This is a genomic window from Bradyrhizobium sp. Arg816 (genome assembly GCF_029989365.1).
Lineage (GTDB): Bacteria > Pseudomonadota > Alphaproteobacteria > Rhizobiales > Xanthobacteraceae > Bradyrhizobium.
The window spans coordinates 328616-386286 of record NZ_JAPRAQ010000007.1 but is presented as its reverse complement, the minus strand read 5'-3'; the positions used below and the strand labels follow the sequence as shown (position 1 = coordinate 386286).

The following is a 57671-nucleotide window of genomic DNA, read 5'->3' as shown; positions in this document are numbered from 1 at the left end:
CGGTTCGGGGGCAATCGCGCCCCCGGCATCGCACGCGTTTGGGAAATTTCATGCTGGCTGGGGTTTCGGACGTCTCGACACAGGTGGGCCGCAGTTTTCCCGGACTCCGCGAACGATTGAGAGATGCGACTGCGAATGCGCACCGGGAGCTCGATGCGCAGCTTTCGTCGTTCGACCTCACAGTCATGTCCGGTTACCGCCGCTTCCTGCAAGCCAGCGCCGGCGCACTTCTTCCGCTCGAAGCAGCACTTGTGCAGGCTGGCGTCGCCAAGATGCTTCCGGATTGGCGGGAACGGGCGCGCAGCGCCGCGATCGCGGCCGATCTCGTGCAGCTCGGCAGCGTCGCGCAATCCACCGTGTCCGTGCAGCCGCTGACGCGCAGTGGCATGCTCGGCACGTTGTACGTTCTGGAGGGCTCCCGTCTCGGCGCAAAGTTTCTGCTGAAGGCGGTCGCCGATGCGGCCGATCCGCGCATCGGCGAGGCCACCGCCTATCTCGGCCATGGCGCGGGCAAACGGCTCTGGCAGAGCTTTCTGGCGAAGCTTCAAAACGAAGAGGCTTGCGACGAGGACGAGGCGATCGAATCGGCACGTGTCGCCTTCGCGGCCTTCGAGCAGGCGGCGGACCGCGCATGAACGAGGCGGTCAATCTCACCAATTGCGATCGCGAGCCGATCCACATTCCCGGCAGCGTCCAGCCGTTCGGCTTCCTGCTCACGGTGCTGTCGGATTTCACGATCTGCATGGCCTCCGACAATGTCGGCAGCTTTCTCGGGACTGACGTCGCCGACCTGCTCCAGCAGCCGCTGTCGCGCGTCATCGCGGAAGCCGCCGTCGAGACCATTCGCAGCCGCGTCGATCATCTCAGCGGTCCCGATACGACCGAGCGCATGTTCGGTGTCGAACTCCAGCCCGGCAAGCCGCCTTACGATCTCTCCATCCACTTCTCCGGCGCCTATCTGGTCATCGAGGCAGAGCCCAGCGTCAGCGAGCCCGGCGTCAATTCCGGCGAGCTCGTCCGCCTGATGCTGGAGCGAATCCGCAAGACCCGCGGCATGACCGAACTCGCCCGCGAGGCGGCGCGCCAGCTCAAGGTCCTGACCGGATTCGACCGCGTCATGGTCTATCAGTTTCACCCGGACGGATCGGGCGAGGTGATCGCTGAAGCTGCCGAAGCCGACCTCGAGCGGTTCCTCGGCCTGCACTATCCGGCCTCCGACATCCCCAAACAGGCCCGCATCCTTTATCAGCGCAACTGGCTGCGCATCATCGCCGATATCAATTCGAAACCGGCCGCGTTGTTTTCGACGGCCACGCACAATACGGGGCTGCTCGATCTCTCCATGAGCGTGCTGCGCTCGGTCTCGCCGATCCACATCGAATATTTGCGCAACATGGGCGTCGGGGCCTCGATGTCGGTGTCGATCCTGCGCGACGGCAAGCTGTGGGGCCTGTTCGCCTGCCATCATTATTCGCCGCGCTACATCTCGTTCGAGAAGCGCACCGCGTCCGAGCTGTTCGGGCAGATGTTCTCCTGGATCGTGGAGGGGCGCGAGCGCGAGGGCGATGTCGCCTACGAGATGCGCGCTCACCAGGTGCAGGAGCGGTTGATCGAGACCGCGGCCTCGCACGAGCACAGCCGGCGCGCGATCGTCGACTTCCTCGGCGACTATCGCGGGATGATCGATTGCGACGGTGTGGCGGTGTGGTCCGACAACAAGATCACGCTTCAGGGCCAGACGCCGACCGAGGACGAGGTGAAGGAGCTGGTCGCCTTCATCAACCGGACCTCGCCGGGACGGATTTTCGCCAGTGCCGAGATTGCCAAGGTCTATGCTGCTGGCCAGTCCTTTCGCGACCGCGCGGCCGGATTCCTCGCCATTCCGATCTCGCGGACCCCGCGGGATTGCCTGATCTTCTTCCGGCGCGAGGTCGTGCGCTCGGTGAACTGGGCCGGCGCGCCCGACAAGGTCTATGACGAGGGTCCGAACGGACCACGCCTGACGCCGCGCAAGAGCTTTGAGCTGTGGCAGGAAACGGTGGCGGGCCAGTCGAAACCGTGGTCCAGGGCCGACATCCGCATCGCCGAGAGCCTGCGCGTCACGCTGCTCGAAGTGATCCTGCAACTGTCCGACCTTGCCGCCCGCGAGCGTCGCGGCGCGCAGGAGCGGCAGGAGCTGATGATCGCCGAGCTCAATCACCGCGTCCGCAACATCTTGAGCCTCGTCCGCGCGCTGGTCGCGCAGAGCAAGGACACCGCAACTTCGGTCGAGGAGTTCGCCGGCGTGCTCGGCGGCCGCATCCAGGCCTTGGCCCGCGCCCACGACCAGATCACCAATTTGAACTGGGCGCCGGTTGCGCTGCGCTCGTTGGTCGAGTCCGAGGCCGGCGCCTATCTCGGCGCGCGCGCCGGCCGCGTGAAGATGGGCGGGCCCGACGTCGCGCTCGATCCCAAGGCGTTCGCGACGCTGGCGCTGGTCGTGCACGAGATGATGACCAATTCCGCCAAATACGGCGCGCTCGCGGATTCCACCGGCCAGGTCGAGGTGGTCTGGCGGCTCGATCCGAATTCGAGCCTCGAGATCGAGTGGAAGGAGAGCGGCGGGCCGCCGGTGCAGCCGCCGTCGCGCCGCGGCTTCGGCACCACCATCATCGAGCGATCGGTGCCGTTCGACCTCAAGGGCGAAGCCGAGATCCGGTTCGACCTGTTGGGTGTCCAGGCCAAATTCGTCATCCCGCCCAATTTCGTCGAACTGGTACCATCAATCGCAGGAGCCGCCATGCGCGTCGAGGAGCAGCAACCCGCCCGTCCGCGAATTTCCGAGACGGCACTGATCGTCGAGGACAATCTGATCATCGCCATGGCGGCGGAAGTCATCCTGCTCGATCTCGGTGCCCGCCATGTCGATACTGCGGCGAGCGTCGACCAGGCGTTGCGCGCGATCGAGCGCACGCGTCCGGGTTTTGCGTTGCTCGATCTCAACCTCGGCAACGAGAGCAGCATCAAGGTGGCCGAGAAGCTGAAGGAGATCGGCGTGCCCTTCATGTTCGCGACCGGCTATGGCGAGCGCGCGCCGATCCCGGACGAGCTGGCGTCCGCGCCGGTGGTCCAGAAGCCCTACACGCTGGAAGTCGTCGAGAACGCGCTCGGCAAGTTGCAGGGGACGGTCGCCCAATAAATATCCATCCCGGCGACGCGTGCAGCGCTCTGCATGCGGCTGCGGGCTTTGCCCCGAAACCTGTGCAACTGCCGATAAAATCAGCAGGTCTTGTGCGAGCCGGCGCACACATACGCGAAAAATCGGAAGGTTCAATTAACGAGTGTCCCTCATTGTACCGCGGTGCAGCGTGGGTGCCGAAAAGCGACTCGCGGCTGCCGGGGGTGGCCGTGACGATTGCCGGGGTCGTTCGTCCGCCCGAATTCACATGCACCTGGGTGGAATAGTGGGAATGCCGAACTTTCGTTTGCGGATCAGGGGACGCCTGTACGCAGGTTTCATGGCCTTGGTGGCGGTTGGTCTCGTGATGGCGGTGGTCGCCATCTGGAATTTGCGGTCCGTGCAGGACCAGGTCGCAAAAGCTTCGGCGTTTTCGGACAGCACGGCGCGGGTCCTGGAGGTCTCGACCCATCTTCAGGCGATCCAGCGCGCCAATCTGCGCTACATCTACGACGCCAGCGAGCCCGCAATGAAGGAGGCCGCAGAGCGGGAGACGGCGGCGACCGAGCTGCTGAAGGTCGGGGCGCAGGGGACGCTCTCCGAGGAGCGACGGAAGCTCTACAACGATCTGATCGCCGACATCGCGAAAATGCGCAGCCTGCGTGACAATCTCGGCGACGCCGTCAATGAGGCGCGGACGGGCAAGGCGACGCTGCTGCCGAGCGGTGACGAGCTGACTGTCAAGATGGGCAAGCTGGTCGACGTGGCGCGCGCAGCCGTCGACGAAGACACCGGGGCCCTCGTCGCGGACCTCGAATCCAGGCTCCTTCTCGTCCAGATCGCGAACTGGCGTTTCCTGGCCCTGCGCGACAGCAAGGGGCCCGCCAACTTCAGAACCAATGTGGACAGGGCGTCGCAGCGCCTCTCGGCGCTCGAAAAGAGCCCGCAGGCGGCGGAATTGCGAACCACGCTCGCGCCCGTGAAGACCTCGCTCGGAATCTACAAATCCGCGTTCGAGACGACGTCGGCCGCGATGCTCCAGGCCGACGAGATCTACCACAAGAGCCTCGCGCCCCTCATCGTCGACAGCATCGCCAAGCTCAAGGTCGCGGAAACCGCCTTGAAGAAGGACTACAAGGAGTCGCGCAGCCAGGCCGAAGCCGTGATTGACGGCACGACCACCGTGCAGGCGATCGCGGGCGGCCTTGCCACCCTGTTCGGATTGATCGTCGCCTTCCTGATCGCGCGGGGCATCGTCGGTCCCCTGACGTCGATGACGCGCGCGATGGGGATGCTGGCCGGCGGCAATCTCGAGGTCGAGATTCCCGGGCGCGGCAAGGCCGACGAGATCGGCGACATGGCCAAGGCGATCGAGGTGTTCAAGACCAACATGATCGACACCGAACGGCTGCGCACGGAGCAGACGGAGACCGAGGCGCGGCAGGCGGAGAGCCGCAAGGCCGACATGGTCCGGCTCGCCGACCAGTTCGAGCAGGCGGTCGGCGAGATCGTCGACACCGTGTCGTCGGCATCGAACGAGCTCGAGGCTTCGGCCGGCACGCTGACGGCGACCGCGACGCGCGCGCAGAATCTCTCGACCGAGGTGGCGTCGGCGTCACAGGAAGCCACCGCGAATGTGCAGGCGGTGGCGTCCGCGACCGAGCAGCTGTCCTCCTCGGTCTCGGAGATCGCCCGCCAGGTGCAGGAATCCGCCCGGATCGCCAACGAGGCTGTCGGGCAGGCGAGCAGGACCAATGAGCGCGTCGGCGAGCTGTCCAAGGCGGCCGCCCGCATCGGCGACGTGGTCGAGCTGATCAGCACGATTGCCGGCCAGACCAACCTCCTGGCACTGAACGCCACGATCGAAGCGGCGCGTGCGGGTGAGGCCGGCCGCGGCTTTGCGGTGGTCGCCTCCGAGGTCAAGGCGCTGGCCGAGCAGACTGCGAAAGCGACCGGCGAGATCGGCCAACAGATTTCGAGCATCCAGGCCGCGACCGAGCAATCGGTCGGCTCGATCCGGGAGATCAGCGGCACGATCGAGCGGCTGTCGGAGATCTCGTCGGCGGTTGCCGCCGCCGTGGAAGAGCAGGGCGCGGCGACGCAAGACATCTCCCGCAACGTCCAGCAGGCCGCTCACGGCACGCAGCGCGTCTCGACCAATATCGGCGACGTCCAGCGCGGGGCCTCTGAGACCGGCTCGGCCTCCTCGCAGGTGCTCTCGGCGGCGCGCTCGCTCTCGGCCGACAGCAACCGGCTGAAGCAGGAAGTCGCGAAGTTCCTGAACTCGGTCCACGCCGCATAAAAGCAAAAGGCCACGCGGATGCGCGTGGCCTTCAAATCGTGTCGAGATGTGATCAGGCGACCTTCGTCGTCATGTGCTTGAACATGTTGGCGCGCGCCTCGTCGTCCATCTCGGCCTTGAAGGTGAACTTGTCCTTCAGCGCGATCGCGCGTGCGGCCGCCGGCCGCGCCGAGATCTCGTCCACCAACCGCTTCACATTCGGGTAGCGCGCAAAGGCGTCGTCGCCGAGCTTGAACGGCACCATCCGCGCCCAGCCCCACAGCGCCATGTCGACGATCGAATAGCTGTCGCCGACCATATAGCTGCGGCCTTTGAGGTGAGCGTCCAGGATCTTGTAGTGGCGATCGGTCTCGTACTGGTAGCGGTTATGTGCGTAGTCGTGGTTCTGGTCCTTCGGCGCAAAATGCTTGAAGTGCACGGCCTGGCCAGAATACGGCCCGACACCGGTGGCAATGAACATCAGCCATGACAGCGTCTCGCCGCGGACGTTGGCGGCGGGGAGGAACTTGCCGGTCTTCTCGGCGAGGTAGAGCAGGATGGCGTTGCTGTCGAACACGATCGTGCCGTTGTCATCGATTGCCGGCACCTTGCCGTTCGGATTGATCTTCAGATAGTCCGGCGCGAACTGCTCGCCCGTGCGGGTGTCGATCTTGACCGGCTCGAACGGTAGGCCGGACTCTTCGAGGAACAGCGCGACCTTGGTCGGGTTCGGCGATCCGTTGAAATAGAATTTGAGCATGTTTGTCTCCCCAATTCCCTTTTTAGAGAATGATTGCGGCGTCGCGGCCTTCTGTGCCCGAACATGGCCTGGGAGAGCAACCGGCGAGTTTGCCGGGCGGTATCTGCGTGGTGCGCAGATCAGCCGGCGTAACAAAGACCGATCGCCGCCGTAATGACCATGGCCGCGCCCACGGCCTCCAGGCGCAGCCCGAGCCGGGTGGCGAGATGCATGTCGGAGGCCCGCGCCTTGCGCTCCGATCCGCGCGCATAGCCGTGCACGATGACGTCGTGATTGAAATTGTCGTGCGCCTCGTTGCTGCTGGCGAGCCCGACGCAGACCACCAGCACGCCGAAGATGGCGAGGCCGAAAAAGCCGAGCAGGGCGATCAGGAACATCGGAAACATGCCGAGCAGGAAGATCGGCAGCAGCGGCACCAGCAGCAAAGTCTCGGACTGTCGTCGCATGGGAGCCGGACCGGTCAGGACGGGGCTGATCGGGGAAATGTAGTCCTGGCTGTTGCGGCGTTCAAGGAGCCGTAGGGTAGGCAAAGCGAAGCGTGCCCACCAAATCTGCGTCCCGGGGAGAGAGATGGTGGGCACGGCGCAAGGGCGCCTTTGCCCACCCTACGAGATCGCGGGAAGTGGCTACTCCGCCCCCATACCCGCGCGGATCTCGGCGCGGAGCTCGTCGATCAGCTTGAGACCCTTCTTGGTCTCGACATGCCAGAAGGTCCAGCCGTTGCAGGCTTGCGCGCCTTGCGCCACCGCGCCGATGCGGTGGATCGAGCCGACCTTGTCGCCCAGCATGATGGCGCCGTCGGCGCGCACCAGTGCGCCGAGCTTCTTCTTGGCGTCGAACAGCTTCGTGCCGGGCATGATCATGCCGCGCTCGATCAGCTCGGAGAACGCGACCCGTGGCGCTTCGCGCGCGGTCATGAACGGGGCGAGGCTTTCTTCCGGCAGCGGTTCGACCGCGGCGATGCGGGCTTCCGCCGCCTTGGCATAGGTCTTGTCACGCTCGAAACCGATATAGGAGCGGCCGAGACGTTTCGCGACCGCGCCGGTGGTGCCGGTGCCGTTGAAGGGATCGATCACGAGATCGCCGGGTTTCGACGACGACAGCAGCACGCGCGCGAGCAGGCCTTCCGGCTTCTGCGTCGGATGCACTTTCTTGCCGTCGGCGCCCTTGAGGCGCTCCTCGCCGGTGCAGAGCGGGATCAGCCAGTCTGACCGTGCCTGCACGTCCTCGTTGGCGGCCTTCAGCGCTTCGTAGTTGAACGTATAGCCCTTGGCCTTCTCGTCGCGCGCGGCCCAGATCATGGTCTCGTGCGCGTTGGTGAAGCGGCGGCCGCGGAAGTTCGGCATCGGGTTCGACTTGCGCCAGACGATGTCGTTCAGGAGCCAGAAGCCGAGATCCTGCATGATCGCGCCGACGCGGAAGATGTTGTGATAGGAGCCGATCACCCAGATCGTCGCCGACGGCTTCATCGCGCGGCGGGCGGCAAGCAGCCAGGCGCGGGTGAAGTCGTCATAGGCGGAGAACGAATCGAACTTGTCCCAGTCGTCGTTGACGGCATCGACATGGGATTCGTCGGGGCGCTTGAGATCGCCCTTGAGCTGGAGATTGTAGGGCGGATCGGCGAACACGAGGTCGACCGAACCTGCCTGAAGCTTCGACATCTCGGCGACGCAATCACCGAGGATGATGCTGTGCGAAGCGGACTCAAAATTTGTGCGGGGCGCCCTTGCAGACGCCCCGCGACGCGACACTACCATGACTCAAGAACTCTGACTCAGGCGACGCTGTCGGCGACGCGGGACCAAACAACCGACTGACCGTTACAATGGAGCGGCAAAGTAAAAATCGACTTAACCCGCCGCTTTCGTGAGCAGCCCTCGCATCGCGCATGGCGCGCGTTTCGCTCTGCTCATTCGTCGTGTTTTCCAGTGTATTTCGTATTTCTTCGCGCTGCGGGAGCAGTCAGGTCGCCAAATTTCTCTCGGAAAAAATTGCACGACCCCGGAAAAAATTGCTGGCATCGGCATGCTGTCGCACTAGGCAATAATTGCCGAGCGGGATATTGATTAACGCATTGGAAATTTTACGTGTGTGGCGCGTTGAGCTTTCGCGCTTCTGCGCCCAAATGACGCCAATTGAGGACTGAGGGAAACCCGCCATGCGTTACGATGATTTCCGCCGCAGCGACGACATCGAGGATCGTCGCGATGACGGTGGCGGCATGGGCGGCGGCGGCGGAGGCGGGTTCGGCCTGCCGATGGGCGGCGGCGGTCTGGGCATCGGCACCATCATCGTGCTCGGCCTGGTCGGCTATGCCTTCGGCATCGATCCGCGCATCCTGATCGGCGGCGCCGAGATCCTCACCGGCGGCGGCCAGGCGCCGAGCTACCAGACCGATCGCCAATCGTCCTCGACCGCCAAACGCGGCGCGCCGACCGACGAGATGGGCAGCATGATCTCCGGCATCCTCGGCGAGATCGACGACCGCTGGAGCGAGATCTTCCAGGCCAGCGGCCAGTCCTACACCGGTCCGAAGGTCGTACTGTTCCGCAACGTCACCAATGGCGGCCGCTGCGGCCGGGCAGAGTCGGCGATGGGGCCGTTCTACTGTCCGCCGGACCGCACCATCTTCCTCGACACCGGCTTCTTCCGCGAGGTCGAGACGCGCTTCCGCGGCTGCTCCGGCAAGTCCGCCTGCAACTTCACCACCGCCTACATCATCGCGCATGAGGCAGGCCATCACATCCAGAACCTGCTCGGCATCATTCCGCGCGTGACGCGGCTGCAGCAGCAGGCCGGGAGCAAGGCCGAGGCCAATGCGCTCCAGGTGAAGGTCGAATTGCAGGCCGACTGCCTGTCCGGCGTCTGGGTCAACCGCGAGGCGAAGAAGCGTCCGAATTTCCTCGAGCCCGGTGACATCGACGCCGCGCTGACCACGGCGAGTGCGATCGGCGACGATACGCTGCAACGCCAGGCCACGGGACGCGTCGTGCCCGATTCCTTCACCCACGGCTCGGCGGCGCAACGCAAGCAGTGGTTCATGACCGGCTACCAGCAAGGCACCGTCCAGGCCTGCAACACGTTCGGCGGCGGGTCCTAGTAGACTGATTGTGGCGTCATCCTGAGGTGCTCGCCTCTTGGCGAGCCTCGAAGGATGGCGAGCCCGCGGCCCATCCTTCGAGGCGCGCTTGCGCGCGCACCTCCCGAGCGAACGCGAATGCGTTCGTCCGGGGATGACGGCGGGGTTGGGGAAGCAGGAGTGAAGTCGTGGCCTCGATCGACGAATCCAAACAATTCATCGCGCTCAACATTGCGGTGCTCACCGTCTCCGACACGCGCGCGCTCGCCGACGACAAGTCCGGCCAGACGCTGGCCGATCGCCTCACCGCTGCGGGCCATCATCTTGCCGCGCGCGAGATCGTCACCGACGACGTCGAGGCGATCCGCGCCGTCGTCCGCCGCTGGATTGCTGACGCCGGTGTCGACGTCGTCATCACCACCGGCGGCACCGGTTTTACGGGACGCGACGTCACGCCGGAGGCGATCGAGCCGCTGTTCGAGAAGCGCATGGACGGCTTCTCGATCGCCTTCCACATGCTGAGCCACGCCAAGATCGGCACGTCGACGATCCAGAGCCGCGCCACCGCCGGCGTCGCCGGCGCCACCTACATCTTCTGCCTGCCCGGGTCGCCCGGCGCCTGTCGCGACGGCTGGGACGGCATCCTCGCGGCCCAGCTCGACTACCGCACGCGTCCCTGCAATTTCGTCGAGATCATGCCGCGGTTAGATGAGCATCTGCGAAGGGCAAAGGCGCAGGGCGCGACGGTGTAAGTGCGGACGCTAAGGCTCTTTCTTCCCTTCCCCCCTCATGTCCGCCGAAGCCTTGGCGAGGGCGGATGTGGGGGAAGGTGGCGCGTAGCGCCGGATGAGGGGTATCTATCCGCGCGGAATGCTCGGAGACATACCCCTCAACCAAGTGAGTTCGTATCTACCAGCGTCGCCGCCCTCTCCCGCAAGGGGCGAGGGCACAGCAATGCGCATCGCGCCCGCTGCGCCAGTGACTATCTCTTCAGTCTGAGCGAGCCCCACACCACGCGCCACATAGTCCGGCACGCCTCCGCGTGCAGCCGTCGTGCGCGGCGCTTGTAGAGATCGACGAGCTCTCCCGTGATGAGCGCGTGCCGCCGCATCAGAGATCGCGCTCCCAGGTTTCGCCGGTGAGGTTCTGGCCGAAACTGCGATGCGGCTCGGTGGCGGTCAGCTTGAAACCTGCATCCTGATAGATTTTTCGCGCGGCGACCAAATTGCTCTGCGTCCACAGCGTCATCCGCCGATAGCCGCAGGCGCGCGCGAAGGAGACGCATTCGGCGACCAGCCGTTGGCCTAGCCCTTGGCCTCGTGCGGCCGGATCGAGCAGCAACAGGCGCAGCTTGGCGACGTCGTCGCTGGCCTTGACCAGAAACACCGAGCCGACCGGACGGCCCTCGATGTCCGCGATCCAGCAGCGCTCGCGCGAGGCATCGTAGGAGGTCATGTATTTGGCGACGATCTCGGCCACCAGCGCTTCGAAGCCGGAGTCGAAACCGTATTCGCTCGCATAGAGCGCGCCGTGGCTCTGCACCACCCAGCCCATGTCGCCGGGGCGGGGCTCGCGCAAGGTCGCGCGCGGGGATGGCGTGCGCGGCATGGCGAGCAGCCGCTCGATCGTCTCCATCGCGCCGGTGAGCTTGCTGCGCTCCTCGCCCGGCAGCGGCCGCAGCATCGCGGCGACGTCGTCCTGGGACGAGCGTTCGAGCCTGGCGAACGCCTGGCGGCCCTTCGCGGTCAGGCTCAACTGAACCTGCCGGCGGTCGCTCGGAAGCGGCTTGCGCGCGATCAGGCCGCTCTCGTCGAAATTCTGCACGATGCGGCTGAGATAGCCGGCGTCGAGCCCGAGCGCGATGCCGATCTCCTTGGCCGACTGCTCGCCACCATGGGCCAGCTCGTAGAGCACGCGCGCCTCGCTCAGCGAGAACGGGCTCTTCAGGAGCTGCTGGTCGAGCACGCCAAGCTTCTGGGTGTAGAAGCGGTTGAAGGCGCGAACCGCCTGGACCTGGTCGTCAGCGACCTGTTCGGTCGACGAGGGGCCGGATGGTGAAGTGCTGGATGACGAAAGGGCTGATGGCATGGGTCACCTCGATGCTTGCCATTGTCAAACAATTATTTGACTTTGGCAAGTATCAGGTCAGTCACCTCAGCCGACCATGACGATCCGGCTGCGCAGCATGGTCCGGGACGAGCGGCCGAGCCGCCGGAGCAGCCGCGCCTCGGAACGGCGGGCCTGGGGCGGGTAGCCGCCGATCCGGTCGTAGTGATCGCGGGCGATCAAAAGTCCCTGATCGCCGAGCGGGCCGACGAGCTTGCGCACCACGGCGCGGAGCATGTCGCGGAATCCGGTATCGGCGTAGGGCGAGCGCGCGTAGCGGAACACCGCCGCACGGTCCCGGCCGCTGGTCGCGACGGCCTGGATGAACTGGGTGGTCTCGTCGATCCAGCCGGTTTCCAGCACCGCGCCGGCGGGGAGGAACATCAGCCAGGGCGAACGGGCCTGGAGTGCGCCAGCGGCAAGCGCGGCGCCCTGCGAGGATCCCTCGAAGCCGATGAAACGGCAGCCTGCAACGTCCGCAACGCGCTCAATGACGCCGTTGCGGGTGCCGTCGACCAGCAGCACTTCGCGGATGACGCCCGCGGCGGCGCCGGGCACCAGCGCGGCGAGGGTTGCGACCGCCGTCTGCTCGACGCCTTCGGTCGGAATGATGACGCTCAGCATGATTGAGGCTTCGGTGTCCGCACTTCGGGAGAAGCGTAGCTCGTTATGATATTGTCATAAACACGCGCCATCGCCGAGTGCAACTTTTGGACGGGGCTTCGGTCCGCAATGGAAAGCCACGGGCAGTCCATCGCACCCGAATATGTCGCGCGCGGGGTGGCGTCGTTGCCGAATGTTTCGGCGAATCTCGTTTTCGTGAGCCTCAAACGCGGCATTCTCTGCCGATATGATCGGGACGAGGACGGCACGTCCGCAAGGCTGCACCGGCAGTCTGAACAAACCTTACGACGGGAAAAACGTGCAACGCTCGCCGCGCAAAGTGAGATAGTCCAGTGACCGCAGATCAACTTCCCGTTGGCGCAACGCCAACATCGCCGAAGCCGGAAGCCGCGCCGACCTTGCGGATTCGCGCCGTGATGCTGGGTGAACGCATCAATCCGTCCGGGCTCGAGCTTGGTGCGGCCGTTTCTTCGACGCCCGCCGCCTTTCGCGTCCATGCCGGCCTCGTCGTGATCTTCCGCTACGGCGTCGTGGTGCTGATCGGCCTCCTTCCCTCGGAGGAAAAGGTGCTGATCGACAGCCTGAAATCCCGCGTGACCGGCGAGCTCAGCCCCTTCGAGGAGGAGATCGCGCAGGCGCAGCTCTGCAAGGATGAGAGCACCGAAGCAATCCAGCCGGGCGGGCCGATCTGCCTCGCAAAATTCTCCGACGACCGGCTGCTGCTGATTGCGGATGCGCTCGCCAAGAGCACCTCGCTTGCCCGCGACGAGCGGCGCGTCGCCGCGGTCTTCGACGTGATCGAGCCCTTCGCGCGCAAGCTCGCGGAGCAGGGCCGCACGCCGCCCCGGCGCAAGGACATCCTGCGACTGATCGGCAACGCGCTTCTGGTCCAGCAGCGCGTCGCCGGCCGTGTCGCGGTGGCCGAGAAACCGGACGTGCTCTGGGAGAAGCCCGAGCTCGACCGGCTCTATGCCCGTCTCGAAGACGAGTACGAATTGAAGGAGCGCCTCGACACGCTCGAGCGCAAGCTCACCGCGGTGTCGGAAACCGCCAACGCGCTCACCGACATCATCGATACCCAGCGCTCGCTGCGGCTGGAAATCGCGGTCGTGGTGCTGATCGTGATCGAGGTCGTGATCGGGTGCATCCAGATATTGTCGGGGACGCACTAGCTCAGGCTGCGCGTTGTCGTGCAAGTTGCGTGAAGACGAGCAGTCGTTCACGTAAGTGGAACATTTTGGCTTGATCCAAATCAAGGGCGCCAAGCTCCAGCGCACGAGACTTCGGTCGGACCCGCGGTCAACGCGATGAGCAGGTGTCCGCGGCTTCCTCTCTCGAAGAAGGAGTACGCTAATGTTGCGTCAAGCTCTCATCGCTTCGGCAGCCGCAGCTATGCTGCTGGTCACTTTCACTCCCGATGACGCGTTTGCTCGCGGCGGTCGCGGCGCCGGCGTGCGCGCCGGAGGTTTCCACGGCGGTGCCGTGCGGGCAGGAGGCTACCGCGGGGGCGCGGTCGCGGCTCGTGGATACCGGGGCGGTGCTGTTGCCGTGCGCGGCGGGCGTTACGGCTATCGGGGCGCTTATGCAGGGTATCGTGGATACCGCTATGGCGTCGGTGCGGCGGCGGTGGGGGCCGCGGCGGTCGGCGCAGCTGCGACGGGGGCCTACTATCGCAGCGGCTGCGGCTATGACGCTTACGGAAACTATGTTTGCCCAGGCGGGTACTCTCCGTACTGAGCGGAGCGACGTAGTTGACCCATGGTGCTCGAAGCGATGGCGAAATCATTTGCTTTGCGCACCATGATCATTTCGGCAGCGGCGCGCAGCGCTGCGACAAGTCATGGCCCGACAAGTCATGGCCCGCTGAAATTCTCCCATGGGGGAGAAGGGAAAGATGCAGCGGTCGACCGGGCTTTCATTTCGCTCGCAGTACAGCCGCGCAGTGCCGAGCGATTGTCAGCTCCTCATTCGTCGGAATGACGAACACATTGACGGCGCTACCACTGCCGCTGATCCGCTCGCGTGCCGCGTCATTCACACCCGCGTCAATATGCACGCCGAGCCACCCAAGCCGCTCACCAATCGCGGCGCGGATTTCCTTCGCATGCTCGCCGATGCCGCCGGTGAAGACCAGACAGTCCAGCCCGCCCAGCGTGGTCGCCATCACCGCGACCTGCTGCGCCGCACGGAAGACGAACAGGTCTACCGCTTCCCGCGCCGCAGCCTCGCCGCTTGCCAGAAGCGTGCGCATGTCGGCAGAGATGCCGGAGACGCCGAGCAGGCCCGACTCGTGATAGAGCAGGTGCTGGACATCCTCGACCGACATCCTCTCGTGCTGTTGCAGATAGAGCAGCACGCCGGGATCGATCGTGCCGCAGCGCGTACCCATCACGAGGCCATCGAGCGGCGTCAGTCCCATCGTGGTGTCGACGCTGCGACCATCGCGTAATGCGCACAGGCTGGCGCCATTGCCGAGATGCGCGATGATGGTGCGCTTGGCAACGAGCTCGGGCGCCATTGCGGCGAGGCGGCCTGCGACATATTCGAACGAGAGGCCGTGAAATCCATAACGCCTGATACCGCGCTCTTCATAGCGCCGGGGGAGCGCGAAGCGGCTCGCAGGTGGCGCAATGGTGTGATGGAAGGCGGTGTCGAAACAAGCGATCTGCGTCAGGTCGGGCTGTATTGCCCTGATGAAGCGGACAGGTTCAAGGCAGCGGGGCTGGTGCAGTGGCGCCAGTGATCTCAGTGCTTCCAGCTTTGCGTAGACGTCGTCAGTCAGCTGGACCGGACCCGAATAATCCGGCCCGCCATGAACGATGCGGTGACCTACTGCCCGCGGGTCGCCAAAGCGATCTTTGATAAAGCCGAGCACGTCGGCGAACAGATGGCCGCTGTCCGCGTCGGACGATTCCCTTCGCGTCTCGAACAGGTCCTCGCCAGCGGGGCTCTTCACCACGAGTCGAGGCTTGGCTTCCTGCTCGTCGAGCTGGCCCTTGCAGAGCAGGACAGGTTCGTCCGCCGAGATATCAAACAGGCCGAACTTGATGCTCGACGAGCCCGAGTTGAGGACGAGGACCGACGCCGTCATGACGTCAACCCGTCTTGCCCGGCCAGACCCAATCGCGGATCTCAGGCATGTCCTCGCCGTGTTCGCGCACATAGTGCGAATGTTCGATCAGCTTGTCGCGGAACTGCTGTTGCACCTGCGCGGCCCTGGTCGCCAGACCCGGCACGCGCGCGATCGCCTCGATCGCGAGGTGATAGCGGTCGAGCCCATTGAGCACGACCATGTCGAACGGCGTCGTCGTGGTGCCTTCCTCGGCAAAGCCGCGCACATGCATGCCGGCATGGTTGGTGCGGTTATAGGTGAGGCGGTGGATGAGATAGGGATAGCCGTGATAGGCGAAGACCACCGGCTTGTCTGACGTGAACAGGCTGTCGAAGTCACGGTCGGACAGACCGTGCGGGTGCTGGTCTTTCGGCTGCAGCGTCATGAGGTCGACGACGTTGACGACGCGGATCTTCAGATCGGGCAGCGCCTTGCGCAGCAGGTCGACCGTGGCGAGCGTCTCCAATGTCGGGACGTCACCGGCGCAGGCCATCACCACATCAGGTTCGCTGTTCGCGTCCTCGTTGCCGGCCCAGGTCCAGATGCCGATGCCGGCATCGCAATGCGTGGCCGCGTCCTGCATCGATAGCCATTGCGGCGCCGGCTGCTTCCCGGCGACGATCACGTTGATGCGGTCATAGGTGCGCAGGCAGTGATCGGCGATCCACAGCAACGTGTTGGCGTCGGGCGGGAAGTAGATGCGGACGATGTCGGCCTTCTTGTTGGCGACGAGATCGACGAAGCCGGGATCCTGATGGCTGAAGCCGTTATGGTCCTGCCGCCAGACATGCGAGGTCAGGAGATAGTTCAGCGAGGCGATCGGCCGCCGCCAGGGCAGATGTCGCGTCACCTTCAGCCATTTGGCGTGCTGGTTGAACATGGAATCGACAATGTGGATGAAGGCCTCGTAGCAGGAGAACAAGCCGTGCCGTCCCGTGAGCAGATAGCCCTCGAGCCAGCCCTGGCAGAGATGCTCGCTCAAAACCTCCATCACGCGGCCGTTCTGGGCGAGATGCACGTCGTAAGGCTCCGTCGGCTCCATCCAGACCCGTTCGGTCGCCTCGAACACGGCGTCGAGCCGGTTCGACGCGGTCTCGTCCGGGCCCATGATGCGGAAGTTGCGTGCCTCGGCGTTGAGGCGGATGACGTCGCGCAAAAACTTGCCGAGCTCACGCGTCGCTTCGCCCGTCACACCGCCCGGCTGCGGCACCTCCACGGCAAAGCTGCGGAAGTCCGGCAGCTTCAGCTCCTTCTTCAGCAGGCCGCCATTGGCGTGCGGATTGGCGCCCATGCGGCGGATGCCCTCGGGTGCGAGCGCCTGAAGCTCGGGAATGAGCGCGCCGCTGCCGTCGAACAGCTTCTCGGGCTCGTAGCTGCGCATCCAATCTTCGAGGATTTTCAAGTGCGCCGGGTTCTCGCGACAGCCCGCAACGGGAACCTGATGCGCGCGCCAAAAGCCCTCGACCTTCTTGCCGTCGACCTCCTTCGGGCCGGTCCAGCCCTTCGGGCTGCGCAGCACGATCATCGGCCAACGCGGCCGTTCGACGCTTTTACGGCCGTCGCGGGCATGCTGCTGGATCGAGCGGATGCTGGCGAGCGCGACGTCGAGCGCGTCCGCCATGGCCTGGTGCATCAATTTGGGATCGTCGCCCTCGACGAACAGCGGCTCGTGGCCGAACCCGCGGAACAGGTCGCGGATCTCCGCGTCGCGCATCCGTCCGAGCACGGTCGGGTTCGCGATCTTGTAGCCGTTGAGATGCAGGATAGGCAGCACCGCGCCGTCATTGGCGGGATTGAGGAACTTGTTCGAGTGCCAGGACGCCGCGAGCGGGCCGGTTTCGGCCTCGCCATCGCCGACCACGCAGGCAACGATCAGGTCGGGATTGTCGAATGCGGCGCCATAGGCGTGCACCAGCGCGTAGCCGAGCTCGCCGCCTTCATGGATCGAGCCCGGCGTTTCCGGCGCCGCGTGGCTCGGAATGCCGCCGGGGAAGGAGAACTGCCTGAAAAGTTTTCGCAATCCGTCCGTATCGCGCGCGACGTCGGGATAGATCTCGCTGTAGCTGCCTTCGAGATAGGTGTTGGCCACCATGCCCGGGCCGCCATGGCCGGGACCGCAGATATAGAGCACGCCGACATCGAGCGCGCGGATGACGCGGTTGAGATGGGCGTAAATGAAGTTCAACCCGGGCGTCGTGCCCCAATGACCGAGCAAGCGCGGCTTGATGTGCTCCGGCCGCAACGGCTCGCGCAGCAGCGGATTGTCGAGCAGATAGATCTGCCCGACGGAGAGGTAGTTCGCGGCGCGCCAATAGCGATCGAGCAGATCGAGCTCGCTGCTCCCTGAGGCCGATTGTCGTTGATTTGTCATGTTCCTGCCGACTTTCACCCAGCGATCGTCACCAACTTTGTTCCGGTGCGATTGATCCCTGTCCGGCATCGAACAGGATCGCCGCGACGGGTGTGTTGCGTGAGGTCAAAGGACCGCGCCCGAAATTTGGGCGGCTACCGTGCATGGGGCTGTTTTTCAGTTTTTTGTTTGTGTTCTTGATTTGTTCCTTTGGCGTGCTATCTTGGCTTCATGAGTCCAGCATCCTCTCATGCTCTCAAGCACCCGCCGGTCACGGCGCCCTCCGAGCCGGCGGGTGCGGACTCTGATTTTCCCGAACTGGCGGTCGCCATCGACAAACAGCGCAGGCGGGGGCGGGGCGCGCAGTCCAACGCCAGCGGCCGCTTCGAGGCTGAGGCCCGCGTCGCCTTCGACGACGGCTGGCAGAGCCTGGAGGAGCTGCCGCCGTTCAAGACCAGCGTGGGCGTCGACACCTCGCGCAAGGTGATCACCCGCAACGAATCCCCCGACATCGGCTTCGACCGCTCGATCAATCCCTATCGCGGTTGTGAGCACGGCTGTGTCTATTGCTTCGCGCGGCCGACGCACGCCTATCTCGGCCTGTCGCCGGGGCTCGACTTCGAGTCAAAGCTGTTTGCCAAGCCCGATGCACCGGCGCTGCTCGAGAAGGAGCTGGCCGCGACCGGCTACGAGCCGCGGATGATCGCGATCGGGACCAACACCGATCCGTATCAGCCGATCGAGCGCGAGCGTAAGATCATGCGCGGCATTCTCGAAGTGCTGGAGCGCGCCGGCCATCCCGTCGGCATCGTCACCAAGTCGGCGCTGGTCGTGCGCGACATCGACATTCTCGCGCGGATGGCCAAGCGCAACCTCGCCAAGGTCGCGATCTCGGTCACCTCGCTCGATCCAAAGCTCGCGCGCACCATGGAGCCGCGCGCGGCGACGCCGCCGAAGCGGCTGGAGGCGCTGAAGCAGCTCTCGGAGGCCGGCATTCCGACCACCGTGATGGTCGCGCCCGTGATCCCCGCGCTGAACGATTCGGAGATCGAGCGCATCCTCGATGCCGCCGCCCATGCCGGCGTCAAGGAAGCCTCCTACGTTCTGCTGCGGCTGCCGCTGGAGGTTCGCGATCTCTTCCGCGAATGGCTGATGGCCAACTATCCGGACCGCTACCGCCACGTCTTCACCCTGATCCGCGACATGCGCGGCGGCCGCGACTACGACGCGAAATGGGGCGAGCGGATGAAGGGCACCGGGCCGATGGCCTGGACCATCGGCCGCCGCTTCGAGATCGCCTGCGACAGGCTTGGGCTGAACAAGCGGCGCTCCAAGCTGACGACGGATCACTTTGCGAGGCCGAAGCGGAACGGCGATCAGCTCAGCCTGTTCTGATCGAGGAAGTGGAAGAGGCGTAGCATGAGTCAGGAACTTACCGCGCCGGTGCCGCGGCTCACCGTCATCACACTGGGTGTGAGCGACATTCGTGCCAGCATCGCCTTCTATGACGCGCTTGGCTTCTCGCGTCGTTTGAAGGCGACCGGCGAGGCCGTCGCGTTCTACGATACCGGTGGTCCGGTGTTGGCCCTGTTTCACTGGGATAAACTCGCGGCCGACGCCAAGTTACCGGACAATCCGAGGCCTGCGACCTTCCGCGGCATCACGCTCGCCTGGAACTGCGCCACGCGCGACGAGGTCGACGCGGTTCTGGCCTTCGTTGTCGGCAAGGGCGCCGCGCTGCTGAAAGCGGCGCATGAGACCGACTACGGCGGTTATTCCGGCTATTTCGCCGACCCCGACGGCCATCCCTGGGAAGTCGTGGTCGCGCCGGGCATCGAGGTCGGTGAGGACCGGCGGGTGCACCTGGCCGAGTAGGCGGCTGGTCTGAATAACGGGAATTGTCCGGGGTTCCCGGTTGCGCCGGCTGGGCCGCTTGCGCACGATCCCGGCCATGATTCGGGACAAGTCCGCCAGGAAGCCGGCCAAAGACGCGCCAGAGCCAGAGAAGGCCGCGCCGAAGAAGGATGCCGCCAAGAAGGCAGCACCTGCGAAGGCGGCCAAGGGGTCGGCCGTTAAGACCCCGGCCGGCAGGCAGGGCGCCATCATCGCCGTCGCCTCGCCGACCTTCCGCCGCGAGCGCGCGCTGATCAAGCGCGGCGTCTGGCCGGTTGCCGGCTGCGACGAGGCCGGCCGCGGGCCGCTCGCCGGACCCGTGGTCGCGGCCGCCGTGATTCTCGATCCCGACCGCATTCCGCGCGGCATCGACGATTCCAAGCGCCTGACGGCCGAGGAGCGGGAACGACTGTTCGACAAGATCTGCGCCACCGCGCAGGTCTCGGTTGCCGTCGCCTCGCGCTCCCGGATCGACCGCGACAACATCCTGCGTGCCTCGCTGTGGGCGCTGAAGCGCGCCGTGGTGGCGCTGCCCGACACGCCGCGTCATGTGTTTGTCGATGGCCGCGATCGGCTCGACACCGCCTGCGACTGCGAGGCCGTGATCGGCGGCGACGGCATCGTGCTGTCGATCGCCGCAGCCTCGATCATCGCCAAGGTGACGCGCGACCGGCTGATGTGCGCGCTGGCGCAGGACTGCCCCGGCTACGGTTTCGAGCAACACAAGGGCTACGCCGTTCCCGAGCACCTCGACGCGCTCGACCGCCTTGGTCCCACCATCCACCACCGCAGCTTCTTCGCCCCCGTCGCCGCCGCCCGCGCCAAGCACATGCCCTCGACGGTCGAGCCGGTGCGGGACTTGTTTGCGGTGACCGAGGTCGAGGTGCAGGTGGACGCAAGCGTTGAAATTGATGCGTCAGCGGGCTTGTAGGGCAGACTGTCGTTGCCACAACGCGTGACGCCCTTTATCAAAACAGATGTGAGCGAATAGGGCCGGCTGGACGGGTTGGCTGCATCTTTCGGACGTTGCATGCGGTTTACCTCCCTGGTCATCGAGCTCATTCGCGCCCGGCCGCGGCTGATCGTGTGGATCGTCGTGCTGCTCCAGGCCGCGATGTGGCTGTTCGTGGCGCTGGTGTTTTACCGCAGCCCGCCCGGCACGCTCGCGACCCTGCTGGCCTTCGGGCGCGAGTACCAGGTCGGCACCGATCTGGGCCCGCCGCTCCCGATCTGGCTCGCCGACATCGCCTATCGCGCCGCCGGCGGCCACATGTTCGGCGTCTATGTCCTCGCCCAGCTCTGCGAGGTCGCGACCTTCATCGCGCTCTATCATCTCTCCCGCGCCGTGGTCGGCTCACAGCAGGCGGTGCTCGCCGTGCTGCTGACCATGACGGTGCTGGCCTTCTCCTCGCCGGCGCTCGACTTTAGCCCGCTGGTGCTGGCGCGGCCGCTCTGGGCGCTTCTTCTTTTGCATTCCTGGCAGATCATCGGCCAGCGCCGCGGCAATGCCTGGTTCGCCTGGTCGATCGAAGCGGGCCTCTTGCTGCTGACGATCCCCGCGGCGATCTTCCTTCTCCTCCTGCTCGTCGTCTTCGCGATCTCGACCGCCGGCGGTCGCCGCACCCTGCGCGCGCTCGATCCGCTGTTCGCTTTGATCGTCGTCGCTGTCCTGGCGCTGCCCTATGCGGTCTGGCTGATGCGCGCCGAGACGCTTGTCATGCCGACCCTGCCTGTGGTCGCCGAGCTGAACGCCCGCGCGCTGCACGCGGCCTGGCTGCTCGGCGGGCTCGTGCTCGGGGCGGCGGCGATCCCGGCGCTGACCTTTCTCAACAGCGGCCTGTTCGTCGCCAAGGGCGAGGAAGCGCCGATCATCTACCGGCCGCCGGTCGAGCCGCTCGCGCACAACTTCGTCTATTTCTTCGCGCTGGCGCCTGCGCTCGGCGCGGTCCTGATCTCCGGCCTGCTCGGGCTCGATGCCGTCGTCGGTGGCGCCGGCGTCGTGCTGGTGGTGTCGGGACTTGCCGTGGTGGTGGCGGCCGGCGACCTCATCGCGATGCGTCGCGCGCGCGTGCTGCGGACGGTGTGGGCTGCCGCCGTCGTGGCGCCCGCAGCCGGCGTCGTGCTCGCCGTGCTGTTCCTGCCCTGGACCGGCGCCAACGAGATTGCGACCTCGATGCCGGCGCGCGCGATCTCGGATTTCTTCGACGAGAGCTTTGCCCGCCGCACCAATCATCGCCTGCGCGCGGTCGCAGGCGAGACCCAGCTTGCGAGCCTGATCACGCTGCATTCCGGCCGGCCGCATCTCTTCATCGATGCCCAGCCCGCGCGCACGCCGTGGATCAATCAGGCCAAGTTCAGCGAGACCGGCGGCGTCGTGGTCTGGCGCGCCTCCGACACCGCCGGCACCCCGCCGCCGGAAATCCTCGCGCGCTTTCCCGGCATCGTTCCGGAAGTGCCGCGCGCCTTCGAATGGCTGGTGACCGGCCGCCAGCAACTGCTGCGCATCGGCTGGGCCATCGTGCGGCCGAAGGGGACGTAAGTCGGGCGCGTACTCTCTCCGTTCGTCATTGCGTGCGCAGCGAAGCAATTCAGAATCTTTCCGCGGAAATAGTCTGGATTGCTTCGTCGCTTCGCTCCTCGCAATGACGGGGAGGGAGCGTTCAGTCCCTCACGCGCCCGCCAGCACCTTCGCGATTGCGCGCAGATCCTGCCAGGCCAGCCGCTTGTACGATGGCGAACGCAAGAGATACGCCGGGTGGAAGGTCGGCAGCGCGCGGATGGTGCGCCCACCCGTCTCGTAGTCGAACCAGCGGCCGCGGGTGCGCATGATGCCTTCGCGCGTCGACAGCAGCGTCTGCGTCGAGGGATTGCCGAGCGTCACCAGCACGTCGGGATTCACCAGCTCGATCTGGCGCTGGATGAAGGGCAGGCAGATCTGCGTTTCCTGCGGCGTCGGCGTGCGGTTGCCGGGCGGCCGCCAGGGAATCACGTTGGCGATGTAGGCGGTGGTGCGGTTGAGGCCGATCGCGCCGATCATGAGGTCGAGCAGCTTGCCGCTGCGCCCGACGAAGGGCAGCCCTTCAATGTCCTCGTCGCGGCCCGGCGCCTCGCCGACGAACATGATGCGCGCCTGCGGATTGCCGTCGGCGAACACCAGCCGCGTCGCGGTGTGCTTCAGCGCGCAGCCTTCAAAATTCTGCATCAGCTCGCGCAGTGCCTCGAGCGTCGGCGCGGTGCGCGCGGCCTCGCGTGCGGAGGCGATCGCAATGTCCGGCGCAGGTGCGGCCTCGCCGCGCATCACCGCGGGCGCGGCAACAGGCCGTGGTGCCTCGACCGGAGGTGCGGCGCGCGGGGCCGGCGGCGGAGCATCCAATTCCGCCAGGCGGTCGACAGGTTCCTCCGCGAGCGCGCAGTCGACCCCGGCCTCCAGATAGAAGGCGAGAAGCTCTCGGACGGTGGGTGCGGGTTCGGGGATCATTTGGAAAGTCAGACTTTTACTATATCAGTTTGGGGTGCCTTGCATCCCAGTGGAACGCATTTCCGTGGTTGTCCTACCCGGAAAAATCGGAAACAAGGGGGCGCAAATGACGAGGAACCGTCTCAAGGGCTGAGATCAGATGAGCACCGAAGAACTTCCCCCGCGCGAATCCATGGAATTCGACGTCGTCATCGTCGGCGCCGGCCCGTCTGGCCTGGCGGCTGCGATCCGGCTGAAGCAGCTCAATGCCGATCTCAACGTCGTCGTGGTGGAGAAGGGCTCCGAGGTCGGTGCGCACATCCTCTCCGGCGCCGTGATCGATCCGGCCGGGCTCGACAAGCTGATCCCGGACTGGCGCGAGGATTCCGACTGTCCGCTGAAGACGCAGGTGAAGGACGACCGCTTCTACTGGATGACGGGAGGCGGCGCGATCAAGCTGCCGAACTTCATCATGCCGCCGCTGATGGACAATCATCACTGTTATATCGGCTCGCTCGGCAATGTCTGCCGCTGGCTGGCGCGCAAGGCCGAGGCGCTCGGCGTCGAGATCTATCCGGGCTTTGCCGCAGCCGAGGTGCTCTATGACGAGCAGGGCGCGGTGAAGGGCATCGCCACCGGCGACATGGGCATCGGCCGCGACGGCAAGCCGAAGGACTCCTTCACCCGTGGCATGGAATTGCTCGGCAAGTACACGCTGTTCGCCGAAGGCGCGCGCGGCAGCCTGACCAAGCAGCTGATCGCGAAGTTTGCGCTCGATACCAACAGCGAGCCGGGCAAATTCGGCATCGGCCTCAAGGAAGTCTGGCAGATCGATCCCGCCAAGCACCAGAAGGGCATGATCCAGCATTCGTTCGGCTGGCCGCTCGACCTCAAGACCGGCGGCGGCTCGTTCCTCTATCACTATGACGACAATCTCGTCGCCGTCGGCTTCGTCGTGCATCTGAACTACGACGATCCGTATCTGTCGCCGTTCGACGAGTTCCAGCGCTTCAAGACCCATCCCTCGATCCGCGGCACCTTCGAGGGCGCCAAGCGGCTCGCCTATGGCGCGCGCGCCATCACCGAAGGCGGCTACCAGTCGGTGCCGAAGCTGAGCTTCCCCGGCGGCGCGCTGGTCGGCTGCGCGGCCGGCTTCGTCAACGTGCCTCGCATCAAGGGCGTGCACAATGCGATGGGCACCGGCATGCTCGCCGCTGAGCATGTCACGGCCGCGCTCGCTGCCGGTCGTGCCAATGACGAGATCGTCGACTACGAGAACGCCTGGCGGTCCTCGTCGGTCGGCAAGGATCTGTTCCTGGTCCGCAACGTCAAGCCGCTATGGTCGAAGTTCGGCACCGTGCTCGGCGTCGCGCTCGGTGGCTTCGACATGTGGTGCAACACGCTGTTCGGTGGCTCGCTGTTCGGCACGCAGTCGCATGCGAAGCCCGATCGCGCCACCCTCGATCCGGCGAAGAGCCACGCGCCGAAGAACTACCCGAAGCCGGACGGCAAGATCTCGTTCGACAAGCTCTCGTCGGTGTTCCTGTCCAACACCAATCATGAGGAGGACCAGCCGGTCCATCTCAAGGTCGCCGACATGAACCTGCAGAAGACCTCGGAGCACGACGTGTTCGCCGGTCCCTCGAATCGCTATTGCCCGGCCGGCGTCTATGAGTGGGTCGAGGAAGGCTCGAGCCCGCGCTTCCAGATCAATGCCCAGAACTGCGTCCACTGCAAAACCTGCGACGTGAAGGACCCCAACGGCAACATCACCTGGGTTCCCCCGGAGGGTGGCGGCGGTCCGAACTACGAGGCCATGTAAGCCAGGCCATCTAAGCCGGGATCATTGGACCAAAGCGATCAAGCCGGGGCCAATGTGACGTGCCCCCGGCATTGTGACGCACGTTCGCGTGAGAACCGGCCCGGGGGTGCGGTCCGCGGCCACGATAAGGCCATGTTGGCAGCGTCTTGGGGCGTTGTCGGCCGGTTTGGGGCGTGCGGAGGGGGGCGCATGCCCGAATCCTTGCGGTGAAGCGCCAAAAGCGGCATTGTCGGCCCAACGGTTCCGGGTCCCCATGCCACCGGCCGCGTTCGCATGCGATACGGCCTACTGCTGCAAACCCAGGCACTACAACTCAAGGCGAGCCCCTGATGTTCTCAAATCGTTTCAACCGCTGGACTGTTGCCGCCATCGCCCTCATGGGCACCGCGATTGCGACGGTCCCCGGCGCGGTCCTGGCGCAGACGCCGGACCATCCGTCCGACACGGCGGCGCAATTTCCGACCCGGAACGATCTGAAGTCGCTGACGACCTCCGGCAGCTATCTCGCTGCCCGCCACGCCAGCGTCGAGCGCGATGCGGCCTCGGCCGCCGCCTTCTACCGCTCGGCGCTCCGCACCGATCCCAAGAACAACGAGCTGCTCGATCGCGCCTTCATCTCGTCGGTTGCCGACGGTGACATCGACGAGGCGGTCAAGCTCGCCGAGCGCGTCCTGACCATCGACAAGACCAACCGCGTCGCGCGTCTCGTCGTCGGGGTGCACGATCTCAAGATGAAGAAATACGCGACCGCGCAAACCAACATCAACCAGTCGATCCGCGGTCCGATCACCGATCTCGTCGCCACGCTGCTGTCCGGCTGGGCCGCCTATGGCGCGGGCGATGCCAAGGGCGGCGTCGCCACCATCGACAAGCTCGCCGGTCCGGAATGGTATCCGCTGTTCAAGGACCTCCATGCCGGCATGATCCTAGAGCTCTCCGGCAAGGAGAAGGACGCCGGCGTCCGCTTCGAGCGCGCCTACAAGCTCGATGATTCCATGCTGCGCGTCACCGAGGCCTATGCGCGCTGGCTGTCGCGCAACAAGGATTCCGCGGCCGCGACCACCGTCTACCTGGCTTTCGACAAGAAGCTCGCCCGCCATCCGCTGATCGTGGAAGGCCTGCGCGACACCAAGGCCGGCAAGAAGATGCCGCCGCTGGCCGACTCCGCCCAAGCCGGTGCCGCCGAAGCGCTCTACGGCATCGGCGCCACGCTGACCCGCCGCGGCGGCGAGGATCTGGCGCTGGTCTATCTCCAGCTCTCGCTCTATCTCCAGCCGACCCATCCGCTGGCGCTGCTCTCGCTCGCCGATCTCTATGAATCGGTGAAGCGACCGCAGATGGCGATCAAGGTTTATGAGCGGGTGCCCGCGACCTCGCCGTTGAAGCGCAACGCGCAGATCCAGCTCGCGATCGATCTGGATTCCGCCGACCGCACCGACGAGGCGATCAAGATCCTCAAGGGCGTCACATCGGACGATTCCAAGGATCTCGAAGCCATCATGGCGCTCGGCAATATCGAGCGCGGCCGCAAGAAGTTCGGCGATTGCGGCGCGACCTATTCGCGGGGCGTCGATGTGCTGCCGGCCGGCAACGACAAGGCCAACAGCGTCTGGTATTATTATCGCGGCATCTGCGAGGAGCGCTCTAAGGAGTGGAGCAAGGCCGAAGCCGACATGAAGAAGGCGCTCGAGCTCCAGCCCGACCAGCCGCACGTCCTCAACTATCTCGGCTATTCCTGGATCGACCAGGGCGTGAATCTCGACGAAGGCATGAAGATGATCAAGCGCGCCGTCGAGCAGCGTCCCGACGATGGCTACATCGTCGACTCCCTCGGCTGGGCCTATTACCGCATCGGCAATTACGAAGAGGCGGTGAAGAACCTCGAGCGCGCGATCGACCTCAAGCCCGAGGATCCCACCATCAACGATCACCTTGGCGATGCCTATTGGCGCGTCGGCCGCACGCTGGAAGCGAAATTCCAGTGGGCCCACGCGCGCGATCTCAAGCCTGAGCCGGAGGAGCTTCCGAAGATCGAGGCCAAGATCTCCAACGGTATGACCGACGATTCGAACTCTTCGGCCGCGCAGGCGGACAAGAAGAAGGACGACGGCAAGGGCGGCTAATCCGCATGATCCGGAAAAGTGTGTAGCGGTTTTCCCGCGCGACAAACGCGGAGCGTTTGCGCGGAGATCATGCGAGAGAGTGAAGTGCGTTTGGGGGCTGATCGCCAATGTCGGCGTTGATTGAAGAAGGGCGCGCGAAGGTCAATCTGAGCCTTCGCGTCGTCGGCCGTCGCGCCGACGGCTATCATGATCTCGAAAGCGTGGTCGCGTTTGCCGACTGTGCTGACCAGCTGACGCTGGAGCCGGGAGGCGAGCTGAAGCTCGTCACCACCGGGCCGCTGGCCGCGGCCTGCGGCGATATGGCCGACAATCTCGTGGTCAAGGCGGCCATGCTGCTGGCCGAGGCCGTGCCGGACCTGAAGCTCGGGGCCTTCGCGCTCGACAAGGTGCTTCCCGTCGCGGCCGGCATCGGCGGCGGCTCGGCCGATGCCGCGGCGGCGCTGCGGCTGCTCGCGCGTCTCAACAATCTGTCGCTCGATGATCCGCGCTTGCAGAAAGTCGCGCTCGCGACCGGTGCCGATGTGCCGGTGTGCCTGGTCTCGCGCGCCTGTGACATGACCGGCGTCGGCGAGCAGCTGCTGCCGCTCGCGCTGCCGAGCATGCCCTGCGTGATGGTCAATCCGCGCGTGCCGGTCGCCACCAAGGACGTGTTCCAGGCGCTGGGCCTGCGCAACGGCGAATTGCTGGTGGGCGCCACTTCCGTCCTCGACGCGCCGGCCTGGCCGGACGAGGGCGCCTCCGTTGCCGATTGGCTCGACGTTCTCGAAACCGTGGCCAACGATCTCGAAGCCCCTGCGCTGCGCATCGAGCCGGTGATCGGCGTGGTGCTCGAAGCCTTGCGTGACTCCGCCGGCGTCAAGCTTGCCCGCATGTCCGGCTCCGGCGCGACGTGCTTTGCGATCTACGGCGCAGCGAACGAGGCGCACGCCGCCGCGGAAAAGATCCGGCGCGACCACCCCGGCTGGTGGGTGCATGCGGGGACGTTGAGCTAGGTATCTCCCCGGCCGCGATACGTAGCCCGGATGGAGCGAAGCGCAATCCGGGATTCTTCCGCCGCAGCGGCCCCGGATTACGCTGCGCTTCATCCGGGCTACGATTCAAAGCGAAGCGTGCCCACCACTTCTACCGCCCGAACTGAAAGCATGGTGGGCACGGCGCTCTCGCGCCTTTGCCCACCCTACGGCAGTGGAGCTAGCCGCTCTCTTCGGCCAGCCCGAGAAACCGCCGGATCTCACCCAACACCTCTTGCGGCTTGTCATGCTGCAGCCAGTGCCCCGCGCCGGCGATGGTCTTGACACGCGCCTGCGGGAAATAGCGTTCCAGGCCTGCGGCCCTGGCGCCCGCGAGAAAGCTTTCCCCGGCATTCAGCAGCAGCGTCGGACTGGTGATGCGCGACCACAGCGCCACGTGATCGTCCGGCCAGAGCCGGTGCGGCGCAGAGGCGCGCTGGTAGGGATCGAACTTCCAGCTATAGGTGCCGTCCTCGTTCCGCCGCGCGCCGTGCGTTGCAAGATGCAGCGCGAGGTCGCGGGCGAGGCGCTTGTTGTGAAGCACCATCTGCGCGGCCGCGTCTTCGAGGGTCGAATAGCGGCGCGGCGTGCGGTCGTGCAGCCTGTCGAGCTGGCTGACCCATTTGCTGATGCGCTCATGCGTCGGCGCCTTGGCGGTGTCCGGCAACATGGTGACGCCGTCGAGCACGACGAGCTTCGTGACCAGCTCGGGGAACGACCCTGAAAAGATCAGGCTCACCATGCCGCCCATGGAATGACCGATGAGAATCACTTGAGGCGCTGCGATGCTGCGAATGAGCTGCGCGAGATCATAGACATACTCGGTCAGCGCGTAGCTGCCGCCCTTGGTCCAGTCGGAATCGCCATGACCGCGCAGATCGGGCGCGACCACGTGAAAATGCGGCTGAAGCGAGCGGGCGATGGCGTCCCAGCTCCGGCAATGATCGCGGCCGCCATGGACCAGGATGGCGACGGGCGCGCCGTCATTGCCCCAATCGGCATAGTGCAGCCGCAGGCCGTGTGATTCGTAGAAGCGGCTTTGCGGGGCGAGCATCGTGTTGCGTTCCCCTACCCATTCACCGGCCGCCGCGCCAGCGCGAGCGAGAGGCCAAGGCCGGCGATGAAGACGCCCGAGCCCTGCGCGAGACGCCGCATCAGATGCGGCCTGCCAATCAGCTGCGTGCGCGTTGCAGTTGCCATCAGCACCACGACGACATCGGCGAGCGTGTTCAGGATCACCGAGATCGCGCCGAGCACGATGAATTGCAGCGTGGGGCTCGACCCGGCGGGATCGAGGAACTGCGGAATGAAGGCGAGGAAGAATGCGGCGGTCTTCGGGTTCAGCGCCTCGACCAGCACGCCGTCGCGGAACGCGCGCCTGTCGCCGACGGGCTCGCTCTCCAGCGAGAGCGCGCGGCCGGCGGTGCGGAAGGTCTTGATACCGAGCCAGATCAGATAGAGCGCGCCGATGAATTTTACGGCGGCAAACAGCTCCGCACTGGCAAGGATGATCGCGGAGATGCCGAGGCTGCCCGCGACGACATGAACCAGCCCGCCCAGCGCCGTGCCCGCGGTTGACGCAAAGCCGCTGGCGCGTCCCTCCGACAAGGTCCGTGCCGCGACATAGAAGATGCCGGGGCCGGGAACGGCGGCAATGAGGCACGCTGCGGCCAGGAACAGCCAGAAATTCGTTTCGATCATCCCGTTTTGGTAACGAAGCGTGCTGCGATTGCAAGGCCTCTTGTTCAGCCCATCCGGCGGAAGATCGCGCTGGCATTCACCCCGCCGAAGCCAAATCCATTGGAGATGGCGTTGAGCATCGGCATCGGCCGGGCGCTGCCTGAGACGATGTCGATGCCCTCCGCGCCGGGATCTGCGTTTTCGAGATTGAGCGTCGGCGGCGCGACCTGGTCGCGCAAGGCGAGGATAGCGAAGATCGCCTCGAGGCCGCCGGCGGCGCCGAGCAGATGGCCGGTGGCCGATTTGGTCGCGCTCACCGCGATGTTCCGGTTGCGGCCGAACAGCGCGACGATCGCGCCGAGCTCGCTTTCGTCGCCGGCCGGCGTCGACGTCGCATGCGCGTTCAGATGCTGCAAATCCGCGGGGGCAAGGTTCGCCTGGCGCAGCGCGAGCTCCATGGCGCGGCGGGCGCCGTCGCCGTCGGGCGGGCCCGACGTCATGTGATAGGCGTCGGCCGTCGTGCCGTAGCATCTCCGCAATCGGGGAGGCGCCGCGCGCCAGTGCATGCTCCAGCTCCTCGATCACCAGGATGCCCGCGCCTTCGCCCATGACAAAGCCGTCGCGATCGCGATCGAACGGGCGCGAGGCGCGCGCGGGCTCGTCGTTGAATCCGCTCGACAGCGCGCGTGCCGCGGCAAAGCCGCCGATGCTGACGATATCGATGCAGGCCTCCGCGCCGCCGCAGATCGCGACATCGGCTTCGCCTGCGCGGATCATGCGCGCGGCATCGCCGATCGCCTGGACGCCGGCGGCACAGGCCGTGACCGGTGTGCCCAGCGCGCCCTTGTAGCCGTATTTGATCGAGACGTGGCCGGCGGCGAGATTGGCGAGAAACGAGGGGATCGTGAAAGGCGAGAGCCGTCGCGCGCCGCGCTGCTCGGTGATGCGCACCGCCTCCGCCATTGCCGGGAAGCCGCCGACGCCGGAAGCGATGATCGTCGCGGTGCGTTCCTGTGCGCTCGCGTCCTGCGGCGTCCATCCGGCCTGCGCGACCGCCTCTGCGGTCGCTAGCAGGGCGAACAGGATGAAGCGGTCCATCTTGCGCTGGTCTTTTGGCGCGGCGGCTTGCGCGGGATCGAAGCCGCCTTCGGCATCTTCGGCCTTGTCGGGGACGAGACCGGCAATGCGGGCGGGCAGTGCCTGCGACCATTCCGGCAGAGGGCGCAGCCCGCTCTGGCCGGCCAGCAGCCGGCGCCAGGAGAGTTCAACACCACAGCCGAGCGGCGACACCGCCCCCATTCCCGTCACGACGATACGACGCATGTCAGTCTCCAGCCGGCGCAACGGCCGGGTTCATGGCTTTGAGCGAGGCGAGCCGCTTGCGCATCCCGCGGCTGGCGCGGGGACCCGGGACGACGACCGCATTGGCGAGGGTGATCGGACGCATATCGGCGGCATCGACCACGATCGGATCGAACGGGCGAGCGTCGCTCCGATTCGCCAGCACGATGGATTCGCCCTTGGGCGCGAGATGCCTGTTGCCCCAGGCCAGCAGCGCCACGACCACGGGGAAGAAATCCCGCGCCTTCTCCGTCAGCACATATTCGTACCGCGGCGGCCGTTCGTGATAGCGGCGGCGGACGAACATGCCGCTCTCGGTGAGATGGGCAAGGCGCCGCGACAGGATGTTCGGCGCGATGCCGAGGCTTTGCGAAAATTCGTCGAACTTCGTCGCGCCCTGGAAGGCATCCCGCAAGATCAGGATGCTCCACCATTCGCCGACCGTCTCGACGGCGCGGCCGACCGGGCATTCCAGGATGGAGGGGGATTTGGGCTGCATGACCGGGAAGGTAGGGGAGTGGATTGCAAAATGCAAGTTACTGGGTGGGCAGCGGTAGGTGTGGGGGAACGAGCCCCGAGAACCGCAGCAGCTGTCGCTGTGATTTGAGTTGTCGCCGTGACTGAAATGAGAGTCGGCGAACAATGGCCGCGCGCCATACTCCGTCATTGCGAGCGCAGCGAAGCAATCCAGGCTGTCTCCGCGAAGGGATTCTGGATTGCTTCGCTGCGCTCGCAATGATGGGGTGGAAGCAGGAGCGGCGTTACTTTACCAGCGTCGTCGCGGCCGTCGCCGGGACGACATCAAGCATGTTGCCGTCGCGCGCGCTAAAAACGCCAAGTCCTAATGCGACCGGGCCAGACAGAACGCGACCACCTGCTCCAGCGCGCTCTTCATCGGCGAGGACGGGAACAGCGCCAGCGCGTCGACGGCCATGGCGCCGTAGTGCTGGGCGCGGCTGAGCGTATCTTCCAGCGCGCGGTGCTTGTTCATCAGGCCGATGGCATGGTCGAGGTCGGTGTCGCCGATCTCGCCGCGCTCCAGTGCCCGGATCCAGAAGGCGCGCTCGGTGTCGTTGCCGCGGCGGAAGGCGAGCACGACCGGGAGCGTGATCTTGCCCTCGCGGAAATCGTCGCCGGTGTTCTTGCCGAGCTTTGCGCTCTTGCCGCCATAGTCGAGCACGTCGTCGACGAGCTGGAAGGCGATGCCGAGATTCATGCCGACCGAGCGGCACGCGGTCTGCTCCGCCTTCGGGCGATTGGCGATGACGGGGCCGACCTCGCAGGCGGCCGCGAACAGCTCGGCGGTCTTGCCGCGGATCACGGCGAGATATTCGTCCTCGGTGGTCGCGGTGTTCTTGGCGGCCGCAAGCTGCATCACCTCGCCCTCGGCGATGGTGGCGGCCGCGGCGGAGAGGATGTCGAGCGCGCGGAGCGAGCCGACCTCGACCATCATGCGGAACGCCTGGCCGAGCAGGAAGTCACCGACCAGCACGCTCGCCTCATTGCCCCAGAGCATGCGCGCCGACAGCTTGCCGCGGCGCATCTCGCTCTCGTCGACCACGTCGTCGTGGAGCAGGGTCGCGGTATGCATGAACTCTACGCTTGCTGCGAGCTTGATGTGACCGTCCCCGCTGTAGCCGGCGAGGTTGGCCATGGCGAGCGTCAGCATGGGCCGCAGGCGCTTGCCCCCGGAGGAGATCAGATGGTTGGCGACCTCCGGGATCATGGTTACGTCCGACCCGGTCCGCGACAGGATCGTGGCGTTGACGCGCTCCATGTCACCGGCGACAAGGGCAACCAGCTCTTCGATCGACGCGCCGGGAGTTTCGAAAGGTACGATGACGGCCACGCCGGTCTCCAATATTTGCCCCGGAAGGGCTATTCTGATGGAAAGACAATAGAAACTGGCAGCGGATGCGGCAAGGCCTGCGGAACCATTGACATTTGCCGCTTTAGCCCCCTTTCAGGCAGGAGACCTGCGTTTTGCGTGAACTGGTTCGGACCAACGACATTGTGCTGGTGTCGGCGATCGGCGCGCTGCTCGACGGCGCCAACATCCATCATCTGGTGCTGGACCAGAACATGAGCATTATCGAGGGGTCGCTGGGCATCCTGCCGCGGCGGATCCTGGTCCATGAGGAGGACGCCCGGGAGGCCAGGGAGCTCCTCACCGAGGCCGGCCTCAGCCATGAACTGCGCGGCGATGATTGACGTTCTCACAGACTTCACCGAGGACGCCTTTCTCGGCGGGCAATTGCGCTTGAGGCAGAAGCGGTCCGGCCACCGCGCCGGGCATGACGCCATCCTGCTCGCGGCGGCGACGGAAGCGCGGGCGGGCGACCGCGTGGTCGATCTCGGCGCCGGCATCGGCACGGCCGGCCTGGCGCTCGGCCGGCGCGTCGCCGGTATCGGGCTGAGCCTGGTGGAGATTGATCCGGAACTGGCGGAGCTTGCACGCGCCAATGCGGCGGCGAATGGAATTGCCGCGGAGACGATCGTGCTCGACGTGACGGCCGACGCGCAGGCGTTTGCGGCAAATGGCCTCGCGGCTGACAGCGTCGACGTGGTGCTGATGAACCCGCCCTTCAACGATCCCGCACGCCATCGCGGTTCGCCCGATCAGGCGCGCCGCACCGCGCATGTTGCGAGGGAGGAGACGCTCAATGCATGGGTGCATGCGGCGCGGCGCATCCTCCGATCGGACGGCGCGCTGACCCTGATCTGGCGCGCCGATGGGATCGCGGAGGTTTTGACTGCGCTGTCACGCGGCTTCGGCAGTCTGTCGATCCTGCCGGTTCACGGCGAGGCGGGACGGCCCGCGATCCGCGTGCTGGTGCGCGCGGTCAAAGGTGGCCGGGCTCCGACACGACTGCTGCCGGGCCTCATGCTCAACGACGAGTCAGGCGTGCCTAAAAATCAGGTGACGGAGATCCTGGAGGGCAGGGCGCTCTTGCCGCTGGCGGAGCCGCGACGGCTTACTGCGGAAGCGATTCCGATTGCTGCTCTTGCGGGGTCGTCAGGCGGATCGCCATGAACAGCGCACCGACCAGCAGCAGCAGCAGATAGATTTTCATGGTGTTCTCCGCTGCCTCATTGCAGCTTCCCAACGGGAAATCTGCAAAACACGTTCCAGGCACTTCCAATGACAGTCGCGTGATAAGAAATGGTTAAGCAGAGGTAACGGCATGGCCGAACAATTGAACGATCGTGAGGGTTCCGGCCTGGCCGACAAGCTCATGCAATATCTGCCGGCGCGCTTCCGTCCCGGCACGGCGGTGGTGCCGGTGGTGCGGCTGTCCGGTGTGATCGGTGCGGTGACGCCGCTGCGCCCGGGGATGACGCTCGCGGGCGTTGCGCGGGTGCTGGAACGGGCGTTTTCGTACCGGAACGCCAAGGCGGTGGCGCTGGTGATCAATTCGCCCGGCGGCTCGCCGGTGCAGTCGCGCCAGATCTATCTGCGCATCAAGCAGCTCGCGGCAGAGAAGAAGCTGCCCGTGCTGGTGTTCGTCGAGGACGTCGCGGCGTCCGGCGGCTACATGATCGCCTGCGCCGGCGACGAGATCATCTGCGATCCGTCCTCCATCCTCGGCTCGATCGGCGTGGTCGGCGGCAGCTTTGGTTTCCAGGAGGCGATCAAGCGGCTCGGCATCGAGCGGCGGCTCTACACGGCCGGCGCGCACAAGGCGATGCTCGATCCGTTCCTTCCGGAAAACCCCGACGACGTGGCGAGGCTGAAGGTGCTCCAGCGCGAAATCCACCAGATCTTCATCGCGCTGGTGAAGGAGAGCCGCGGCGCGCGGCTGAAGGGCGCCGACGACACCCTGTTCACCGGCGAATACTGGGCCGGCGAGAGTTCGATCGCGCTGGGGCTCGCCGACGGCATCGGCGATCTCCGCTCAACTCTTCGTGCCCGCTATGGCGAGAAGGTTCTCACCCCCGTGATTGCGCAGCCGACCGGTTTGCTCTCGGGCATTTTGGGGCGGAAATCGCCCGGTGCGGGGCAGCTTTCGGCCATGGAATCAATGGCCGGCCTGCCGGACGAGCTGATCTCGGCGGTCGAGACGCGGGCGATTTGGGCGAAATTCGGGTTCTAGGCGACACCCTCCCGCGCCATTTGGTCCGGGCCGAGCCAATTGCGGCGCGGCCCGGTCTGCGCAAGAATGTCTGTGGGGGCTGAGCACTAGACAAGGATCGACCGATGCCGCCGTTTGTTGCTTTCGCGGGCGTCCTGGGCGGGCTTGCCGTGGTCCGCTGGGCCTACAAGACCGCTGTCCGGATCAACCATGAGCTGGAGGAGATGCGCCTGTCGCGCGTCGCTGAAGCCGCCCATGCCGGGGATATTCAGAAGCTGAAACGTGACCCCGTGACCGGAGCGTATCGCCCGGGTTAGCTGCGCCTTTCCACAGTGCCGTAGGGTGGGCAAAGCGTAGCGTGCCCACCAGCAGTCGCAGTCCCGGAAAGATGGTGGGCACGGCGCAAGGGCGCCTTTGCCCACCCTACCGCACCGTTCGGGGTGAGGGGCTGATCGGCCCGAAACCGCCCCCTTTGCCTTGATTCCCATCCTCGCCGTCGATACGGTCCCGCGCGATTCAAAACCCCCCGCGAGAGCCTGATCTGACGATGGACGCCTCATTGCCCGCCCATATGCGCCCGGAACGCTCGTTCCAGGGCTTCATCCTCGCGCTCCAGCGGTTCTGGGCCGAGCAGGGCTGCGTGATCCTGCAGCCCTACGACATGGAGATGGGCGCGGGCACCTTCCATCCGGCAACCACGCTGCGCGCGCTTGGGCCGAAGCCGTGGAACGCCGCCTACGTGCAGCCCTCGCGCCGGCCCAAGGACGGCCGCTACGGCGAGAATCCGAACCGGATGCAGCACTACTACCAGTTCCAGGTGATCATGAAGCCGTCGCCGCCGAACCTTCAGGAGCTGTACCTGAAGTCGCTCGCCGCGATCGGCATCGATTCCGCCGTGCACGACATCCGCTTCGTCGAGGACGATTGGGAAAGCCCGACGCTGGGCGCCTGGGGCTTGGGGTGGGAATGCTGGTGCGACGGCATGGAAGTCAGCCAGTTCACCTATTTCCAGCAGGTTGCGGGTTTTGAATGCGCGCCTGTGGCCGGCGAGCTCACCTACGGGCTCGAGCGCCTCGCGATGTATGTGCAGGGCGTCGACCGCGTCTACGACCTCAACTTCAATGGCCGCGAGGGCGACGCCAAGGTGACCTATGGCGACGTCTTCCTGCAGGCCGAGCGGGAATATTCGAAGCACAATTTCGAAGTCGCCGACACCGCGATGCTGTTCGAGCAGTTCAAGATGGCCGAGGCTGCGTGCAGAAAGTACCTGGAGGCAGGCTGGAAGGACGGCAAGCGCGAGGCGCATCTGATGGCGCTGCCGGCCTACGATCAGTGCATCAAGGCGAGCCATGTCTTCAACCTGCTCGATGCGCGCGGCGTGATCTCCGTGACCGAGCGGCAGAGCTACATTCTCCGCGTGCGCGAGCTGGCCAAGGCCTGCGGCGAGGCCTGGATCCATACTGAAGCGGGCGGAGCGGCCTGATGCCCGATCTTTTGCTTGAACTGTTCTCGGAAGAAATCCCCGCGCGCATGCAGGCCAAGGCGGCCGACGATCTGCGCCGCATGGTCACCGACAAGCTCGTCGCCGAGGGCCTCGTCTACGAGGGTGCGAAGGCGTTCGCGACGCCGCGCCGCCTTGCGCTCACCGTGCACGGCATCCCCGCGCGCCAGCCCGATCTGAAGACCGAACGCCGCGGTCCGAAAATGGGCGCGCCCGATGCGGCCGTGCAGGGTTTTCTGAAGGCGACGGGTCTAAACTCGCTCGATGAAGCCAAGATCCAGCGCGACCCGAAGGGCGACTTCTACATCGCGCTGATCGAAAAGCCCGGCCGCGACGCGATCGACGTGCTCGCCGAAATCCTGCCCGTCATCATCCGCACCTTCCCCTGGCCGAAATCGATGCGCTGGGGCGCGCGCTCCGCAAAACCGGGATCGCTGAGCTGGGTGCGTCCGCTGCACGCGATCACCGCGACCTTCGGGCCCGAAACGGAAGAGCCCGATGTCGTCAAATTCTCGGTCGACGGCATCGAGACAGGCCAGACCACCTACGGCCATCGCTTCATGGCGCCGGCGGCGATCAACGTGCGCCGCTTCGAGGACTACGAAGCGAAGCTGAAAGCCGCCAAAGTCATCCTCGATCCGCAGGCGCGCAAGGACATCATCTTCGCCGACGCCAAGGAGCTGACGTTCGCGCAAGGGTTCGAGCTGGTCGAGGATCAGGTGCTGCTGGACGAGGTTTCGGGCCTCGTCGAATGGCCCGTCGTGATGATGGGATCGTTCGAAGAAGAGTATCTCGCGATCCCGGAAGAGGTGATCCGCGCCACCATCCGCAACAACCAGAAGTGCTTCGTCGTCAGGGATGCCAAGACGGGGAAGCTGACCAACAAGTTCGTCCTCACGGCGAATATCGAGGCGGCCGACGGCGGCAAGGTCATCGTATCAGGCAACGAGCGCGTGATCCGTCCGCGTCTGTCGGATGCGAAGTTCTTCTATGAGACCGACCTCAAGACGAAGCTGGAAGACCGGCTGCCGAAGTTCGAGCAGATCGTGTTCCACGAGAAGCTCGGCACGCAGGCTGCGCGCATCAAGCGCATCGAGCGCCTCGCTGCCGAGATCGCGCCTTTGGTCGGCGCCGATGTCGCGAAGGCGACGCGTGCCGCGCATCTGGCAAAGGCGGATTTGCTGACGGAAGTCGTCGGTGAATTCCCTGAAGTGCAGGGACTGATGGGCAAGTATTACGCGCTCGCCCAGGGCGAGGACGCGTCCGTCGCGGCGGCGTGTGAGGAGCACTACAAGCCGCAGGGGCCTACCGATCGCGTACCCACCGATCCGGTCAGCGTCGCGGTCGCGCTTGCGGACAAGATCGACACGCTCGTCGGCTTCTGGGCGATCGACGAGAAGCCGACGGGATCGAAGGACCCGTATGCGCTGCGTCGCGCGGCGCTGGGCGTGATCAGGATTATCCTGGAGCAGAGCGATCGTATTTCCCTGACGCCGATTTTCCAGGATGCAATCGCGCTTCATATCATGCGCGGCAGCGACGCTGCGTTTGAGGACATTGTTCGAATCGTTCGTAATCCGACCCCAAATCCGACGTTCCTCCGAAAAAAAGGTGGACCGATCGAAGCCGATAATCTTGCCTCACTGGTCGGTGATCTGCTCGCCTTCTTCGCCGACCGCCTGAAGGTTCAGCTCCGCGAGCAGGGTGCGCGTCACGATCTCGTCGACGCCGTGTTTGCGCTCGGCGGCCAGGACGATCTCCTGATGATCGTCCGCCGTGTCGAAGCGCTGGGCAAATTCCTCGATAGCGATGACGGCAAGAACCTGCTCGCCGGCATCAAGCGTGCGAGTAACATTCTCGGCATCGAGGAGAAGAAGGACAAGCGCGCGTTCGACGGCGCGCCGGATGCTGCGCTCTATGGCCTCGCTGAGGAGAAGGCGCTGGCGAAGGCGATCGGCGAGGTCAAGGTGGAGGCGAGCGCTGCCGTCGCCAGGGAAGATTTTGCCGCGGCGATGAGTGCGATGGCGAAGCTGCGTCCGCCAGTCGATGCGTTCTTCGACAAGGTTCGCGTCAACGACGACGATCCGAAGGTGCGTGAGAACAGGCTGAAGCTGCTCAACGAGATCCGCAGCGCCACGCGTGCGGTCGCGGATTTCTCGAAAATCCAGGATTGAGGGCTCTCGTGCCCCGGACGCAGCGCGGCGCTTCTTCAGCGGTGCGCTGCAGAGCCGGGGCCCATGTTAGCCTCACAAAGATTCTGGGTCCCGGCTCTGCGCCGCATCGCTGCGCGCTGCGTCGCGTCCGGGACACGAGAGCACACAAAAAAGCCCCGCCCGGCGGGGGGAGAACCGGGCGGGGCCTGATGTCCGTACTACGCGATGCGCGCCAGCCTGATTGAAGTGACACGCCGGACATCGAGTTGATCGGAAGCGTTTTCAAGCGAAGTGGATACCGGTTCGCGTGAAGAAAACGCGTTCAGACGAGAATCTAGTCCATCACCTCGACGACGCGCCGCGAGCGCGGCTCGACCAGCACGGTTGCGCCGTTCACGACGGTGTAGCGGTAGGTGGTGGCGCCGAAACGTTGCGGCACGTCATAATAAGTGACGCCGCTTTCGGGTAAGGTGGCGCCGACCACCACGCGATCCGGGACACGGAAGGCCGGCACACGTTGCTCGACGACATATTCGCGAAATGCCGGCCTCTCTTCGACCGCAATCGTCGGGCCGCTGTCGACGACAACAGGCGCGCGGCCAACGGTGAGACCGGATTGCGCAGACGCTGCAATCGGCGAGCCGAGCGCGGCGCCAAGCGCGGCGAGGGCGAGAATCCTGTTCCGCATGGGCAACTCCTTCGAACTGGTTTCAGCCGGCGCTACTGGCGCGACCGGTTGCCAATGCATGTCCCCTTCGCAATGTTCCGGGAAACCCCTGCCGCATCGGCGGCAATTTCGGGCAGTTTTCGCGAAGCCGGGAACCTGCTCGCCTCTTGTGCGTCTCTACCCGCGGAACCCGGTCCGGTATGATCCAGCCGCGATTCGCCTCACGTCACGGAAAGACATTTCATGCACATCACCGTCGCCCACATCTCGCCGCTTCTGTCGCTGCTTGCGGGCGTGCTCATCCTGATCATGCCGCGCCTTCTCAACCTGATCGTCGCGATCTTTCTCATCATAAATGGTGCGATCGGGCTCGGATTGTTGAAGTGGCTCCATCTCTAGGCCTTCATTTTCCGGAACTCTTCGACTTGCGCGGGCCTGCCCAAAGTGGTGTAAGGCGCGCGATTTCCCATTCCTCTCGCAGGTTGTGTGCAAGCTATGGCCAAAGCCGCCTCGAAGCCCAATAAAACTCCAGCGAAAACGCCAGCGAAATCAAAGTCCTCCGCCGCGGCGAAAGCCGCGCCGGCGGCTCGCAAGGCGCTCGCCAAGAGCACGTTGAAGAGCGCCCCGAAGCCGGTGGCCAAGACGGCTGCAAAGTCCGCTCCAAAGACGGCTGCGAAGCCCGCGGCGAAGGCTGCGGCCAAGTCGGCTGCGCCGAAGGTTGCCGTGAAGCCCGCCCCCAAAAAGGCCGCGCCCGCCAAGGCGGCGCCAGCCGCGGCCAAGGCCGGCAAATGGGTGTTCACGTTCGGCGACGGCAAGGCCGAGGGCCGGACGGAGATGCGCGACCTGCTTGGCGGCAAGGGCGCCAACCTCGCCGAGATGGCCAATCTCGGCCTTCCCGTGCCTCCCGGCTTCACCATCCCGACCTCGGTCTGCACCTACTTCTACGCACACGACAAGTCCTATCCGAAGGAATTGCAGTCGCAGGTTGAGAAGGCGCTCGACCATGTCGGCAAGTTGACCGGCAAGGTGTTCGGCGACGTCAAGAACCCGCTGCTCGTCTCCGTGCGCTCCGGCGCGCGTGCCTCGATGCCGGGCATGATGGACACCGTGCTCAATCTCGGCCTCAACGACGAGACCGTGGAAGCGCTGTCGGAACTGTCGGGCGACCGTCGCTTCGCCTATGACAGCTATCGCCGCTTCATCACCATGTATTCGGACGTGGTGCTCGGCTTCGAGCACCATCACTTCGAGGAAATCCTCGACACCTTCAAGGACAGCCAGGGCTATACGCTCGACACGGACCTCAGCGCCGAGGACTGGGTCGGACTGGTCGGCAAGTACAAGGACGCGGTCGCGCGCGAGACCGGCAAGGATTTCCCGCAGGATCCGCACGACCAGCTCTGGGGCGCGATCGGCGCGGTGTTCTCATCCTGGATGAACGCGCGCGCGGTGACCTATCGCAGGCTGCACGACATTCCGGAATCCTGGGGCACCGCGGTCAACGTGCAGGCCATGGTGTTCGGCAACATGGGCGAGACGTCGGCGACCGGCGTCGCCTTCACCCGCAACCCATCGACCGGCGAGAGCAAGCTCTACGGCGAGTTCCTGATCAACGCGCAGGGCGAGGACGTGGTGGCGGGCATCCGCACGCCGCAGGACATCACCGAGGAAGCGCGCAAGGAATCCGGTTCCGACAAGGCGTCGATGGAAGCGGCGATGCCGGAAGCCTTCAAGGAGCTGACGCGGATCTACACGCTGCTCGAGAAGCACTACCGCGACATGCAGGACATGGAGTTCACGGTCGAGCAGGGCAAGCTGTGGATGCTCCAGACCCGCGGCGGCAAGCGTACCGCCAAGGCGGCGTTGCGCATCGCGGTCGAACTCGCCAATGAAGGGCTGATCTCGAAGAAGGAAGCGGTGACGCGGATCGATCCCGCCTCGCTCGACCAGCTGCTGCATCCGACCATCGATCCCGACGCCAAGCGCGACGTCATCGCGACCGGCCTGCCGGCCTCGCCCGGTGCGGCCTCCGGCGAGATCGTGTTCTCTTCGGATGAAGCGGCCAAGCTCCAGGGCGACGGACGTAAAGTGATTCTCGTCCGCATCGAGACCAGCCCGGAAGACATCCACGGCATGCACGCCGCCGAAGGCATCCTGACCACCCGCGGCGGCATGACCTCGCACGCGGCGGTGGTCGCGCGCGGCATGGGCAAGCCCTGCGTCTCCGGCTGCGGCACCATCCGTGTCGACTACGGCCGCGGCACCATGAGCATCGGCTCCCGCACCTTCAAGACCGGCGACGTCATCACCATCGACGGTTCGCTCGGCCAGGTGCTCGCCGGCCGGATGCCGATGATCGAGCCGGAGCTGTCCGGCGAGTTCGGCACGCTGATGAAATGGGCCGACCAGGTCCGCAAGATCGGCGTGCGCGTCAACGGTGACACGCCGGAGGATGCGCGCACCGCGATCAAGTTCGGCGCGGAAGGCATCGGCCTCTGCCGCACCGAGCACATGTTCTTCGAGGAGACGCGCATCCGCACGGTTCGCGAGATGATTCTCTCCGAGGACGAGCAGTCGCGCCGCGCCGCGCTCGCAAAGCTGCTGCCGATGCAGCGCGCCGACTTCGTCGAGCTGTTCGAGATCATGAAGGGCCTGCCCGTCACGATCCGGCTTCTGGATCCTCCCCTCCATGAATTCCTGCCGCACACCCATGCCGAGGTCGAGGAAGTGGCGCGCGCCATGAACACCGACCCGCGGCGTCTGGCCGACCGCGCGCGCGAGCTCTCGGAGTTCAATCCGATGCTCGGTTTCCGCGGCTGCCGCATCGCGATCGCCTATCCGGAGATTGCCGAGATGCAGGCGCGCGCGATCTTCGAAGCCGCAGTCGAGGCCGAGAAGCGCACCGGCAAGGCCGTCGGCCTCGAGGTGATGGTGCCGCTGATTGCCACCAAGATGGAGCTCGACCTCGTCAAGGCGCGCATCGATGCCACCGCGAAAGCCGTGATGCGCGACACCAACACCAAGCTGACCTATCAGGTCGGCACCATGATCGAGCTGCCGCGCGCCTGCCTGCTCGCGGCCGAGATCGCCGAGAGCGCCGAGTTCTTCTCGTTCGGCACCAACGACCTCACGCAGACCACCTACGGCATCAGCCGCGACGACGCGGCGAGCTTCCTCGGTCCCTACGTGTCGAAGGGCATCTTGTCGGTCGATCCCTTCGTCGCGCTCGACCAGGAAGGCGTTGGCGAGCTCGTCAAGATCGGCGTCGCGCGCGGCCGCAAGACGCGCCCGAAGCTCAAGGTCGGCATCTGCGGCGAGCACGGCGGCGATCCCGCCTCCGTCGCCTTCTGCCACAACATCGGCCTCGACTACGTCTCCTGCTCGCCTTACCGCGTGCCGATCGCCCGCCTCGCGGCGGCACAGGCCGCGCTCGGCAAGGCGATCGCGAGCCAGGCGTAAGCGCGGAGATCAGGATTGAGTTGAGAGAGGCGGGGCAAAGCCCCGCCTCTTTTCATTTCAGACGACACTCCATCCACGCGTCATTGCGAGCGCAGCGAAGCAATCCAGACTGCCTCCGCGGATAGCCTCTGGATTGCTTCGCTACGCTCGCAATGACGGCGGAGGGAACTCGTCGCACGTCCCGTAATGGGACGCGCGCAAGAGTTCCTTCACCATTCGTGTTGACCGAATGTTTACCGCTTTAGGAGAGGCGGCGTTTACCAACGTGCATCATTGCCCGTGAAAACACCTGCAATCGCTTGAGTGTGCCGCACGCGCAACGCCGATTAACGCCCCGGCAACCTAAATTGGATACTGACGATAAAGATCGAATTGTACGGATGTACTGCGGTTCGATTTTTCTGGCGTAAGCGTAGCGTGAGCGTGTCGATGTCAGTGTTGCGTAACCATCCGAAGGGCGCGCGGTTCGCGTCCTTCGGAATCGGTCTCTGCATCTTCGCATTGATGCCGAGAGAGACCGGTTATCAGGATATCGCGTCGTTGCTGGCGCGTCAGCCCGGCGTCGCCGAGCGCTGGCAGAAGCAGGTGTTTTCTGCCGCGTCCTCGATCCAGCTTGCCACCTACAGTTTTTCCCGCCCGATCGGCACGTCGCTTCCGCAGAGCGCGATGGTTCGCCTGGCGAGCCTGGATGGTCGCGACGTCACCGGCGCGATCAGCCGCAATCCCGCGCTTCAGGCGCCGCCGCGCTACCAGGCCGCCGATTTTCCCAAGGTCGATCGCTCCATGAAGGGGGATCGCCTCGCAAGCGTCACACCCACGCAGGCTCCCGAGACGACCGCACCATCGGCAACGCCGGCACAGGATGATCCCGCGACGTCGAACAGCTCGGTGTTCGGCGCCAAGACCGTCGCGGTGCCGCAAATCATGTCGCCGGAGTCCGCGGCGGCGCTCGATCCCGAGCTTCAGGAAGCGCTGCGCGCGCCGCCGCTGCCGCAATATGCCAATCCGCCACAAGCCAGTGACGTAGCGCGCGCATTCGCGGTCCAGCCGCTCGAGGCGCTGAAGCAGGCGACCCTTCCAGCCGCAGCGCCGCGCGATCCCTTCCGCGTCAAGACCTCGAACCTGTTCTTCGGCAGCTCCTCGCTCGGCGGCAATCTCGAGAGCATCGAGAGCTGGCAGCCTGGCGCCGAGCCGCTGATCGTGATGCCCGACCCTGATATGAAGGTGACGGCCGCGCTGTCGCCGCCGTCGGCCGAGATCGCCAAGGACATCGAAAGCGGCGAAAGTGTCGCGCCGAAGGGCGAGGTCAATGCCGACAACCAGCGCGCCAGATCGCCGGCGGAGCGGCTCGCGCTCGACGACAAGTCGCGCGCAAAGTCCGAGAAATGTCTCGCCGAAGCCGTCTATTTCGAATCGCGCGGCGAGGCCGTGCGCGGCCAGATGGCGGTTGCACAAGTCGTGATGAACCGCGTCTTCTCCGGCAAATATCCGGACACCGTGTGCGGCGCGGTCTATCAGAACAAGCACCGCCATTTGGCGTGTCAGTTCACCTTCGCCTGCGACAACAATGCCGACGTGATCCGCGAGCCCGAGATGTGGGAGCGCGCGAAAAAGATTTCGAAGGCGATGCTCGACGGCCAGATCTGGCTGCCTGAAGTCGGCAAGTCCACGCACTACCACGCCTACTGGGTGCGTCCGTCCTGGGTCGCCGAGATGAAGAAGATGTACAAGACTGGCGTCCACACCTTCTATCGCCCGCGCGCCTGGGGCGACGGCAGCGAAGAACCGAGCTGGGGCACCCCGGCCCAGACCGCGGCGCTCTCTGCCGAACTCGCCCAGGAAGCCAAGAGCTCCGCCGAGATGGGCGCGATCGAGCGAAGGTAGTCTTCCTTCACCTCGCCCCGCTTGCGGGGAGAGGTGAAGAAATCACGCTTCGATATCCAGCGCGCAGTCGAAATTCGGAGCCGAATGCGTCAGCGCGCCGGAAGAGGCGTAGTCGACGCCGGTCGCGGCGATTGACGCGATCGAGTCCAGCGTGACGCCGCCGGATGCTTCCAGCTGGAGCCGCCCCTCGTTGAGCCTGACAGCCTCGCGCAGCGTCGCGAGGTCCATGTTGTCGAGCAGCACGGCATCGGCGAGCCCGGTGCCGAGCACCTCGCGGAGTTGCGCAAGCGTATCGACCTCGATCTCGATCTTGACGAGGTGACCGGCATGGGCGCGGGCGCGCTCCAGCACCGCACCGATGCCGCCGGCGACGGCGATGTGGTTGTCCTTGATCAGGATCGCATCGTCGAGCCCGAAGCGGTGGTTGAAGCCGCCGCCGCAGCGCACGGCGTATTTCTCCAGCGCCCGCAATCCCGGCGTGGTCTTGCGCGTGCAGCAGATGCGCATCTTGGTGCCTTCGGTCCGCGCGACGTAGTCGGCCGTGAGCGTCGCGACGCCCGACAGCCTGCCGACGAAATTCAGCGCGGTCCGCTCGGCCGTGAGGATGGCGCGCGCCGGGCCCGTGATCGTCAGTACGTGCTGGCCGCGGGCAACCCGAACGGCGTCGCGGACATGCGCGCGCACGTCGATGTCGGGCGAGAGCTTTTGCAGCGTCGCCAGCGCCAGCGGAAGGCCTGCGATCACGCCGGACTGGCGTGCGACCAGGATGGCTTGCGCCTTGGTCGCCTCCGGGATCGTCGCAAGCGAGGTGATGTCGCCGGCGCGGCCGAGATCCTCGTCGAGCGCGCGATGCACGGCCTCGTCGATCGCAAGCGGCGACAGGAAGGCGTCGGGGTAGAGCAGTGAGGTCGGGGTGATCATGGGGGACTCCATCAGGCGATCATCGGTCGGGCGGTGCGTGGCAGCGGACGCTCGCTCAGGCTCTCCGCGATCTCACGTGCATCCGTGAGAGTGGTCATCGTTCTCTGCGCCAGCGCGGGGACATCCGCCGGATGGTCGGAGCGGAAATGCGCGCCGCGGCTCTCGCGCCGGCTCCAGGCGGAAGCCGCGACGAGCAGGGCTGAAGCCGCCATGTTGCGGAGAGCGATGCTTGCGGGCCCGCGTTCGACTGCGGCGAAGCTGCGGACGGCCTCCGCGAGCCCGTCAGCGTCGCGGATCACGCCGACATGCGCGCTCATCATCGTTCGCAACCGCTTAACGGCGGCAGCGTCCGGCGTGCCGCCACGTGACGTCACCAACGCATCGGGAAGGCGGGCGGGCGAGGGGATGGCGCGGCCGGTGATGTCGTCGGCGATGCGGGCGGCGTAGACCACCGCCTCCAGCAGCGAATTCGAGGCGAGCCGGTTGGCACCGTGCGCGCCGGTGGACGATACCTCGCCGCCGGCCCAGAGCCCGTCGATCGAGCTGCGGCCGCGCTCGTCCACCGCGATGCCGCCCATGTGGTAATGCGCTGCCGGCGCGATCGGGATGGCCTGCGTCGCGGGATCGATACCGGCAGTGATGCAGCTTGCATGCACCGTCGGGAACTTGTCAGCGAAGCCCGTGCCGAGCGCCTGCCGTGCATCGAGGAAGGCACCCCGCCCGGCCGCTATCTCGGCGAAAACGCCGCGGGCCACGATGTCGCGCGGCGCGAGCTCTGCGAGCGGATGGCGCGCGAGCATGAAACGTTCGCCATCGCCGTTGATCAGCGTCGCGCCTTCGCCGCGCAGCGCCTCGGTTGCCAGCGGCGCCGGATCGCGGCCGGCCATGATGGCGGTGGGGTGGAACTGGACGAATTCAGGGTCGGCGATCACGGCGCCGGCGCGTGCTGCGATCGCAAGGCCCGAGCCGCTGGCTTCGAGCGGGTTGGTGGTGACGGCATAGAGATGGCCGAGGCCGCCGGTCGCCAGTACCACCGCGCGAGAGGCAAGCAGGAGCGGACGTGCAGCGGGATTGCCGGCCTCGCGCAATTGAAGGCCGGTGACGGCGCCGTCCTCGGTCAACAGCGCTTCGGCCACGAGACCTTCGATTAACCGGATCGATGGCGTGCGCCGTACGGTCTCGCTCAGGGCCGCGATGATCGCGGCTCCGGCCCCGTCGCCGCGCACATGCACGATGCGTCGCGCCGAATGCGCGGCCTCGCGGCCGACAGCGAGCTTGCCTTCGAGGTCGCGGTCGAACGGCACGCCATAGGCGAGTAGATCGTGAATCCGTGGCGCGGCCTCGCGCGCGATGCCAAGTGCAACCGCTTCATCGACAAGACCGCCGCCGACGGCGATGGTGTCGGCGGCGTGCGCCTCCGGGCTATCGCCTTCGGCCACGGCCGCTGCGATGCCGCCCTGCGCCCAGGCGGATGATGCGCCCTGTCCGAGCGGGGCGGCCGAGATCAGGGTTACCGGCCGCGGCGCGAGCTTCAGTGCACAAAAGAGTCCGGCGAGGCCACCGCCGACGATGACGACGTCATCGGTGCTGCGGGTGAGGTTGTGGATGTTGTCTTGCATGCTTCACTCTCAATTCTTCAGATTGATCATCCGCTCGACCGAGCGCCGCGCGCGTTCCGCGAGCGCGGGATCGATCGTGACCTGCTCGCCAAGCGTGAGCAGGCTGTCCAGAATGTTGGCGAGCGTGATGCGCTTCATGTGCGGGCAGAGATTGCAGGGGCGGAGCATCTCCACATCAGGCAGCTCGGCGCGGACATTGTCGGCCATCGAGCATTCCGTGATCATGACGAGCCGCCGCGGCCGCCGCTCGCGCACCCAGTTGATCATGTGCGCGGTCGAGCCGGTGAAATCGGCTTCCGCCAGCACATCAGGCGGACATTCGGGATGCGCGATGATCTGCACGGACGGGTCGGCTTCGCGATAGGCGCGCAGCTCCTCACCCGTAAAGCGCTCGTGCACCTCGCAGGCGCCCTTCCAGGCGATGATTTTTACGTCGGTCTTCGAGGCGACGTAGCTTGCAAGATAGCGGTCCGGCAGGAAGATCACCGTGGGTGAATTCAGACTCTCGACCACTTGCACCGCGTTCGACGAGGTGCAGCAGATGTCGACCTCCGCCTTCACTTCTGCCGACGTGTTGACATAGGCGACGACGGGCACGCCGGGAAATTTTTCGCGGAGCAGGCGAACGTCCGCGCCCGTGATGCTGTCTGCGAGCGAGCAGCCGGCGCGCGCGTCCGGGATCAATACCATCTTGTCCGGGTTGAGCAGCTTTGACGTCTCCGCCATGAAGTGCACGCCGCATTGCACGATGATGTCGGCCTTCACCTTGGTCGCTTCGATCGCGAGCTGAAGCGAGTCGCCGCCGATGTCGGCGACGCAATGAAAGATCTCCGGCGCCTGATAGTTGTGCGCGAGGATGACCGCGCCCCGGGCCTGCTTCAGCTCGTTGATTGCCTTGATCGTCGGCGCCATCAGCGGCCACTCGATCGGGGGGATGACGTGCTTCACGCGCTCATAGAGCGGCGCAGTCGCCCGCTCGACGTCCGCAGTCCATTCCAGTGAGGGCATCGGCAGCGCGGGGCCGGTTCGCGCCGGTACGGCGCGAGGAGGGGCGGGGACTTGGCCCTGCGGCCGGTTGGCAAAGTCGTCGGGGCCGTAAATTCCAGTGATGGGCATCGAAGCCTCCCGTGAATGCGAATTATGCTCCATGTGAGTATATATAGGGCCTGAGAAATCCGGCCGAGAGGGCCGGTGGGTTTTCGCTCAAGCTCAGATATACTCAATCTGAGTAAATCAAAGATAACACGCACCCGAGCAGGCCGCTAGCCCCAGCCGCACACATTCCCGTCAAGTCGCACCCGGCGCGTTGGGGAAGGCCGCGATGAAACGCAATGCTCCGGTGGCAGCCCTTCGTGGAACGCAATCATTTTTGGCTTGGGATCTTCATGCATTTGCATTAAACGCGTGACTCGCGGTTGCCTATTCCGGATCCGCCAGCGACTGATGAGGAACCCATGTCCACTCAAGCGGGCGAGCTCGGTCCGGTCTCGCGTTCCTCCTCCTGGCGTACCCCGGCGATCATCATTCTCTGCGGCTGTGCGATCGGCATGCTCGGCTTCGGCCCGCGCTCGGCGCTCGGCTTCTTCGTGCAGCCGATGAGCCACGAATTCTCCTGGGGCCGCGACGTGTTTGGCCTCGCCATCGCTTTTCAGAATTTGCTGTGGGGATTGGGCCAGCCGATTGCTGGCGCGGTCGCCGATCGCTTCGGCCTGTTCCGGGTGATGTGCGTCGGAGCGCTGCTCTATGCCGGCGGCCTTCTTTTGATGCGCTATTCCTCGACGCCGCTGTCGCTGAACATCGGCGCAGGCGTCATGGTCGGCTTCGGTCTCGCCGGCTGCTCTTTCAACCTGGTGCTGTCGGCCTTCACCAAGCTGTTGCCGGCCGAGAAGCGCGGGCTTGCGCTCGGCGCCGGCACCGCGGCGGGCTCGTTCGGGCAGTTCCTGTTCGCGCCGATCGGCGTCGCGCTGATCGACAATTTCGGCTGGCAGCAGGCGCTCACCGTGTTCGGCTTCCTGATGCTGCTGATCATCCCCCTGTCACTGGCGCTCTCGACGCCGCCGGTCGCAGCCACGGCCAACACGGCGCCTGCGGATGAGCAGACCTTTACGAAAGCGCTCGCCGAAGCCTTCGGCCATCGCTCCTATGTGCTGCTGGTGCTCGGCTTCTTCACCTGCGGCTTCCAGCTCGCCTTCATCACCGTGCATCTGCCGGCGTTCCTGGTCGATCGCGGCATATCGACGCAAACCGGCGGCTGGGTGATCGCGGCGATCGGCCTGTTCAACATCATGGGATCGCTGAGCGTCGGCTATCTCCAGAACTCGCTGCCGAAGCGCTACATCCTCTCTGCGATCTATTTCACGCGCGCGCTTGCGACGCTCGCCTTCATCTCGTTCCCGATCACGCCGTTCTCGGCAATCGCATTCGGTGCGGTCTCCGGTCTGACCTGGCTGTCCACGGTGCCGCCGACCTCGGCGCTGGTGGCGCTGATGTTCGGCACGCGCTGGCTCGCCACGCTCTACGGTTTTGCGTTCGTCAGCCACCAGGTCGGCGGTTTCCTCGGCGTCTGGCTCGGCGGCATCGTGTTCGAAAAGTTCGGTTCCTATACGCCGATCTGGTGGCTCTCGATCCTGTTCGGCGTGCTGTCCGCGCTGATCAATCTTCCGATCGTGGAGAAACCGGTTCAGCGAGCGGTTGCGCAGCCTGCCTGATCGGCTAAACATCCCCTGAAACAAGTCCAGGGAGTTCAGTCGTGGCCACATTCAAGGCGATCCGGATCGACAAGGCGGACAAGGGCACCACCGCCGCACTCACGCAGTTCGACGATTCCGAGCTGATGGACGGTGATGTCACGGTCCGCGTGGAATGGTCGACGCTGAACTACAAGGACGGGCTTGCGCTCACCGGCAAGGCGCCGGTGGTGCGCCGTTTCCCGATGATCGCCGGCATCGACTTTGCCGGCACCGTCGAGCAATCCTCGCATCCGCAGTGGAAGGCGGGTGACAAGGTCGTCTGCACCGGCTGGGGCATGGGCGAGACCCATCTCGGCGCCTATGCCGAGAAGGCGCGGGTGAAGGGTGACTGGCTGGTCGCTTTGCCGCAGGGCCTGTCGGCGCGCGACGCCATGGCAATCGGCACCGCCGGCTTCACCGCGATGCTTTCGGTGCTGGCGCTGGAGAAGCACGGCCTGTCGCCGAAGAGCGGCCCCGTGGTGGTCACGGGCGCGGCCGGCGGCGTCGGCTCGGTCGCCACCGCCGTGCTCTCGAAGCTCGGTTATCACGTCATCGCCTCGACGGGCCGCGCCTCGGAAGCGGACTATTTGAAAGAGATCGGCGCGGCCGAGGTGATCGACCGCAACGAGCTGTCGGCACCGGCAAAGCCGCTCGCCAAGGAGCGCTGGGCCGGTGGCGTCGACAGCGTCGGCTCGACCACGCTCGCGAATCTCCTGTCGATGACGAAATACGGCGGCGCCATCGCGGCGTGCGGCCTGGCTGCCGGCATGGACCTGCCGTCTTCTGTCGCACCCTTCATTTTGCGCGGGGTGTGCCTTCTCGGCATCGATTCCGTGATGTGCCCGATCGAGCCGCGGAAAGCCGCCTGGCAGCGTCTGGCCTCGGATCTGGATCGGACAAAACTAACTGAAATTACTCATGAAATTCCGCTCGAGGACGTTTCGGAATGGGGCGCGAAAATCCTCGCCGGCCAGGTCCGCGGTCGCATCGTGGTAAAAATTGTCTAACGGCGTTCAGACTTTACCAACCAAGCTGCTTCAATGTTGCCTTGGTTAGTATGGTAAGCAGCGGGTAAAGAGATAAGGCATTGCCCGCGCTGGGGTTGGTTCGGAGTTGAGCATGCTTGCGCGTATTGTGTTGGGGGCTGTCACGGCGGCAGCGACGTTTGCGCCGGCCATCGCAGGAAGCATGAACGCCGACGAGGCGCGCCGCTTCGTTGCCGGTAAGGTGTTCGCCTTCACCTGTTTCGACGGTACCCGCGGCGCAGGCCGTATCCTGGACGATCTCGGCGCCGCCGGCGCGGTGCAGTTCTCGGGTGCAGGCCCGGTGAAGCATCTCCGCCTGCCCGGCAACACGCTACAGATCCGAGGCCAGAATGTCTGCGCCTCGATCAAGGGCATTCCGTTCGAGCCCTGCTTCAACCTGGAAAAGACCGACGATCGCAGCTTCCGCGGCTCGGTGTCGGGCATGGGCTTCGCCTATTGCGACTTCCACCACCAGGGCGGCAATCAGATGCTGATGGCCCGCGCCGTGGCGCGTCCGCGTTCGTTGCGCCCCCCGGAGCACACTGGTTCGGTCGCTGCGTCCAACACTGAAGTCGCCGCGCGTGTCGAGACGCCGCGTGTCGAGAGCGGCCGGCTCGAGCCGGTGAAGTCCGAGGCCAAATCGGAGCCCGCCAGGAACGACGCTCCGCTGGAATTGCGCCGCTCGACCCAGTGAGCTGGCTGCGCGGGACAGCCCGCGCATTTTGTCGTTGAAATATTCATCTGTCACCAAGCCGCCGCGCCGTAGTCATACGGACGGCGGCTTTCATGCCTTGGTAGCGACTCGCGTCCCAGTTTGCGCAAGGCCGGGGGATGCAAGGGTTCTACGATGTCGCTGTATTTCTTTCGCATCAGCACCGGTCGTTATTCCGGCGCCGCCGACCAGCCGTACGAGTTCGAGGATCGCGCCGCCGCCTGGGCCGAGATGAGCGAGGTCTGCGCCAACCTGCTCGGCAGCATAGCGCGCAACCTGAAGCCGAATGCGAAGTGGAGCATGGAGCTGCTCGACGAGAACAAGAAGCCGGTCTTCCGCGTCAGCCTGGTCGGTGAGACCGTGTGCTGATGACCGCGAACGGGGAACCGTTAACGGACGCCAGCGTGTGCAAATCCGCGAAATCCATCTCGTTACACGTGAAAAGTGCGCAACTGCAGTAGTTTAAGCGCCATTTCAGTATTTCTACCCAGGCTGCCGCGGCCGCTCTTAACGTTAATGAGCAACCTCGCGGTTAGCCTTCCCGGACTGTTCACGCGCGTCGGCGCGGCAATGCGTATCCGGGGATTACGTCGATGATGTTCATTCAAAACCTGCGAATTGGCACCAAGCTCGCCGTGACCTCGGCACTCACCATCGCGCTCGTCGCGCTGATGATCGTTCTCCAGATGAGCGGCGGCGCCGAGGTTCAGAAGCTCAGCAATGGGGCATCGGGGCAGCAGTCGATCGCGCAAAACGCCGCGGAAGCCAAGGCGTCGGTCCGTGGGATGCAGATCGGCATTCGTGACATCCTGAGTTCCATTTCGCCGGCCGAGTTGCAGAAGGCCGTCACCTATTTCAACGATCGGCAGACCGCGGCCCTGAAATTCGCGGACGAGATGGCGAAGCTGTCGCGCTCGCCGGAGAACCACAAACGGATCGACCGCCTGACCGTGTTGATCGGCAATTTCAGCAAGGGGCAACAGCAGATCGAAGCGATCCGCAAGCAGGAGCTCGCCCTGGGCGCGAAGAAGGACGGCGAGGCGTCGGCGCCGCTCGCAAAGCTCGTCGCCGAGGTCGACCGCATCCGCAAGGAGACGCTGGCGCCGATCAACGAAGAGATATCGGAGCTGACCAACGAGATCATCAATTTCGCCAAGCAGAAGAGTGCCGAAGCCCGCGCCGAAGCCGAAGCTGAGGCCGCGTCCGTCGCGCGGACCTCGTTCGTCGCCGGCGTGCTGGTCGCGCTGGTTCTGATCGGGGCGTGCATCTTCTCCGTCTTCAGCATTGCGCGGCCCATGCGCGCATTGACGGCGGCGATGGAAAAGCTCGCGGGCGGCGACTTCTCCGTGGTGCTGCCGGGCCTCGGCCGCAAGGACGAGGTCGGCGAAGTCGCCGGTGCCGTCGAAAAATTCAAGATCGTGTCCGAACAGAAGGCGCGGGAGGACGCGGAAGCCAAGTCGCGGCAGGATCAGCTCGCGGCCGAGCAGCGCAGGTCCGAGATGCGCAGGCTCGCCGACAGCTTCGAAGGCGCCGTCGGCGAGATCGTCGGCACCGTGTCATCGGCTTCCACGGAGCTTGAAGCGTCCGCCACCACGCTCACCTCGACCGCGGAGCGCACGCAGCAGCTCACCACCGTGGTCGCGGCGGCCTCCGAAGAGGCCTCCACCAACGTGCAGTCGGTGGCGTCGGCAACGGAAGAGCTGTCGTCGTCGATCACCGAGATCAGCCGCCAGGTGCAGGAATCCGCGCGCGTGGCCAGCGAGGCCGTCGGCCAGGCCCGCACCACGACCGACCGTGTCAGCGAGCTGTCGAAGGCGGCGACGCGGATCGGCGACGTCGTGGAGCTGATCAACACCATCGCCGGCCAGACCAACCTGCTGGCGCTCAACGCCACGATCGAGGCCGCGCGCGCCGGCGAAGCGGGCCGCGGTTTTGCCGTGGTCGCCTCCGAAGTCAAGGCGCTCGCCGAGCAGACCGCGAAGGCGACCGGCGAGATCGGCCAGCAGATCGCCAGCATCCAGGCCGCGACCGAGCATTCGGTCGGCGCCATCAGGGACATCAGCGACACCATCGAGAAGCTGTCGGAGATCTCCTCGACCATCGCGGCTGCCGTCGAAGAGCAGGGCGCCGCGACGCAGGAAATCTCCCGCAACGTGCAGCAGGCGGCGGCAGGCACCCATCAAGTGTCGTCCAACATCACCGACGTCCAGCGCGGTGCGAGCGAGACCGGCTCGGCGTCCTCGCAGGTGTTGGCGGCGGCGCAGTCGCTGTCGGGCGACAGCAATCGTCTCAAGCTCGAGGTCGGGAAGTTCCTGGGTACCGTTCGCGCGGCCTGACCAAGACGCAGGGAGAGCCTTGCTCCCTGCGCAAGTCTCGGAACGCAAGAGCGGCGTCGATCACGATGGAAACTCCGTGTTTCTACGGAAAACGTGGTTAAGGGAAGCGGAATGGTTTTGGGCGAAATTCATGGGAATTCAGCCGCTTGAGCGGCAATGTCCATGAAGGGTTCCCGTCATGCATTTTCTTGGCCGCTTCCGCATCCTGAGCAAGATCCTCGGGATCGTCGTCCTGCTGTGCGGGATCGGTGCCGCGATCGCCTGGCTTGGTGTCTCCGCTCTCAGCGATCTCAGCGAAAAGGCCGACGTGATGTCGACCGCGGCCAAGCGGGCCCTGCTCGCGGCGCGCGCCAACCAGAACGTCATCGCGCTGAACCGCGCTGAATTCCGCAGTGCGCTCGATCCGCGTGACGACAATCGCCTGGCCGCGCGTGATGTCATCAACGCCCAGCTCAAGCAGTATCAGGAACGTTTCGACGAGGTCAGCCAGACCCCGGACGAGAAGGCCAAGACGCTGCTCCCGGGCGTGCGCGAGGCGTTCTCGGCCTACAAGAGCCAGATGGACACGACGCTCGCGGCCGTCGATGCCGAGAAGTCGGCGAAGCTCAGCGACAGCGCCGACAAGCTGCGCGACACCGCGATGAAGAGCAGGACCGCTGCGGAGAACCTTCAAGGCAAGATGCGCGAACTCGCCGATCGGCTGAATGCGCGCGTCGAGGAGAAGAGCAAGGAAGCACGCGAGCAGTACGAATCGACGTCACGCTTCCTGATCATCCTCGCAGGCCTCGGTGTCATCATCGGCGGCGCGTTGGGCTTCATCATCGGTCAGTACGGCATCGCGCGGCCGATCCGCATGATCGTCGGTGTGCTCCAGGAGCTTGCCGTCGGCCGCTATCAGGTCGAGATCGCCGGCCTCGATCGCAAGGACGAGGTCGGCGAAGTCGCCAAGACCGCGGAAGTGTTCCGGGAGAACGGCCTTGCCAAGATCCGGATGGAAGCCGAGCAGAAGGAGATGGAGCAGCGCAGCGCGGCGCAGCGTCGCCAGGACATGCTCCGGCTTGCCGACCAGTTTGAAACCGCCGTCGGCGAGGTGATCGAGACCGTGAGCTCGGCCTCGACCGAGCTCGAGGCTTCCGCGACGACGCTGACCGCGACCGCGGAGCACGCGCAGCAACTTGCGACCGTGGTCGCTTCGGCCTCTGAGGAAGCCTCCACCAACGTGCAGTCGGTGGCCTCGGCGACCGAGGAGCTGTCGTCCTCGATCACCGAGATCAGCCGCCAGGTGCAGGAATCCGCGCGCGTCGCCGGCGAGGCGGTCGGCCAGGCCCGCACCACGACCGAACGTGTCAGCGAATTGTCGAAGGCGGCAACGCGGATCGGCGACGTCGTCGAGTTGATCAACACCATCGCCGGCCAGACCAATCTGCTGGCGCTCAATGCCACGATCGAGGCTGCGCGTGCAGGTGAAGCCGGCCGTGGCTTCGCCGTCGTCGCTTCCGAAGTCAAGGCGCTTGCCGAGCAGACCGCCAAAGCGACCGGCGAGATCGGCCAGCAGATTTCCGGCATCCAGTCTGCTACCCAGGACTCGGTCGGCGCCATCAAGGACATCAGCGACACCATCGAACGGCTGTCGGAGATCTCTTCGGCGATCGCGGCAGCGGTGGAGGAGCAGGGCGCGGCGACGCAGGAGATCTCCCGCAACGTCGCGCAGGCGGCGGAAGGCACCCATCAAGTGTCGTCCAACATCACCGACGTGCAACGCGGCGCGAGCGAGACCGGCTCGGCGTCGTCGCAGGTGCTTTCGGCTGCGCAGTCGCTGTCCGGCGACAGCAATCGCCTCAAGCTCGAGGTCGGCAAGTTCCTCACCACGGTGCGCGCCGCCTGAGGGCGGCCGTCCTCACCCATCATCCGCCGATTGCAACCGCCTCGCGAGGACGCGTCGCGGTTCGCATGCGTCCGCAGCCGATGCCGCGGTGAGAAGGTCTGCACGGTTAACCTTCCGGAAAACCGATGCAGTCATGATCTCGCAATATTCGGATGCCGAGTCGCCCTCCCTCTATTGCGTATCGAACGTATCGGAGCACATTCAATGAGCGGCCTTTCCATTCGCCTCACCCACAAGGTCATGGCGATCGGACTCTTCGGCCTTGTCGGTCTCGTCGTCTTCGGCGCGATCTACGAGATCGGCAGCCTCTCCCAGGACGCCTCCCGCACCGTTGCCAACCGCGCGCGCGCGATCGCTGACCTCAACAATCAGCTCACGATCGAGATGCTGGAGGCGCGCCGCAACGAGAAGAATTTTCAGCAGCGCCGCAACGAAAGCTACGCCAAGGCCCATGCCGAGCTGATGGCACCGATCAACCGCGATTTCGACGAGGTCGAGCGGTTGATGGCGGCCGGCGGCATGAGCGCGCTGTCCGACAAGACCAGGCAGGCACATGACGGCTTCAAACGCTATGCTGAGGATTTCAAGGCGCTCGTCGTGGCCGAGACCAGACTCGGGCTGAATGAGACGCTTGGCCTGTCCGGCTCGCTCCGCGCCGCCGTGCACGACATCGAGGTGAAGCTCAAGGAGATCGACGATCCCAGGACGACGAGCTGGATGCTGATGATGCGCCGGCACGAGAAGGACTTCATGCTGCGGCGCGACCCCAAATACATTGCCGAAGTGAAGAAGGCCGGGGTCGAATTCTCCAAGGCGATCGAGGTGGTCGCAGTCCCGACGGCGGTGATGAACGACATCACGGCCAAGCTCCAGAAATACCAGTCCGAGTTCGCGGCCTGGGCCGAGACCGCGCAGCAGAGCGCCGCGCTGGACGCCAGCATGATGAAGACATTCCGCGAACTCGAGCCCTCCATGGTCGAGGTGCGGGCCGCGGTCGACGCCATGTACAGGCAGGCTGACGCCGCGGAGGCCGCAACGCGCGATGCCGTGCGCATGTGGATGATGATCGCCTTCGCGTTCACCGTCGTCGTGCTCGCCGTGGTCGGCTTTGTCCTCGGGCGCTCGATCTCGAAGGCGCTGTCCGGCATGGTCGGCGCGATGACGCGGCTGGCGCGTGGCGAGCTTTCAATCTCCGTCCCCGGCGTCGGGCGCAAGGACGAGATCGGCGAGATGGCCGGCGCGGTCGAGGTGTTCAGGACCAACATGGCGGAGGCCGAGCGGCTGGGTGCGGAGCAGGCCGAAGCTGACACGCGCGGGCGCGAACGGCGCAAGGCGGACATGCACCGCCTCGCCGACGGGTTTGAAGGCGCGGTCGGCGAGATCATCGACACGGTGTCGTCGGCGGCAACCGAGCTCGAGGCGTCCTCCAACACGCTGACGCAGGCCGCGGAGCGCGGTAACGGGCTTGCCACGGCGGTGGCCGCAGCCTCCGAGGAGGCGTCCGCGAACGTGCAATCGGTGTCGTCCGCGAGCGAGGAGATGACCACATCGATCTCGGAGATCAGCCGTCAGGTGCAGGAATCGGCCCGCGTCGCCGACGTCGCGGTGGAGCAGGCCCAGCGCACCAACGCGCGCGTCGCCGAGCTGACCAAGGCGGCAGGCCGCATCGGCGACGTGGTCGAGCTGATTAACACCATCGCCAGCCAGACCAATCTGCTGGCGCTGAATGCCACGATCGAGGCAGCGCGGGCGGGCGAAGCCGGCAAGGGCTTTGCGGTGGTCGCGACCGAAGTGAAGGCGCTCGCCGAGCAGACCGCGAAGGCCACGGGCGAGATCAGCCAGCACATCGCCGCGATCCAGACCGCGACGCAGGATTCGGCCGGCGCAATCAAGGAGATCGGCGACACCATCG

At 65.4% G+C, this 57671-nt stretch carries 46 protein-coding genes and 1 pseudogene (1 of these 47 cut by a window edge); 30 read left to right on the top strand and 17 right to left on the bottom strand.

The window, feature by feature from the left end; genetic code table 11:
- The first annotated feature begins 50 nt into the window (after positions 1 to 50).
- The 3 genes from OWC48_RS20435 to OWC48_RS20425 all read left to right on the top strand — a co-directional run bounded on the left by OWC48_RS20435 (position 51) and on the right by OWC48_RS20425 (position 5459).
- Positions 51 to 635: a biliverdin-producing heme oxygenase gene (locus OWC48_RS20435; protein ID WP_282521566.1), complete on the top strand. Its 585-nt coding sequence runs from the start codon at positions 51 to 53 to the stop codon at positions 633 to 635.
- Positions 632 to 3178 (top strand): HWE histidine kinase domain-containing protein, encoded by a 2547-nt coding sequence (locus OWC48_RS20430; RefSeq protein ID WP_282521565.1) that lies wholly within the window; start codon positions 632 to 634, stop codon positions 3176 to 3178. Before OWC48_RS20435 ends, OWC48_RS20430 begins: the two co-directional genes overlap by 4 nt.
- A gap of 271 nt (positions 3179 to 3449) precedes the next feature.
- On the top strand, positions 3450 to 5459 hold the full coding sequence (locus OWC48_RS20425) for a methyl-accepting chemotaxis protein (RefSeq protein ID WP_282521564.1): 2010 nt from the start codon (positions 3450 to 3452) through the stop codon (positions 5457 to 5459).
- A 52-nt stretch (positions 5460 to 5511) separates the two neighbouring features.
- On the opposite strand, the gene OWC48_RS20420 is transcribed toward OWC48_RS20425, so the two are convergent.
- The 3 genes from OWC48_RS20420 to OWC48_RS20410 all read right to left on the bottom strand — a co-directional run bounded on the left by OWC48_RS20420 (position 5512) and on the right by OWC48_RS20410 (position 7955).
- Positions 5512 to 6198, bottom strand: coding sequence for a glutathione S-transferase family protein (locus tag OWC48_RS20420; RefSeq protein WP_282521563.1), 687 nt, complete (start codon positions 6196 to 6198; stop codon positions 5512 to 5514).
- Positions 6199 to 6317: 119 nt separating this feature from the next.
- Complete coding sequence (locus OWC48_RS20415) at positions 6318 to 6644, bottom strand: hypothetical protein (RefSeq protein ID WP_014497363.1); 327 nt, start codon at positions 6642 to 6644, stop codon at positions 6318 to 6320.
- A 180-nt stretch (positions 6645 to 6824) separates the two neighbouring features.
- On the bottom strand, positions 6825 to 7955 hold the full coding sequence (locus OWC48_RS20410) for a site-specific DNA-methyltransferase (protein ID WP_028150731.1): 1131 nt from the start codon (positions 7953 to 7955) through the stop codon (positions 6825 to 6827).
- A 401-nt stretch (positions 7956 to 8356) separates the two neighbouring features.
- Between OWC48_RS20410 and OWC48_RS20405 the strand changes: the two genes are divergently transcribed.
- Positions 8357 to 9298: a neutral zinc metallopeptidase gene (locus tag OWC48_RS20405; RefSeq protein WP_282521562.1), complete on the top strand. Its 942-nt coding sequence runs from the start codon at positions 8357 to 8359 to the stop codon at positions 9296 to 9298.
- A gap of 167 nt (positions 9299 to 9465) precedes the next feature.
- Positions 9466 to 10029, top strand: a complete 564-nt coding sequence (gene moaB / locus OWC48_RS20400; RefSeq protein WP_282521561.1) for a molybdenum cofactor biosynthesis protein B — start codon at positions 9466 to 9468, stop codon at positions 10027 to 10029.
- 358 nt (positions 10030 to 10387) lie between these two features.
- Here the strand turns inward: moaB and OWC48_RS20395 are convergent, their stop codons facing one another.
- Together OWC48_RS20395 and OWC48_RS20390 are read right to left on the bottom strand one after the other, a co-directional pair.
- On the bottom strand, positions 10388 to 11365 hold the full coding sequence (locus OWC48_RS20395) for a helix-turn-helix domain-containing GNAT family N-acetyltransferase (protein WP_282521560.1): 978 nt from the start codon (positions 11363 to 11365) through the stop codon (positions 10388 to 10390).
- A gap of 66 nt (positions 11366 to 11431) precedes the next feature.
- A complete protein-coding gene (locus OWC48_RS20390; protein WP_282521559.1) occupies positions 11432 to 12007 on the bottom strand; it encodes a glycosyl transferase in 576 nt (191 codons plus the stop codon).
- Positions 12008 to 12339: 332 nt separating this feature from the next.
- Between OWC48_RS20390 and OWC48_RS20385 the strand changes: the two genes are divergently transcribed.
- Entirely contained in the window at positions 12340 to 13179 is an 840-nt protein-coding gene (locus tag OWC48_RS20385) for an RMD1 family protein (protein WP_282521558.1), read from the top strand.
- A gap of 181 nt (positions 13180 to 13360) precedes the next feature.
- Entirely contained in the window at positions 13361 to 13744 is a 384-nt protein-coding gene (locus OWC48_RS20380) for a hypothetical protein (protein ID WP_282521557.1), read from the top strand.
- Positions 13745 to 13922: 178 nt separating this feature from the next.
- Here the strand turns inward: OWC48_RS20380 and OWC48_RS20375 are convergent, their stop codons facing one another.
- Both OWC48_RS20375 and OWC48_RS20370 read right to left on the bottom strand, forming a co-directional pair.
- Entirely contained in the window at positions 13923 to 15098 is a 1176-nt protein-coding gene (locus tag OWC48_RS20375; RefSeq protein WP_282521556.1) for an acetate/propionate family kinase, read from the bottom strand.
- A gap of 4 nt (positions 15099 to 15102) precedes the next feature.
- Positions 15103 to 17490 (bottom strand): phosphoketolase, encoded by a 2388-nt coding sequence (locus OWC48_RS20370; RefSeq protein ID WP_282521555.1) that lies wholly within the window; start codon positions 17488 to 17490, stop codon positions 15103 to 15105.
- Positions 17491 to 17700: 210 nt separating this feature from the next.
- Between OWC48_RS20370 and OWC48_RS20365 the strand changes: the two genes are divergently transcribed.
- The 4 genes from OWC48_RS20365 (at position 17701) to OWC48_RS20350 (ending at position 21901) form a co-directional block, all read left to right on the top strand.
- Entirely contained in the window at positions 17701 to 18864 is a 1164-nt protein-coding gene (locus OWC48_RS20365; protein WP_014497353.1) for a PA0069 family radical SAM protein, read from the top strand.
- A gap of 24 nt (positions 18865 to 18888) precedes the next feature.
- Complete coding sequence (locus OWC48_RS20360) at positions 18889 to 19344, top strand: VOC family protein (RefSeq protein WP_282521554.1); 456 nt, start codon at positions 18889 to 18891, stop codon at positions 19342 to 19344.
- Positions 19345 to 19420: 76 nt separating this feature from the next.
- Entirely contained in the window at positions 19421 to 20293 is an 873-nt protein-coding gene (locus OWC48_RS20355; RefSeq protein WP_282521553.1) for a ribonuclease HII, read from the top strand.
- Positions 20294 to 20392: 99 nt separating this feature from the next.
- A complete protein-coding gene (locus OWC48_RS20350; protein ID WP_282521552.1) occupies positions 20393 to 21901 on the top strand; it encodes a glycosyltransferase family 39 protein in 1509 nt (502 codons plus the stop codon).
- 129 nt (positions 21902 to 22030) lie between these two features.
- Here OWC48_RS20350 and OWC48_RS20345 read toward each other — a convergent pair whose 3' ends face one another.
- Complete coding sequence (locus tag OWC48_RS20345) at positions 22031 to 22840, bottom strand: uracil-DNA glycosylase family protein (protein WP_282521551.1); 810 nt, start codon at positions 22838 to 22840, stop codon at positions 22031 to 22033.
- Positions 22841 to 22979: 139 nt separating this feature from the next.
- Here OWC48_RS20345 and OWC48_RS20340 point away from each other — a divergent pair, with 139 nt between their 5' ends.
- The 3 genes from OWC48_RS20340 to OWC48_RS20330 all read left to right on the top strand — a co-directional run bounded on the left by OWC48_RS20340 (position 22980) and on the right by OWC48_RS20330 (position 27756).
- A complete protein-coding gene (locus tag OWC48_RS20340) occupies positions 22980 to 24641 on the top strand; it encodes an electron transfer flavoprotein-ubiquinone oxidoreductase (RefSeq protein ID WP_282521550.1) in 1662 nt (553 codons plus the stop codon).
- Between the two features lie 329 nt (positions 24642 to 24970).
- Positions 24971 to 26764, top strand: coding sequence for a tetratricopeptide repeat protein (locus OWC48_RS20335; RefSeq protein ID WP_282521549.1), 1794 nt, complete (start codon positions 24971 to 24973; stop codon positions 26762 to 26764).
- A gap of 107 nt (positions 26765 to 26871) precedes the next feature.
- Positions 26872 to 27756 (top strand): 4-(cytidine 5'-diphospho)-2-C-methyl-D-erythritol kinase, encoded by an 885-nt coding sequence (locus tag OWC48_RS20330; protein ID WP_282521548.1) that lies wholly within the window; start codon positions 26872 to 26874, stop codon positions 27754 to 27756.
- Between the two features lie 199 nt (positions 27757 to 27955).
- Here OWC48_RS20330 and OWC48_RS20325 read toward each other — a convergent pair whose 3' ends face one another.
- The 5 genes and pseudogenes from OWC48_RS20325 to OWC48_RS20305 form a co-directional block, all read right to left on the bottom strand.
- The gene (locus OWC48_RS20325; RefSeq protein WP_282521547.1) at positions 27956 to 28828 is read right to left on the bottom strand and encodes an alpha/beta fold hydrolase; all 873 of its coding nucleotides are present in this window, start codon (positions 28826 to 28828) and stop codon (positions 27956 to 27958) included.
- A gap of 14 nt (positions 28829 to 28842) precedes the next feature.
- Positions 28843 to 29475 (bottom strand): LysE family translocator, encoded by a 633-nt coding sequence (locus tag OWC48_RS20320; protein WP_282521546.1) that lies wholly within the window; start codon positions 29473 to 29475, stop codon positions 28843 to 28845.
- A 44-nt stretch (positions 29476 to 29519) separates the two neighbouring features.
- Positions 29520 to 30777, bottom strand: a pseudogene (gene fabF, locus OWC48_RS20315) (beta-ketoacyl-ACP synthase II).
- Position 30778: 1 nt separating this feature from the next.
- Positions 30779 to 31294: a helix-turn-helix domain-containing protein gene (locus tag OWC48_RS20310; protein WP_282521545.1), complete on the bottom strand. Its 516-nt coding sequence runs from the start codon at positions 31292 to 31294 to the stop codon at positions 30779 to 30781.
- 342 nt (positions 31295 to 31636) lie between these two features.
- On the bottom strand, positions 31637 to 32644 hold the full coding sequence (locus OWC48_RS20305) for a polyprenyl synthetase family protein (protein ID WP_282521544.1): 1008 nt from the start codon (positions 32642 to 32644) through the stop codon (positions 31637 to 31639).
- 134 nt (positions 32645 to 32778) lie between these two features.
- Between OWC48_RS20305 and OWC48_RS20300 the strand changes: the two genes are divergently transcribed.
- From OWC48_RS20300 to glyS, 6 genes are all read left to right on the top strand, one after another.
- On the top strand, positions 32779 to 33006 hold the full coding sequence (locus OWC48_RS20300; protein WP_282521543.1) for a DUF2007 domain-containing protein: 228 nt from the start codon (positions 32779 to 32781) through the stop codon (positions 33004 to 33006).
- On the top strand, positions 32999 to 33829 hold the full coding sequence (locus OWC48_RS20295; protein WP_282521542.1) for a tRNA1(Val) (adenine(37)-N6)-methyltransferase: 831 nt from the start codon (positions 32999 to 33001) through the stop codon (positions 33827 to 33829). Before OWC48_RS20300 ends, OWC48_RS20295 begins: the two co-directional genes overlap by 8 nt.
- A gap of 151 nt (positions 33830 to 33980) precedes the next feature.
- On the top strand, positions 33981 to 34889 hold the full coding sequence (locus OWC48_RS20290; protein WP_282521541.1) for a S49 family peptidase: 909 nt from the start codon (positions 33981 to 33983) through the stop codon (positions 34887 to 34889).
- Positions 34890 to 34993: 104 nt separating this feature from the next.
- Positions 34994 to 35185 (top strand): hypothetical protein, encoded by a 192-nt coding sequence (locus OWC48_RS20285; protein WP_071916131.1) that lies wholly within the window; start codon positions 34994 to 34996, stop codon positions 35183 to 35185.
- A 230-nt stretch (positions 35186 to 35415) separates the two neighbouring features.
- Positions 35416 to 36351 (top strand): glycine--tRNA ligase subunit alpha, encoded by a 936-nt coding sequence (locus tag OWC48_RS20280; RefSeq protein ID WP_282521540.1) that lies wholly within the window; start codon positions 35416 to 35418, stop codon positions 36349 to 36351.
- Complete coding sequence (gene glyS, locus OWC48_RS20275) at positions 36351 to 38543, top strand: glycine--tRNA ligase subunit beta (protein WP_282521539.1); 2193 nt, start codon at positions 36351 to 36353, stop codon at positions 38541 to 38543. The genes OWC48_RS20280 and glyS overlap by 1 nt, the downstream gene beginning before the upstream one ends.
- 313 nt (positions 38544 to 38856) lie before the next feature.
- On the opposite strand, the gene OWC48_RS20270 is transcribed toward glyS, so the two are convergent.
- Positions 38857 to 39210, bottom strand: a complete 354-nt coding sequence (locus tag OWC48_RS20270) for a DUF1236 domain-containing protein (protein WP_282521538.1) — start codon at positions 39208 to 39210, stop codon at positions 38857 to 38859.
- A gap of 222 nt (positions 39211 to 39432) precedes the next feature.
- Between OWC48_RS20270 and OWC48_RS20265 the strand changes: the two genes are divergently transcribed.
- The 3 genes from OWC48_RS20265 (at position 39433) to OWC48_RS20255 (ending at position 44532) form a co-directional block, all read left to right on the top strand.
- Positions 39433 to 39588, top strand: coding sequence for a DUF3096 domain-containing protein (locus OWC48_RS20265; RefSeq protein ID WP_014497329.1), 156 nt, complete (start codon positions 39433 to 39435; stop codon positions 39586 to 39588).
- A 96-nt stretch (positions 39589 to 39684) separates the two neighbouring features.
- Positions 39685 to 42648, top strand: coding sequence for a pyruvate, phosphate dikinase (gene ppdK / locus OWC48_RS20260; protein WP_282521537.1), 2964 nt, complete (start codon positions 39685 to 39687; stop codon positions 42646 to 42648).
- 429 nt (positions 42649 to 43077) lie between these two features.
- Positions 43078 to 44532 carry a cell wall hydrolase gene (locus OWC48_RS20255; RefSeq protein WP_282521536.1) on the top strand — a complete coding sequence of 485 codons (1455 nt, stop codon included), beginning with the start codon at positions 43078 to 43080 and terminating at the stop codon, positions 44530 to 44532.
- Positions 44533 to 44574: 42 nt separating this feature from the next.
- Here OWC48_RS20255 and nadC read toward each other — a convergent pair whose 3' ends face one another.
- From nadC to nadA, 3 genes are read right to left on the bottom strand one after another with little or no spacing between them, the layout of a single operon-like run.
- A complete protein-coding gene (gene nadC, locus OWC48_RS20250) occupies positions 44575 to 45453 on the bottom strand; it encodes a carboxylating nicotinate-nucleotide diphosphorylase (RefSeq protein ID WP_282521535.1) in 879 nt (292 codons plus the stop codon).
- Between the two features lie 11 nt (positions 45454 to 45464).
- Positions 45465 to 47072, bottom strand: coding sequence for an L-aspartate oxidase (locus OWC48_RS20245; RefSeq protein WP_282521534.1), 1608 nt, complete (start codon positions 47070 to 47072; stop codon positions 45465 to 45467).
- A gap of 9 nt (positions 47073 to 47081) precedes the next feature.
- Positions 47082 to 48188 (bottom strand): quinolinate synthase NadA, encoded by a 1107-nt coding sequence (gene nadA, locus OWC48_RS20240; RefSeq protein ID WP_282521533.1) that lies wholly within the window; start codon positions 48186 to 48188, stop codon positions 47082 to 47084.
- 338 nt (positions 48189 to 48526) lie between these two features.
- On the opposite strand from nadA, the gene OWC48_RS20235 reads away from it, so the two are divergent.
- The 7 genes from OWC48_RS20235 to OWC48_RS20205 form a co-directional block, all read left to right on the top strand.
- The gene (locus OWC48_RS20235; RefSeq protein ID WP_282521532.1) at positions 48527 to 49780 is read left to right on the top strand and encodes an MFS transporter; all 1254 of its coding nucleotides are present in this window, start codon (positions 48527 to 48529) and stop codon (positions 49778 to 49780) included.
- Positions 49781 to 49821: 41 nt separating this feature from the next.
- Positions 49822 to 50808, top strand: coding sequence for an MDR family oxidoreductase (locus tag OWC48_RS20230; protein ID WP_282521531.1), 987 nt, complete (start codon positions 49822 to 49824; stop codon positions 50806 to 50808).
- Positions 50809 to 50920: 112 nt separating this feature from the next.
- Complete coding sequence (locus OWC48_RS20225) at positions 50921 to 51520, top strand: hypothetical protein (protein WP_282521530.1); 600 nt, start codon at positions 50921 to 50923, stop codon at positions 51518 to 51520.
- Positions 51521 to 51673: 153 nt separating this feature from the next.
- Positions 51674 to 51907: a DUF6894 family protein gene (locus OWC48_RS20220; RefSeq protein ID WP_028152150.1), complete on the top strand. Its 234-nt coding sequence runs from the start codon at positions 51674 to 51676 to the stop codon at positions 51905 to 51907.
- Between the two features lie 224 nt (positions 51908 to 52131).
- Positions 52132 to 53874, top strand: a complete 1743-nt coding sequence (locus OWC48_RS20215; protein ID WP_282521529.1) for a methyl-accepting chemotaxis protein — start codon at positions 52132 to 52134, stop codon at positions 53872 to 53874.
- Between the two features lie 178 nt (positions 53875 to 54052).
- On the top strand, positions 54053 to 55759 hold the full coding sequence (locus tag OWC48_RS20210; protein ID WP_282521528.1) for a methyl-accepting chemotaxis protein: 1707 nt from the start codon (positions 54053 to 54055) through the stop codon (positions 55757 to 55759).
- Between the two features lie 204 nt (positions 55760 to 55963).
- Positions 55964 to 57671 carry the 5' portion of a methyl-accepting chemotaxis protein gene (locus OWC48_RS20205; RefSeq protein ID WP_282521527.1) on the top strand. Its footprint extends 263 nt past the window's final position, so only the first 1708 of its 1971 coding nucleotides appear in the window; it begins with the start codon at positions 55964 to 55966; the stop codon falls past the right edge of the window.

Coding starts and splice junctions, on each gene's coding strand:
- OWC48_RS20395 (WP_282521560.1), bottom strand. CDS start 11,365: ATGCCATCAGCCCTTTCGTCATCCAGCACTTCACCATCCGGCCCCTCG.
- OWC48_RS20320 (WP_282521546.1), bottom strand. CDS start 29,475: ATGATCGAAACGAATTTCTGGCTGTTCCTGGCCGCAGCGTGCCTCATT.
- OWC48_RS20265 (WP_014497329.1), top strand. CDS start 39,433: ATGCACATCACCGTCGCCCACATCTCGCCGCTTCTGTCGCTGCTTGCG.
- OWC48_RS20335 (WP_282521549.1), top strand. CDS start 24,971: ATGTTCTCAAATCGTTTCAACCGCTGGACTGTTGCCGCCATCGCCCTC.
- OWC48_RS20365 (WP_014497353.1), top strand. CDS start 17,701: ATGAGTCCAGCATCCTCTCATGCTCTCAAGCACCCGCCGGTCACGGCG.
- OWC48_RS20235 (WP_282521532.1), top strand. CDS start 48,527: ATGTCCACTCAAGCGGGCGAGCTCGGTCCGGTCTCGCGTTCCTCCTCC.
- OWC48_RS20285 (WP_071916131.1), top strand. CDS start 34,994: ATGCCGCCGTTTGTTGCTTTCGCGGGCGTCCTGGGCGGGCTTGCCGTG.
- OWC48_RS20255 (WP_282521536.1), top strand. CDS start 43,078: ATGTCAGTGTTGCGTAACCATCCGAAGGGCGCGCGGTTCGCGTCCTTC.
- OWC48_RS20355 (WP_282521553.1), top strand. CDS start 19,421: ATGATTCGGGACAAGTCCGCCAGGAAGCCGGCCAAAGACGCGCCAGAG.
- nadA (WP_282521533.1), bottom strand. CDS start 48,188: ATGCCCATCACTGGAATTTACGGCCCCGACGACTTTGCCAACCGGCCG.
- ppdK (WP_282521537.1), top strand. CDS start 39,685: ATGGCCAAAGCCGCCTCGAAGCCCAATAAAACTCCAGCGAAAACGCCA.
- nadC (WP_282521535.1), bottom strand. CDS start 45,453: ATGATCACCCCGACCTCACTGCTCTACCCCGACGCCTTCCTGTCGCCG.
- OWC48_RS20270 (WP_282521538.1), bottom strand. CDS start 39,210: ATGCGGAACAGGATTCTCGCCCTCGCCGCGCTTGGCGCCGCGCTCGGC.
- OWC48_RS20410 (WP_028150731.1), bottom strand. CDS start 7,955: ATGGTAGTGTCGCGTCGCGGGGCGTCTGCAAGGGCGCCCCGCACAAAT.
- OWC48_RS20290 (WP_282521541.1), top strand. CDS start 33,981: ATGGCCGAACAATTGAACGATCGTGAGGGTTCCGGCCTGGCCGACAAG.
- OWC48_RS20220 (WP_028152150.1), top strand. CDS start 51,674: ATGTCGCTGTATTTCTTTCGCATCAGCACCGGTCGTTATTCCGGCGCC.
- OWC48_RS20310 (WP_282521545.1), bottom strand. CDS start 31,294: ATGCAGCCCAAATCCCCCTCCATCCTGGAATGCCCGGTCGGCCGCGCC.
- OWC48_RS20295 (WP_282521542.1), top strand. CDS start 32,999: ATGATTGACGTTCTCACAGACTTCACCGAGGACGCCTTTCTCGGCGGG.
- OWC48_RS20215 (WP_282521529.1), top strand. CDS start 52,132: ATGATGTTCATTCAAAACCTGCGAATTGGCACCAAGCTCGCCGTGACC.
- OWC48_RS20375 (WP_282521556.1), bottom strand. CDS start 15,098: ATGACGGCGTCGGTCCTCGTCCTCAACTCGGGCTCGTCGAGCATCAAG.
- OWC48_RS20430 (WP_282521565.1), top strand. CDS start 632: ATGAACGAGGCGGTCAATCTCACCAATTGCGATCGCGAGCCGATCCAC.
- OWC48_RS20390 (WP_282521559.1), bottom strand. CDS start 12,007: ATGCTGAGCGTCATCATTCCGACCGAAGGCGTCGAGCAGACGGCGGTC.
- OWC48_RS20350 (WP_282521552.1), top strand. CDS start 20,393: ATGCGGTTTACCTCCCTGGTCATCGAGCTCATTCGCGCCCGGCCGCGG.
- OWC48_RS20280 (WP_282521540.1), top strand. CDS start 35,416: ATGGACGCCTCATTGCCCGCCCATATGCGCCCGGAACGCTCGTTCCAG.
- OWC48_RS20380 (WP_282521557.1), top strand. CDS start 13,361: ATGTTGCGTCAAGCTCTCATCGCTTCGGCAGCCGCAGCTATGCTGCTG.
- OWC48_RS20325 (WP_282521547.1), bottom strand. CDS start 28,828: ATGCTCGCCCCGCAAAGCCGCTTCTACGAATCACACGGCCTGCGGCTG.
- OWC48_RS20435 (WP_282521566.1), top strand. CDS start 51: ATGCTGGCTGGGGTTTCGGACGTCTCGACACAGGTGGGCCGCAGTTTT.
- OWC48_RS20245 (WP_282521534.1), bottom strand. CDS start 47,072: ATGCAAGACAACATCCACAACCTCACCCGCAGCACCGATGACGTCGTC.
- OWC48_RS20420 (WP_282521563.1), bottom strand. CDS start 6,198: ATGCTCAAATTCTATTTCAACGGATCGCCGAACCCGACCAAGGTCGCG.
- OWC48_RS20370 (WP_282521555.1), bottom strand. CDS start 17,490: ATGACAAATCAACGACAATCGGCCTCAGGGAGCAGCGAGCTCGATCTG.
- OWC48_RS20345 (WP_282521551.1), bottom strand. CDS start 22,840: ATGATCCCCGAACCCGCACCCACCGTCCGAGAGCTTCTCGCCTTCTAT.
- OWC48_RS20340 (WP_282521550.1), top strand. CDS start 22,980: ATGAGCACCGAAGAACTTCCCCCGCGCGAATCCATGGAATTCGACGTC.
- OWC48_RS20225 (WP_282521530.1), top strand. CDS start 50,921: ATGCTTGCGCGTATTGTGTTGGGGGCTGTCACGGCGGCAGCGACGTTT.
- OWC48_RS20330 (WP_282521548.1), top strand. CDS start 26,872: ATGTCGGCGTTGATTGAAGAAGGGCGCGCGAAGGTCAATCTGAGCCTT.
- glyS (WP_282521539.1), top strand. CDS start 36,351: ATGCCCGATCTTTTGCTTGAACTGTTCTCGGAAGAAATCCCCGCGCGC.
- OWC48_RS20360 (WP_282521554.1), top strand. CDS start 18,889: ATGAGTCAGGAACTTACCGCGCCGGTGCCGCGGCTCACCGTCATCACA.
- OWC48_RS20415 (WP_014497363.1), bottom strand. CDS start 6,644: ATGCGACGACAGTCCGAGACTTTGCTGCTGGTGCCGCTGCTGCCGATC.
- OWC48_RS20210 (WP_282521528.1), top strand. CDS start 54,053: ATGCATTTTCTTGGCCGCTTCCGCATCCTGAGCAAGATCCTCGGGATC.
- OWC48_RS20405 (WP_282521562.1), top strand. CDS start 8,357: ATGCGTTACGATGATTTCCGCCGCAGCGACGACATCGAGGATCGTCGC.
- OWC48_RS20425 (WP_282521564.1), top strand. CDS start 3,450: ATGCCGAACTTTCGTTTGCGGATCAGGGGACGCCTGTACGCAGGTTTC.